The organism is Paraburkholderia acidipaludis NBRC 101816 (genome assembly GCF_000684975.1).
GTDB lineage: Bacteria > Pseudomonadota > Gammaproteobacteria > Burkholderiales > Burkholderiaceae > Paraburkholderia > Paraburkholderia acidipaludis.
In genome coordinates this window covers 1-57,415 of the sequence record NZ_BAXZ01000016.1, presented here as the reverse complement: position 1 = coordinate 57,415, position 57,415 = coordinate 1, and the positions used below count along the sequence as shown (strand labels likewise).

Genomic DNA, 57,415 nt, shown 5'->3' with positions numbered 1-57,415 from the left:
ACGCCTCGGACTGTCGAAATCGACCGTCAGCCGGAAGGTGCACGCCGGGGACACGCTTAGCGCGGAGCAAAGTGAACGCGTGGTTGGAATGGCGAAGCTTGTCGGGCTGGTTCAGACCATCGTTGACGAATCGGGCGACGATGGCCTTGCCGGGGACTTCGATGGAGTGGTTTGGCTCGAAAAATGGCTATCGGAGCCGAATCCGGCGCTCGCTGGCGCGCTGCCGTCCACGTACCTTGACACGCGCGAAGGGCAGGAGATCCTGAGTACATTGATTCGCCAGATGCAGAGCGGGGCATACGCGTGACGGTCCGGCTCTGGCGTATCGCGACGATCACGCCTCAATATGCGGCCGACGATATGTCCGGTGGCGGCGCAAAGGCGACGGGAGGTCGGTGGAACAAGGCAGGTGTAGCCGTGCTGTACACCGCATCGAATCGGTCTCTCGCTTGCCTCGAAACGCTCGTCCACCTGGTCGCCGGCGGATTGCCTTTGAACCGGATTCTTGTTCGCTTCGACGTGCCAGACGATGTCTGGCAGGCGGCAACCACCTTCGATGCAAATGGCGCAGGGAACGTCGGCTGGGACGTGGAGCCAGCCGGCATGGTCAGTATCAATGCTGGAACGGACTGGGTGAGCAGCGGAGCAAGCGCGCTTTTAATCGTCCCATCCGCTATCGTGCCGGAGGAGATGAACGTGCTCATCAATCCCGCACATGCGGACACCGCGAAGATCACTGCGACGATGGTCCGTAGATGGACCTATGATCCGCGCCTGAAGATCTAGTCTGCAACGACGAGTCTGGAGTAAAGGCGGCCGGCAGCGCGCGACATGCGGCCCGCACGCCGACGACTCGCGCCCACGTCAATGGACCGTATCCTGCACCCGACGAAGAAGTCGTTGGCGTCTATCATCCCCGCTTTTCCGCTGTCAGAGACACGTCGCCCAAATCATGGCACTCAATTCACGCCCCATTCGCGCAGCACTTCTTCATTGTGTTGCCCAACAGTGGGTGGTGGTCGCCGTACCGAACCCGGCGTGTCGGAAAGCTTCACCGTCACGCCGTGCGTCGTATAGCGCCCGGCGACAGGGTGATCGATGTCGACGATCTGGCCGCGCGCCTGCAATTGCGGATTCTGGACGACTTCGTCGATCGTTGCGACCTTGGCGCACGGCACAGCCACCGCGTCCATGGCTTCGACCACCGCATCGGCAGTCCTGCCCTTGACCCATTCGGCCACTACCGCGTCGATGGCAAGGCCGTTGGCGAGCCGCGCATGCGCCGTGGCAAAGCGCTCGTCATCGAGCAGCCCCGGCTGTTTCATTGCACTTACCAGTCGCGGAAAAAGCGCATCGGTGCCGGCCGCGAGATACACCCATCGGCCGTCCGACGTCTGGTAGCTGTTGACCGGAGCGGTGTAGCGATCGAGGTTGCCGCAACGGGACATCGTGTTATCGAGCTGCTTCTGCTGCGGGATCGCGGTAAGCAGCAGGCTCGCTGCACTTTCGAGCAGCGTGGCCTCGACGAGTTGTCCCTTTCCGGAAGTCTGGCGGCTGTGCAGGGCGCTAAGCGTACCGATGGTCGCATAGAGCGCGGAGGTGTAGTCCACCATGAACGTACCCGCCAGCGTAGGCGGTCCATCCGACTGACCTGTCATGCTCATCAGCCCGCTCATGGCCTGCGCGATTGCGTCGAAGCAGGCACGCTTGGCGAGCGGACCAGTCTGTCCGAATCCGGAGATCCGCACCATCACGAGCCGTGGGTTCAGCGCTTGCAGCGTGTCCCAGCCGCATCCCATCTTTTCCATGGTACCGGGCCGGAAATTTTCGATCAGCACGTCTGCTTTGCTCGCGAGCTGGCGCAGCGTTTCCTGATCTTTGGGATTGCGAAAGTCCAGCGCGACGCTCCGCTTGTTGCGGTTGAACGTCATGAAATAGAGACTCTCGCCATTCATCTGCGGTAGATTTTGCCGCGTGTCTTCGCCTTTGCCCGTGCGTTCCACCTTGATCACGTCGGCGCCCATGTCCGCCAGCTGCATCGCGCACATGGGACCAGCGATGTAACGCGAGAGATCGAGTACCTTGATGCCTTCCAGCGCGCCTGCCATTCCTGATGTCTCCGGGATAGTTGATTTCGTCTATGCGATCGCGTGCAACAGGCATCGGAATGCCACCATGCCCGGGTCGTCGAGTCCGATCGAACGCTCGGCGAACATCCGGGCGCGTCCGATCCGGTTGGGCTTGCCGCGATAGGTTGCCAGCGTCGCGTCGACCGCCTCGACCGCGGCCCGGTACTGGCTGGCCCGATCGGCGTGGCCCGTGATCGCGGTCTGGACGGCGGCGAGCGGATCGAGCACGGTCTTGTCGCCGAGCGCCGCGCCGCCGCGCGCGATCAACGCGTCGAGCACGCTCTTGAGGAGCGCGGGCAGCGCATCGGGCGCGAGCGCCGCCTGACTGATGGCGGAGCGAGGGTTGTCGCTTGCTCATACGATTAATGCGTATGCCGCCGCATACCGGGCCGTGCGCGAGGCAAGAATTGATGGCCTGCTTCCCAAGGAGACGATACCGGTTTGCACCGGTATCGCTACGAACTCACTGTTCAAGGCAAGTCCACGCGCCCCCACTGTTGCCCGGAGATCACGAGACACCCGCGCTACACTGGCGTTTTCCGCTCCGGAATCCTGCAGTGCCCAAAGTGTCCACGATCCGCGATGTCGCCGAACACGCGAAGGTGTCGAAAGCCACCGTTTCCCGCTATCTGAACGGCAGTCTTACCCTTCCGCCCGAGACCGCCGAACGCATCGACGCGGCGATCGTCGCGCTCAACTACCGCCAGAACAGCCTCGCGCGGCGCCTGAGCCTCGGCAGCAGCGAAACGATCGGGCTCGCGATGCCCGATGTCGCCAACCCGTTCTTCGCTGAAATCGCGGACGAAGTGGAACTGGCCGCGTCGGAATGCGGCTACGGGCTTTCGCTGTGCATCACGCGCAATCAGCTTGAGCGCGAGTCGCTGTATGTCGGCTGGCTCGACACGCAGCATCTCGACGGCCTGATCCTCGTCTCCAACCGTCCCGACGACGGCTCGCTGCGCAACCTGATCGGCACGCGCGGCAATATCGTCATCATCGACGAAGACATCGCCGGCGCCGACGTGCCGAAGGTTTTCGTCGACAACGTCCAGGGCGGCTATCTCGCGACGCAACATCTGCTGGACGCAGGGCATCGGCGCATCGGCCACGTGAGCGGCCCACGCGGGCTTTTCACGGTGCAGGAGCGCTGCGAGGGCTACCGGCGCGCGCTGGCCGAGGCCGGCGTCCCGTTCGACGAGGCACTCGTGCGCTTCGGCTCGTACGACCGGCAGTTCGGGGCCTCGGCGCTGGCCGGGCTGCTCGAACTGCCTTCGCCGCCTACGGCGGTCTTCGCGGCGAGCGACTACCTCGTCGTCGGCATGCTCGAAACCTTGCGCGAGCGCGCGATCGGCGTGCCTGCCGATATGTCGATCGTCGGCTTCGACGACATGGAGTTCGCGAGCCTCCTGATGCCGCCAATCTCCACCCTGCGCCAGTCCGCCCGCGACCTTGGACGCAAGGCGGTCGGCATGCTGGTTGCCCGCCTCGCGGGCGACACCCCCGCCACCGTCGAGCGGCTCCCCGTGCGGCTGATCGAACGCGCTTCCGTCGCACCGCCGCGCGAGCGGTGAGCGGGTCGCCAAAAAATTTATTTTTGATGCGGTTGACAGCGTCCGGCTGTCGGCAGTAGTGTTCAGTAAACCGGTTTACAAGCATCCGGTTTGACGGCGTCATTTGCCAGCCTCGGGCGCGCGATCGACTGCGCCTGCTGAAGTTTCACCAACTGAAGCCGGGACGGCCGCAGGGGCGGCGGTCCCGCGCCTTCGGCCTGCCATGAAGGGGAAGTTGATGAGCACAGCCAGGAAGTTTAGCCGGATACTCACTACCGTTGTTCTCGCGAGCGCCGTCTCGCTGCTGGGGGCAACGGGCGCCGCGCACGCGGCCGGCAAGAAAAAGATCGCCCTCGTCCAGATCAACCAGGAGGCGCTGTTCTTTACGCAGATGGACGATGGTGCGCAGAAGGCGGCGAAGGCGGCCGGCGCCGACCTCGCGATCTTCAACTCCAACAACGATCCGAACGCGCAGAACAACGCGATCGAAACGTACATCCAGCAGAAAGTGGACGCGATTCTCGTCGTCGCGATCGACGTGAACGGCATCAAGCCCGCGATCACGGAGGCGAAGAAAGCCGGCATCCCGGTCGTGACGATCGACGCGATCGTCAACGGCGACAATGATGTGCAGGTGGGCGTGGACAACCGCAAGGTGGGTATCGACATCGGCACCTACACCGCGAACCTCATCAAGAAGTCGCTCGGCGGCAAGGCCCAGGTGGGCGTGGTGGGCGCGCTGAATTCGTACATCCAGAACGTGCGTCTCGACGGCTTCAAGGCGGGTCTCGCCGCCGCCCCCGACGCGAAGATCGTTGCCACCGTCGACGGCCAGAACGTGCAGGACCAGGCGCAGACCGCGGCCGAGAACCTGATCTCCGGCAACCCCGGTGTCCAGGTCCTCTACGCGACCGGCGAACCCGCGCTGATCGGTCTGGTCGCGGCGGTGTCGGCCCAGGGCGTGGCCGACCATGTGAAGATCGTCGGCTGGGATCTGAGCGCCCAGGCGATCAAGGGCATCGATCAGGGCTTCGTCACCGCGGTCGTCCAGCAGGACCCCGAAGGCGAGGGCAAGGCAGCCGTCAATGCGGCGCTGAATCTGATTGCGAAGCAACCGGTGGAGAAGACCATTTCGGTACCGGTGACGATCGTCACGAAGGTCAACGTCGACAAGTACCGCAGCGTGTTCAAGTAACCGGACGAGGCGCCCCGTTGCGGGGCGCGTGGCGTGGAGGAAGCGAGATGAACGATGCAGGCACGGCGGCGCCGCAGCGCGTCCGCATGCGCAACATTGCCAAGCAGTACGGAGCGATCCAGTCGCTGCGCGGCGTCAATCTGGACGTCGCGCCCGGCGAGGTGCTGGGGCTCGTCGGCGACAACGGCGCCGGCAAGTCCACGCTCTCCAAGGTGCTCTCGGGCGCCGTGATTCCGGACAGCGGCTCGATCGAGATCGACGGCCAGGCGGTCCACTTCAACGACCCGGGCGACGCGCGCGCCCATCGCATCGAGATGGTCTATCAGGATCTCTCGCTGTGCGACACCGTCGACGTGGCCGGCAACCTGTTCCTCGGCCGCGAACCGATGCGCCGCATCTGCGGCGTTCCGGTGCTCGATCACGCGAAGATGCATCGCGACGCGCGCGAAATGCTCGACGGTCTCGGCATCCGTATTCCCGACACCCGGCTCGACGTGGAGAACCTCTCGGGCGGCCAGCGCCAGGCGATCGCGATCTCGCGCGCCGTGTCGTTCGATCCGAAGGTGCTCATCATGGACGAGCCGACCGCTGCACTGGCCGTTGCCGAAGTCGAGGCCGTGCTCGATCTCGTGCGCACGGTCAGCGCGCGCGGCGTCAGCGTGATCCTGATCAGCCACCGGCTGCAGGACCTGTTTCTCGTGTGCGACCGCATTGCGGTGATGTACGAGGGCGAGGCCGTCGCGGACCGCCCGATCGGCGAAACGAACCTGCAGGAAATCGTCGATCTGATCGTCGGCCACAAGTTCACCGCGCGCTCCGCGCGCCCTCTGGCGGAGCACTGACCATGGGTATCACCGTGTCCCACTCTTCTCCCACGCCGGCTGCGCCGCGGCAGTCCCGGCTCGCGCGCCAACTGGGCCGGCATGCGGGCGTCGCCAGCATCGCGGCCTTCTTCCTCGTCTGCCTCGTCGCGTTCACGCTGTCGACCGACACCTTTCTCACGGCGGGCAACCTGCTGAACGTGCTGCGCCAGAGCGCGCCGCTCCTGATCGTCGCGACCACGATGACGCTCGTGATCACGACGGCCGGTATCGATCTGTCGGTCGGTTCGACGCTCGCCTTCGTCGGTGCGCTCGCGGCGATCGCGCTGCATGCCGGCGTGCCCGACACGCTCGTGCTGATCGGCGGCCTCGCGCTCGGCGGGCTGATCGGCCTCGTCAACGGCTACTTCATCGCGATCGCCGGCATGCCCGCGTTCATCGTGACGCTCGGCACGCTGTCGATCGTGCGCGGCGCGGCGCTGCTGATCACCCAAGGCTATTCGGTGCCCGTGGACAGCAACGGCTGGTTCGTCGATCTGGGCCGCGAATGGCTGCTGGGCCTCCCGCTGCCCGCGGTGATTGCGGTCGCGACGCTGGCGGCCGGCTGGGCCGTGCTGCGTCACACGCGCTTCGGGCGCTACATCACCGGCATCGGCACCAACGCGGAAGGCGTGCGCCGCGCGGGTGTGGACGTGCGCCGCGTGATCGTCAAGGTGTACGTACTGAGCGGCGCCTCGGCGGGGCTGGCCGGCCTCATCACGACGGCGCGCCTTGGCAGCGGGTCGTCGAACCAGGGCGTGGGCTTCGAACTCGCGGTGATCGCGGCGGTCGTGCTGGGGAGTACGAACCTGTTCGGCGGGCGCGGCACCATACTCGGCACGCTGCTCGGCGCGCTTACGATCGCCGTGCTCGGCAACGGGTTGATTCTCGTGCACGTTTCGCCGTTCTACACGCAGATCATCCAGGGGGCGATCATGCTGTTCGCGATCTGGATGAACACGCGCATTTTCTCGCCGCAGCGCCGGCGCAAGGGCTGAGCGATGACGCGATCGAAACCTTCGTTCGGGCACGTCGATCCGCTGCCGATGGGTGTCGACAGCGGCCAGGTGATGACGGTGCTGGGCCCCATTCCCGTCGCGCAGATGGGCGTCACGCTGATGCACGAGCACATCCTGATCGACGCCTCGGGCAAGTGGGTCGCGCCCGCGTGCTGCAGCCAGCGGCATATCGGCGAGCAGAAAGTGCATATCGGGATTCTCGGCGCGCTGCGCATGAACCCGCTGATGAACCGCGACAACTGCCAGTTGTTCGACGCCGACCTCGCCGCCGAGGAGCTGATGAAATTCCGCGATCTGGGCGGGCAGACGGTGGTCGATCCCACCAATCTCGGCATCGGCCGCGATCCGCTCGCGCTGCAGCGCATCGCGCGCCGCACGGGCTTGAACATCGTGATGTCGACCGGCTTCTATCTGGAGCCGTCGCATCCGGCTTGGGTGCGCGAGCGGGACGCCGACGCGCTTGCGGAGCAGTTGATCTACGAGGTGGGCGGGGCCGGGCAGAAGCCCGAGGTGATCGCCGGGCTGATCGGCGAGATCGGCGTTTCGGCGGCGTTCACGGCCGAAGAGGAGAAGTCGCTGCGCGCGGCCGCGCGCGCGAGCGCGGCGACGCGGGTGCCGTTGTCCGTGCATCTGCCGGGCTGGGTGCGGCACGGGCACCGTGTGCTCGACATCGTGGAGCAGGAGGGCGCCGACCTCTCGCATACGGTGCTGTGCCACATGAACCCGAGCCATGCGGACGTGGCCTATCAGCACGCGCTCGCGCGGCGCGGGGCATGGCTGGAGTACGACATGATCGGCATGGACTACTACTACGCGGACGAAGACGCGCAGTCGCCTTCCGACGAAGAGAACGCGCGCGCCATCCGCGCGCTGATCGACGCCGGCTTCATCGGCCGCCTGCTGCTGTCGCAGGACGTGTTCCTCAAGATGATGCTCACGCGCTACGGCGGCTACGGCTATGGCTACCTCCTCGAGCACTTCGTGCCACGGCTGCGGCGCCACGGCGTAACCGACGCGCAGATCGAAACGCTGCTCGTGACGAATCCCGCCCGGGTGTTTTCGCGCGACCGTCCAGGTTGACGCGACGCCGGGGTTGACGGCGCACCCGCGCCATTCATCGAGATGCAATCACGCAGGTGCCGACGGCAAACGCGCCGCGGGCCTGCGTCCAAAGGAGATGCGAATGAAGAAAACCGTCCTGCTCGCCGGCGAATCCTGGACCAGCACGGCAACTCACGTCAAAGGCTTCGATCAGTTCGCCTCAGTGACGTATCACACGGGCTCGCAGCAGTTCCTCGCACTCTTCGAGGATTCCGGCTACGCGGTCACGCATATGCCGAGCCACGACGCGCAGACGCTGTTTCCGTCGACACTCGAAGGACTGCAGGCCTATGACGCGATCATCCTGTCCGATATCGGCGCGAACACGCTGCTGCTGCATCCGGACACGTGGGCGCAGAGCCGACGCACGCCGAACCGCCTGAAGCTCCTGCGCGACTACGTGCAGGCTGGCGGCGGACTCATGATGATCGGCGGCTACCTGAGCTTCCAGGGCATCAACGGCAGCGCGCGGTTTCGCAATACCCCTGTCGAAGCGGTGCTGCCCGTGCGCTGTCTGCCGTGGGACGACCGCGTCGAGGTGCCCGAGGGCTTCACGCCCGAGATCGTGGCGCAGCATCCCGTGATCGAAGGGCTCGGCGCCCGCTGGCCGCATCTGCTCGGCTACAACGAAGTGGAAATCAAGTCCGATGCCACGCTGATCGCGGCGGTGCCGGAGACAGGCCATCCGCTGCTCGCCGCGGGTCAGTACGGCGCGGGACGCACGCTCGCCTGGACGAGCGACATGTCCGTGCACTGGCTGCCGCCCGAGTTTTCCGCGTGGGAAGGCTATGCGCGGCTGTGGCGCAACTGCCTCGACTGGCTGACGCCGGACACCGGGGGCTCCCGCAACAAGGCGGCGCAATGAGCGGCGCACGGCACGCGAGATTCGCTCATGACCGCCATTGATCCCATCGCGCTGACGCGGGAGCTCGTCGCGTTCGAGTCGGTCAATCCGCCCGGCGACGAGGAAGCCTGCGCCCGCCATCTGGCCGGCGTACTGCGGGGGCTGGGGTTCGACGTGAGCCTGCATGCGTTCGGCGCCCGGCGCCTGAACCTGGTGGCGCGGCTGGCGGGCGACGCCGAAGGGCTGCCGCTCGGCTTCACCGGACATCTCGACGTGGTCCCGCTTGGTGCGGCGGCGTGGGAGCACGATCCGTTCGCGGGCGAAATCGCGGGCGGACGGCTGTACGGGCGCGGCACGAGCGACATGAAGGCGGGCATTGCCGCCTTCGTCGCCGCGTGTGCGGGCTCGCTCGCCACGCTGCGGCGCGGGACGGGCGTGCACCTGATCCTCACGGGAGGCGAGGAGACTGGCTGCGACGGTGCCCAGGCGCTGCGTGCCGAGGGCGCCGGGTGGCTACCGCCGCTCGGCGCGCTGATCGTCGGCGAGCCAACCGCCAACCGCGTTCTGCTGGGACACAAGGGCGCGCTGTGGCTCAGAGGCGTGGCGCACGGCGTGACCGCGCACGGCGCGATGCCCGAGCGCGGCGTCAACGCGATCCGCGTTGCCACCGAGGCGCTCGCGAAGCTCTGGGACTTCAGCGTGGGCCCCGCGCACGAAGCGATGGGGGCGCCCACGCTGAACGTCGGCACGATCCACGGCGGCCTCAACGTGAACTCCGTTCCCGACCGCACCGAGTTCACGATCGACATGCGGACCGTGCCGGGCATCGATCACGCCTGCCTGGCGGGGGAGTTGCACGGTCGCCTCGCGCCGGTCGAACTGTCGCCGGTCATCGATCTGCCGCCTGTTTATTCCGAACCGTCGGACAACTGGATCGCGCGCGTGCTCGAACTCGCGCGGCCGTTCGACGAGATGCCGGCCGCCCCGCGCACGGCGCGCTATTTCACCGACGCGGCCGTGCTGAAGCCCGCCACGGCATGGCCGCCCACCGTTCTGCTGGGTCCGGGCGAGCCGGAGCTCGCGCACAAGACCGACGAGTACTGCCGCATCGACCGCATCCATGCCGCGGTCGATCTGTACCGCGTCATCCTCGACGACTGGGCGGCGCGCGGCCCATGACGAACGGCACTGGAGCGCGCGGCGGCACGGGGGTCTGCGTGATCGGCAACGCGGCGATCGACATGACGTTGCGCGTCGCCGCGCTGCCGCAGCCGGGCGAGACCTCGCTCGCGCTCGACAGCACGCTCGACTTCGGCGGCAAGGGCGCGAACCAGGCGGTGATCGCGGCACGCGCCGGCGCGGCGGTTACGCTGCTGGCCGCCGTCGGCTGCGACGCGGAGGGCGCGCGGATCATCGCGATGCTCGAGCGCGAACACGTCGACACGCGCTACGTCGTGCAGCTCGATTGCGCGACCGACCTTTCGTTGGTCACCGTCGATGCGTGCGGCGAAAACACCATCGTGACCCGCAGCGACGCCGCGAACCGCTACGCGCCCGACGAGGACGCTCTCGATGCTTCGAGCCGCGTGGGCGACTGGATCGTGCTGCAGGGCAATCTGTCGCATGCCGTGACCGCCGCGCTCCTACGGCACGCCCGGCGGGGCCGGCGCAGGACACTGCTGAACCCCGGTCCTGCGCAGTATGACTGCCGTGCGCTGCTACCCGACGTCGATGTGCTGGTGGTCAACCGCGTCGAAGCGGCGGCGCTGTCTGGTCTGACCGATTCGCATCGCGCGGCGCAGGCGCTGCGGCGCGCCGGCGCGGCAAACGTGCTCGTCACGATGGGGGCCGAAGGCATCATCTGGTGCCATGGCGACGGTGAGCCGGTCGATGTGCCGCCGCTCCGGGCGGTGGCGGCGGTCGACACGGTGGGTGCCGGAGATGCACTGTGCGGCACGCTTGCCGCGGCGCTCGCACGCGGCCTTTCGGTCGGCGATGCGCTGCCCGATGCGATGGCCGTGGCCGCATACGTGGTGAGCCGCCGCGGCACGCAAGCCAGTTTCCCGGGCCGCGAGCTCATGAGCGAGCTGGCCACGTTTATTCGAACCCGTTGAGAGGAATTTCCATGAGCACGCAGCAGGTAGTGGGGCGGGGCCGCACCGACAGTCTCGAACGGATTTTCGGGCGCTCGCGCGGTGTCGTGATCGGCGTCATTCATTGCCCTGCCTTTCCTGGCGCGCCGCGCTACGACGGGCGAGCGAGCGAGGTGCTTTACGAAGCGGCCCTTGCCGACGCGCGCGCCTATGCGCAGGGCGGCGTGGATGGCCTCATCGTTGAGAATCACGGCGACGTGCCGTTCTCGAAGCCCGACGACATCGGCCACGAGACCTCCGCGTTCATGGCCGTGGCGGCGGACCGGATCGGGCGCGAAACCGGTCTGCCCGTCGGCATCAACGTGCTTGCGAATGCGTCGATACCGGCCCTCGCGATTGCGGCTGCCAGCGGCGCGGCATTCGTGCGGGTCAATCAGTGGGCGAATGCGTACGTGGCCAACGAAGGCTTGATCGAGGGGGAGGCGGCGCGGGCGCTGCGCTATCGCGCGCGGCTTCACGCTGAAGGAGTCCGCGTGTTTGCGGATGCGCATGTGAAGCATGGTGCGCATGCGATCGTCGCGGACCGGGCGCTCGAGGAACTTGTGCGCGATGTCGAGTTTTTCGACGCGGATGCGATTATCGCCACCGGCCAGCGTACGGGGGATGCGGCCAGCGTCGAGTATCTGCGGCAGATTCGTGCGGCGACCCGTTTGCCGTTGCTGGTGGGCAGCGGTTGCACGGAGCACAACGTGGCGGAGATTTTATCGGTGGTCGATGCGGTGATCGTCGCGAGTTCGCTGAAGGTGGGAGGCGTGTGGTGGAATCCTGTCGATGAGGGCAAGGTTCGGCAGTTTGTGCTGGCGGCGAGAGGAGGTTGAGGGTCGGACAGAGCAACTTGGCGACGTTTTGATCGCATTCGGCGAGCCACCTGCGATCGCGTTTGGCAAGAGCGGCGTGCCCGTGCGCGAATCGAGCACGGCGGAATGAAGTCGTTCGACCTCGTGCACCTGCATGAAGTGGCGGCACGGAACGACCTGGATGACAGGTCTTTCCGTGGCCACGGCCATGCGGTTCGCAAGGATAGGCGATCCGCGCGGCGAAAATCGCAACGCCGCGCCGTATCAAGCGCTGCCGGCAAGCCAGGCCGCGATTTCCGGCCACGCTCCGGCAAGCGTGCGCGAGCCCATGAACAAACCGATATGGCCGCCCGGAACCGTTCGGCTGACGATTTGTTCGTCGGGGGTGCCCAGATACTTGCGTGCGTCGAGTACCTGTTCGGGCGTCGTGATGTCGTCGGATTCGCCCGCGAGAAGATAGACAGGGCAGGTGATGGTATTCAGGTTGAGCTTGCGTCCCAGTGCAACAAACGTGCCTTTCGCGAGGCGGTTTTCCTTGAACAGTTGCTCGATCGCCTGCAGATACCAGCGCCCCGGCAGATCGATCGGATTCTCGTACCAGCGGGCGAACGCTTCCTCCTTGCGCACGTAGGCAGGATCGTCGACATGTTCGTACAGGTCGACGAATTCGCCGAGGTAGTGCTGATCGGGATGCATGTTCTTCCAGCCGCGCAACATCAAGCGTCCGCGCATCACACCGCCGCCCATGGCGACGAGCTCTTCGTAGAACGACAACGGCGAATCGTGCGCCATTCTCCTGATCGGACCGTCACCTGCGTCGGTATCGATCGGCGAGCCTGCCAGCACGAGCCGCGCGACCTTATGCGGGAAGCGCGCGGCGAACATGGCCGACAGCCAGCCGCCCTGGCACAAGCCCACCAGATTGACCCGGCCGCCGACCTCGTCGACGCAGACATTCAGTTCTGCGAGGTACTGGTCGATCTCGAGATCCTTCATGTCGTCCGTGGCCGATTTCCAGTCGGTCAGGTAGAGATGCCCGACACCGTGCGTGCGTAACGTTTCCATCAGGCTCTGACCCGCATGGAAGTCAGCGATCATCGCGCTGTGGCCCGCGTAGGGCGCATCGACGATGGTCGGCAATCCGACCGCGCCTTCGACCGAGTAATCCCGGAACGTCATCGTGCGCAGTTCGAGAAGCGGCCGATTGCGGGACGCGAGTTTGGGATGCAGTTCGAAGTGCAGCTTTTCCTCTTCGGCGAAGGCGCGCAGGCTGCGCGCCGAAAGCTCCATGCCGGTTTCCGCCATGGCGACGGCAGCAGCCATGGGCCAGAAGAACGGCAAGGCAGGGGGCACGTGCTGTGCGGTGTTCGTCTTTTTCGATTTCGTCATGATGTTTCCATCAGCAGTTGCGTGGGTTCCTCGTGTGGAAGGCAAGAGGACGCGTTTGTAGTGATCCATTGTGGTACAGGTAAGCGCGGATCGCATGACTTCGATCAATTTATTCGGGAGCCGCCAGGCTGTTGCAACGAGGTCAGGTGAGGTCGAAGCGCCGGAACACGATGCGCTTGATCTGGTCGAGTACGAGTGCGAATGCGGCGACGCTACCGATCAGGACTCCGATCAGTTCTGGCGGGATCGCAACCATCAGCACTCCCGTTGCCGCCAGCGCGCTCACGAGCACGATGTCCGCGATACTGGCCAGTGCCATGACGGCACCCGGGGCGAACGTCCAGATTCGCCCGTCGTTACGTAGCACATACACGTTGGCCTGGGTCGTGAATACCAGCAGCAGGAACACCACCGTCTGCATCTGCCCCGAATCGACTCCAGAGCGCGTCAGCACCAGTTCGTAGAGCGACAGTGAGAAAGCGAGGGAAACCGAGGCGAGCACGGCCGCGGCCCCGACAAGTTGCCCAACCTGCCAGTGTTGTGGCCGGGCCGCCGGTTGGACTCGATCGGCGGCGATGCTCATGGTCACGAAGTCGTTCGCGAACAACAACAGCACGATCAGGCGCGGCGAGATCACAAAGCCTTTGGTAAGCCAGAGGCCGAGCGTAAGGAAAACGACGATCTCAAGGGTCTTGACGACCTTGTTGAGAATATAGGTGAGCATGCGCCGGTGCACTTCACGCCCCGTGCTGACCACCGTCAGAACCCCACTCAGGCCCGGATCGGTCAGAACAACCCCTGCCGCCGCTTTGGCCACGTCGGTTGCGCTGGCGACCGCGATCCCGAGTTCCGCCTGGCGCAAGGCGGGCGCATCGTTGACTCCGTCGCCGGTCATGCCCGTGACATGTCCGGACCGCTGCAGCGCGCAGACGATGGCGTGCTTTTCTTCGGGCAGCACACGCGCGAAGATGTCGCAGCTTTCGGGCTGTCGAAGGTCGTCACCGCGCGGAACACAGATGCGTGTGCCGAGTCCGAGGCGCTGGCCGATTGCCTGCGCTGTCTCCAGTGCGTCGCCGGTGGCCATGCACACGCGAACGCCGAGACGGCCGAGCTTCGCAATCAGTTCGGCCGCGTCTGCCCGAGGGGGATCGGCGAGGGCAATGAGGCCCGTGAGCCGGATCGCGCCCGCCGGCCCGGCTGCGATTGCCAGCACGCGCGCACCGCCGGCGGCCAGAATCCGCTCGGCTTTCTGTGCCGCCTCGCGCTGCGCTTCCCCGGTTTCGCAGCGCTCGAATACGGCGCCTGCCGCGCCTTTGATCGCATGCCACCGGCCGCCGTCGACGGTGTAGACGCCTTCGCTGAACCGCGTTGCTGGATCGAAGGGGTGATAGTCGGCACGGACAGGCTGGGCGGTGTCCTGGGGTCGTGTGCGCCAGGCTGCGAGAATCGCAAGGTCGAGGGGATCCTGCGATGCGTCGTCGCTGGCGAGTGCCGCCGCTCGCAGAACTTCCGTTTCGTCGATTGCCGCCAACGTCCTGATCCCGGTGACCGACAGCACGTTTTGTGTCAATGTGCCGGTCTTGTCCGAGAGCAAAGTGTCCATTGCGGCGGCTTCCTCCACCGCAGGGAGCCTGGTGACGAGAACACCCCGGTGGGCGAGCCGCGTACTGGCGACGGCTGTGGCCAGCGTATACGTCGCCGGCAACGCTACCGGTACGGAGGCAATGAGCAGCAACAGGGCGAACACGGCGGTGTCGGCCCATGGCAGATCATGGGTTGCGGCGTAGAGGACGACCAGCACGACGAGCGCGAGGTCGAATGCGACAAGGCGCTTGACGATGGAGAAGATCGTGCGCTGCATGTGGCTGGGTGCGCTGGACGTGCGTACCAGCTCTGCCGTCCGGCCGAAACAGGTTCGCGAACCGGTCGCGGTGACTTCACCGCTTGCTTCGCCTTGACGCACGATCGAACCCGTATAGGCTGGCTGCCCAGGGCCCGCGTCGACAGCGAGGGATTCGCCGGTCAATGCTGACTGATCAAGCGCCACCATTCCATCGAACAGCACGAGATCGGCGGGCACGATGTCGCCTGCCCTTACGTGCACCACGTCTCCGGGGACCAGTTGGGCTGCGGGCAAGCGACTCCAGTGCGCGTCACGCAGTACCCGGGCGCTAACCTGCAACTGATGCCGTAGAAGCATCAGTGCGTCCTGCGCGCGGCGCTCCTGAACGAAAGCGACGAAGGCGTTGAAAGCAAGCAGAAACAGGATGACCAGTGCCTCCTGGGTCCGGCCAAGCAGGATCTGCAGAAGGATTACCGCCTCGAGCATCCATGGCACCGGTCCCCAGAGCTTCCCGGCAAGTTGCCGCCATCGCGGTGTGCGGGCTTCTTCGATGGCGTTGGCGCCGAACTGTTGAAGGCGACGCCCGGCCTCCGCCGACGCGAGTCCCGTCGTATGATCGGTCGTTGAAGGCGGTTGTGTTGTTGTTGCCTGAGGTTCGGCGATAATCGGCATTGGCGGCGGGCTACGGATCAGGGGAATGAGGACGACTTCTGCGTCGCGTACACGCACCACAGCCTCGGTGGGTGCTTCGGTGTCAGGCGACGCCGTGAAGTGCGGTATCCGCCCGTTCGCCGTGGCTGCAACGCCGTGGACTTGTCAAAGAGAGTACCGTTGAAGCGAGCCCGAGCATTGATCTAGCTCAAAACGGTGTATTGCGTACGACATACCAACGGCACAGCTGTAGTGCTCGCCATTCTGTAATTCTTGCGGGCACTCTGATTCAGATTCCGCGAACCAGACGTTTGCAGCGGGTGAGCCGGCTCGCACCGTTCGTGATAAGTGCGCCTATTGTGTCGCCGAAGTATTGCGTCTCGGGCAACGGTGTATTTATCGCTACGACTTCGACCAGGACTGGGCACATGACGTCCGGGTCGAGTCAGTAACGGAAACATCGATGCCTTTGTCCCGTGCCATGGTGATCCACAGAGCGCGATCATGTCCGCCCGAAAGCATTGGAGGTCGTAAGCAATACCAGGAATTACTGCGAGCGTTGGTGGACGATCCTGCTTCAGCCGACAGCAGTGCTTATCGGGAAGCCACCGGTTTCGGTGAGCCACCATGTATCAACGATGGGACATATTGTAAAAACAATCTGACACCCCCTCATGCTGTCCGGAAAACGCGTCTTGCGCATGATCTCGTGCCCGCGCATCGTGATCGACGAGGCGAGCCGCGGGTCGAAGAAGCGGCAGCCGGTCGAGCCGAGCACGCCGTAAAACACTCTATGCGGCCGAGCGCAGCGCTTCAATGCCGTCTGGGCCGCCCCGGAGAGCTCTGGCTGGCCGAATCCGGCACCGATCATCTGCTGCGCTACCGGCCCCACGAGGCGCCTGCGCGCTGATCGATGCGGCGCGCGCCGGCGTCACGGGAAGATCAGGTAGCTCGCCACCGCGATCCCGCCATGGAGCATGAGCCAGCCAAAGCCGCTTTCCGGCGCTGCGCTTCATCGAATAGGCTTGCGTGCCACACGGCTCACCGGTCGGCTTCCTCCAACGCCAACGCGATAAATGCCTGCGTTGCCGCACTGCGATAGGCTTCTTTTCTCAATAGCAGCGCGGCCGTTCGTTTCGGGGGCGCCGGCTTCAAGTCCACGAGGCAAAGCTCCTTGTGGTCACGCGCAATATCGGCAGGCAATATCGTCGCGAGTTTGCTCCGGCTCACCAATTCAATCACGGCACTGATCGAATTTGCCTCGATCACGATGCGCGGCGCGATGCCGTGCTGCCGGCAATACCGGTCAATGTAATGGCGCGTCGCGAAGTCGCTGTTTAGCAAAACCAATGTTTCGTTCCGGAATTCCCTCAGCGTCAGCGGGGCGCGGGCTTTGGCATGCGGATGCGTTTTCCCGACCACCATCGCCAACGCCTCCACGAACAGCGCCTGCGCTTCGATGTCGGGGGACTGGACATCGTTGAATGCGATACCCACATCGAGCTCGTCTTCGCTCAACAGGGCCTCCATCCGGTCCTGCGACATTTCGATCACATTGAGCGTGACGTTTGGGTAGCGCCGATTGTATTTCTCGAGCAACGGACCGATCAGGTACGCGGTGAAGGTTGGCGTCATCGCGAGCCGCAGCGAGCCGCGATTGAGCTCCCGAACATCGTGTATGGCGCGCCTGCCGGCCTCCAGATCCTGAAGCGCCCGCTGCGCGTATCGAATATAAGCCTCGCCCGCGTCGGTCAGCTGCACGGTGCGGCCGGACCGGTCGAACAACGGCGTGCCTAGCATGTCTTCGAGTTGGCGGATCTGTTGCGACAGCGTCGGCTGAGACACGTGCAATGCCTCGGCCGCACGCGTGAAATTGCGGTGTTTTGCGACGGCAAGCAGGTAGCGGATATGTCTGAGCAGCATGGCCGGGTAAGTTCAGGTATTGGTGTTGCCTATGGAGTGTATAGCAAACCGGTCTTGGACTCGATAGCTGGACCGGCGCATTCTTCGCTCATCGGTTGAACGCAACCCCCTGATGGAGTGAACCATGCGGGACATCATCGACGGCTTCCTGAAATTTCAACGCGACGCATTTCCGAAGCGCACTGAACTTTTCAAGGAGCTGGCCACCAGCCAGCACCCGCATACCTTGTTCATCTCGTGTTCCGACAGCCGGCTCGTTCCGGAACTCGTGACGCAGCGTGAGCCGGGAGATTTGTTCGTCATCCGAAATGCCGGAAACATCGTCCCGTCTTATGGCCCGGAACCGGGCGGCGTAAGCGCCACGGTGGAGTACGCGATCGCCGGACTCGGCGTGACCGACGTGGTGATTTGTGGCCATTCCGATTGCGGCGCCATGACGGCGATCGCGGCTTGCAAATGCATGGATCACATGCCCGCGGTGCGCAACTGGCTGAATTACGCGGATTCGGCAAGGGTCGTCAACGAGGCGCGCGAACATGCGAGCGAACACGAACGTGTCGACTCGATGATCCGGGAGAACGTCATCGCCCAGCTTGCCAACATCAAGACCCATCCTTCCGTGCGCCTCGCGCTGGAACAAGGCCGCCTGGCGCTGCACGGCTGGGTGTACGACATCGAGGCCGGCTCGATCGAGACGTTCGATGGCACAACCCATCGCTTCGTCTCGCTCGCCGAACATCCGGATGCCTGCGCCACCCCGGCCCGAGTCAACTTCAGCGTTTAAGTCGCCCCCCTTCATTTCACCACCAGGAGAAACATCATGACCCAGTCGCTGTGCATCAAGGCCCCGCGTGAAGCCCTCACCGAAGCGATTCTGGACGCGAAGATCAACAAGGATCTCACGTTCGAGCAGATCAACGAAGGCAGCGGTCTCGGCCTCGCGTTCGTCACGGCAGCGCTGCTCGGACAACATGCCCTGCCGGCCGACGCAGCGAAGGTCGTGGGCCGGAAGCTGGACCTCGACGAAGGCCAGATTCGCCTGCTGCAGGCGATTCCCTATCGCGGCAGCATCCCCGGCGGCTTGCCCACCGATCCCACTATCTACCGCTTCTACGAGATCATTCAGGTCTACGGAACGACTCTGAAAGCGCTCATTCACGAAATGTTCGGCGACGGGATCATCAGCGGGATCAACTTCAAGCTGGACATCGAGAAAGTGGCCGATCCGGACGGCGGCGAGCGAGCCGTGATCACGCTGAACGGCAAGTATCTGCCGACCAAGCCGTTCTGATGCGTCGAGGGAGGCGTTTCCATGGCGCCTCCCTCGATGCCTGGCTGCGCCGTTCAGTCGATCGAAGCGCCCAAGCAACTGCCGCATGAACGCGCCTGGCCCAATCGCAGGCGCCCGGCACTCACGGTTGTCTCACGACCGCAGTCGCACCGGCAAATCCACAAACCATCGCCGGCGTACCGATCCGTCGTCAGCTGGCCGAACACCTCGCCGCCGCGCAAGGCAGGGGAGCCCGGCCGGGAGCGCCACACACGACGTTGCTCGCGGCAGCCGCAATCGCGTGTCTGGCCGCTTTCCACCGCATCCAGCCCCGCAGTCACGTGGGCGCCGCACCGGCAGCGCCAGAGCCATACATCCGCGCCGCGATATTGAAGCGCGACGAGATCGCCAAATTTGCGACCCGCGACGTCGCGATGCGGCGGAAAGGGCCATTCGGGCGGCAAGGGGGGACGGATACGCGAGTTCACGAGCGGTAAATGGGATTCGGTATCCTGGTTTCAAGCGTAACCGGCCGCCTTCGGTTCGCAGGCGCGGCTCGGCAAAGAAAGGGGGCAGACCAGCCCCGTAAGGTGGGTGGCCTCGTTACGGCGTGTGAGTGCGAATTTAGACGATCTTTCCGTTGGCGTCGACACCGCGCGGGCCCGTGCGAGGACGTTTCTTCCGCTCGACTGCCGGCTCACCGGCGCGGCCGCAGCTGGCTTTACGATCGAGCAGGCATGTCCTGAAGCACGTCCAGGAATGCCCGAACCTTGACGCTCAGCAGCCGCCGCGAGTGGTAAAGCGCCCATATTTCCACAGGAGAACTATCCTCTTTGCCCCAGCGGACGAGTCGCCCGGCCGCCACGTCCTCCTCGACCAGCAGTTTCGGTAACATCGCCGCTCCCGCGCCGTCGAGAACGGCCTCGCGCACCATCAGCAGCGACGACAGCCGCAGGACCGGCCTCGGCTCGAAGGCCTGTGTGTCCCTGGATTCAGTCCGCACGCTCCAGAGCGCTCCCGGGGCCGCAGCCGAGAACAAGACTGCCGGGACCGCGATCGGGCTCGCGTCAGGTTTGCGTCGGGACGGCGCCGGCAGGGTTGGCGCCGCGACAAGCCATCGCTCGTCATCGCAAATGCGCCTTCCCACTAGCTGCTCGTCATGCTGCGGATTGACGCGAATCACCAGGTCGTAGCCCTCGTCCACCGGATCCACGGCCCGGTCGTCCGCGACTATTTCCACTTCGACCTGCGGGTACGCCAATGCGAAGCGCGCAGCGATCCTGCATAGCACCACATGGGCGAAGACAACGGGGGCGCTGATGCGAAGCCGCCCACGTGCAACGGGCGCGCGCGAGGCTACCGCCTCGCCGGCCTCCTGAAGCTCCGCCAGCAGCCCCCGGGTGCGCTCATGGAGGGCGACGCCGTCTTCGGTCAGGCGCAGGCGCCGCGAGCCGCGCTCGATCAGCCTGACCCCGAGTTCGTCTTCCAGCTCGGCGACACGCCGCGACAGGGTGGCCTTCGGGCGGTCCAGCGCGCGGCCGGCCGAACCGAAACCGCCATGAGTGGCGACCGCGTTGAAATCGGAGAGTGCGGTGAGATCCATGATCGTTCCATTCACGAGACGACATGTCTCGATTCTATGGCTATCGCATCAAATTCGGAACGAATAATCTGTCTTCACCGGGCCGCTTTTGGCCTTTCGTCAGAGAGACAGTCATGGCAATTCTTGTTACTGGAAGTACGGGCGTAGTCGGCAAGCAAGTCCTCGAACACCTGCGAGGCAGTGGGGCGCAGGTGCATGCGCTGACGCGTTCGCCCGAGAAAGCCCAGTTTGCCGACGGCATCACGGCAATCAGAGGCGATTTGTCCGATCTGGATTCGTTAAGGCGAACGATGCAGGGCATCGGCACGTTGTTCCTGCTCGCGCCCAACGCGGCAGACGAACTGACTCAGGCGCTGCAGGCCTTGAGCGTCGCAAGGGAATCGGGTGTGAAGGGCGTGGTGTATCTGTCGGTATTCAGGGGTGCAGAGTATGTCGACGTGCCGCACTTCGCGGGCAAATACACGGTGGAGCGCATGATCGAACAGTGCGGCATGCCCGCCACCGTGCTTCGTCCCGCGTACTTCATGCAGAACGATGTCCGGCTGAAAGAGGCCCTGCTGGGGCCCGGCATCTACGGCATGCCGATTGGCGACAAAGGTATTTCCATGGTGGACGTTCGCGACATCGGAGAGGCTGCCGCCAGGGCGTTGCTGCGGCGCGAACTGGCCGCAGGTCCGCTGCCGCGAGAAATATACGAGCTGGTCGGCCCGGACGCGCTGACGGCGGAGTCCGTTGTGAGCATATGGACTGACGCCCTCAAGCGTCCGGTTCGCTACGGCGGTAGCGATCTCGACATTCTCGAGCAGCGATTGAAATCGGCCGCGCCGGCGTGGCTGGCGTACGACATGCGCCTGATGATGCAGAGATACCAGCAGGACGGCGCCGTGGCTTCGACCGCGCAGGTCGAGCGCTTGTCGACGTTGCTGGGGCGGCCGCCCCGGTCTTACCGCGATTTTGCCCTTGCCATGGTTACTGCGTGGGCGAAGGATTGAGCGAGGCGCTGCAGGGTGATTTGTCGAGCGCCCGGGACGATCGCCGCGCTCGAATACCCGACGCTTCGCCCGGAGCGGGTGTCGGAGTGCACGGATCCGTGCCCAAAGCGCCGTTACTGGTATTGTTGCCATCGCGGCCAACGCCCCTCGCGCGGCTTGAGCGCCCGCGAGCCGTCAAGGACAGAACGCTGTAAAGGCCACACTCGCCGGCCTATGCGCGGGTATCTAACCGGTTTCTAACGGGAACCTAACCGGAAGGGAAAACGTATATGGCATTCGGACAAGGCAGCGGCCTGCAGCGCCAGGTCATCAGCACGCTCGACAATCAGGGGCGCGACGTGATGGGTCTGGACACGCTGGCCTGGAAGTACCCGGACAGCAGTATCGTGTCCGGCTCCCTGCTGACGGTGGAGTCGAATCACTTCTGTGTGCTGAAAAGCCGAGGCGCGGTGCTCGACGTCTACGAGACGGGCCAGCATCAGGTCATCACGCCGGACAAGCCGATCCTCGGCAATATCGTGCAGGGCTTCTTCAGCGGCAGCTCGCCGTGGCAGTACGAAACCATCTACGTCCAGCGCAGCAAGCTGCTCGCGCAGAACAGGGGCATTGCCACCTCGAAAGAGATGGCGGTCATGGAATATACCGTCGACTATTACGTCCACGTCGACACGAAAGACGACGCGGTCAAGCTCATCACGCACATGCCGTTCGCCGGCGAACGCATTCCGATCGCGGAGCTGACCGCGTATGCCGGGCCCGTGATCGAGCAGGCAATCAACCAGATCGTGCAGGTCACGCCGATGGAGCAGGTCAACGAGCGTATTCACGACATCATCGAGCTCGCAAAGGGGCACCTGAGCGAATTTCTCGGCATCTACGGCGTGCATCTGAACGATGTGAAGGTGCTGATCATGCCGCAGGACGCCCGCATGCGCGAACTGATCTCGCTGCGCGCCTTTGGGATGACCGAGGTCGAGGCCGCGCGCATGTACCTTGCGTTGAAGATGGCGGACAAGGGCCTCATTTCCGCGCCGAATGCGGCGGCGGGCCTGCCGTTCCAGATCGGCGGCGGTACACTGGGCACGTTCGACGCGGGCGCGCTTGGCGGCCTGCCGAAGTAATCTCTCCACCGCGGCGGGCCGGCCGGTCCGCTTCACTTGCGACGGACCGGACGAACCATGCCCGTGACACCGAATCCCATCGACAACGCCGGCGCACTCAAGGCGCTACTGGTCAATCTCTACACCGGTTGGGGCTACAACGCTTACCGGCAGGAAAACAAGGATCGGGCCGACGACCAACTGGTCCGCAACGGTGTGTGCAGCTTGCTGGGCGAAGCGCGCGCGGCGCTGGCCAGTCGTGCGACGGCCATTCGCCGCGCGATCCCGACGCCCAGCCGCGACGTGCCGTTTCCGGGCGCCGCAGAGCGTGCGCAGATCACGGAGCTGGAGGTGATCGGCCGCGATATCGAGGCGGCTGAAGCCCTCATCCGGCATCTGCCTGTTCCCGAGAACGACACGACCTGGCTGCGGCACCGCGCCGAACGGGAATTTCTCCCGCGCCTGATCGCCGCCGATGAGGCCATGGCAAGCGAGGCGCTGCAATTACGCGAGTGCGCGCGCAACGGTGCAGATTGCGCGACAATTGCCGCGCGGATCGAAACGCTGCGCGCAGTGATCGCAGACCGCAAAGCCATCCTGTAGCGATGCTGGAGGTGCCGTCCACTCGGTGCCTGTGGTGGTGGTGGCGTGCTTCGACTTCGCGTTTATGGCCGGCTCGATGGGCTCCGCTGTCGGCGAACGTTTCGAGCGCGGCGCAAGAGCCGCGCTCGAGCAGCGAACACCGTTTATTTGCATTGCTGCTTCTGGCGGGGCCCGGATGCAAGAAAGCGTGTATTCCCTGATGCAGATGGCCAAGACGACGGCCATGTTGACGCGACTGGCCGATGCGGGGCTTCCTTTCGTATCCCTACTCACCAACCCGACGAAGGGCGGCGTATCGGCAAGCTTCGCGTTTCTCGGTGATGTGGTGATCGCCGAGCCGACAGCCCTTATCGCGTTCACGGGCGAGCGGGTAATCGAGCAAACGGTGCGAGAGACGTTGCCCGAAGGTTATCAACGCCCTGAGTTTCTCCTGCAGCGCGGGGCGATCGATATGATCGTGGATCGCCGCGAAATGCGCGGGGAAGTCGCGCGATTGCTTGCTCTCTTGATGCTGCAGCCGGCAGACTCGGTTGTTTGATGTTGGGGGTGCGGCTTGCCGCGGCGAGCGGTCGCTTGCCGGACACAACCGATCGTTCGACAAACCGGCGCGAATCGTTGACAATCGGGTGAAATACCGCAGGCTGCTATGTGGGCTGGGCATCCTACGAGGCTGGACCATGATAAATAAGGAGGGGCGCACCAACAATGAACAAAGATTCGAGCTCCATCCAAGTTTCCGAAGAGCCGAGCGAGCTCATCATTTCCTACAGCACTTCCAGCCGCCTCGAATCAACTGCGTTACTAGCTATATGCCTGATCGCGCTGGCCATGTGCTACTACCTCCTATATCGGAGCCCCACATCAATATTCTCGGACAATGACTGGCTGCTGATCCCGATGTGTCTGTTCGGCAGTGCGTGGCTTATTGCCCTCGTACTGCGAAGCGGGACTGCCAAGTCTCCAATCACCATAAATACCGATGGCATGGTCAGTGCGGGTATTGCTACGTGGAAATTTCCGGGTCGGGCGACGGTGTTTGCCAGCAAGACAGGACGCACCACAGCGCCTAGCTATTGGATCGATTTCCGATATGGCTCAGCGACAATACGGTTGCCCGGAGGTGTTACAGAAGGCTCGACAATGGGTGTTGCGGCTCAAATCAATAGATGGAGTCGTGATCGGATTCAGGGAACAGCAGATCCATTCGAATCGGGCAAGGTGAAGTTCAGTATTGATTGGGGAAGTTGCTACTTTATTTTCATGATTGTCGTTGCCATGTCAGGTGTGGTTGTCGGTGGTGATGGCATATACCTGGATACAAATGCCCCATTCGGATCGTGGGCTAAAATTTCAATCCTTATTTTCTCTGGCCTTATGGTCGTAGGTGCTGGCATTCGATGGGCGGCGCTAATCAGGGCAGGTGTGCGTCGAGGTTTGGGAATCTGGACGGCCGAGGTATTAGTCGCAATGCTTTTGATTCTCGGCGGTGGAGCAATTGTTGGTCACTTTGCTCAAGCGGGTGAGATGCGCATTACGGAAAATACGCAGATAACGTTCGGTGTCCCTTTGCATCTGACCAGAACGACAACCGGAAAAGGATGCCACCGATTCATCCTCATTGAGGAACCTTCACTTGGCCATTCAATTAAATACTGTGATCCTCATTCGCTCGAATACTGGAATGGGATAACCGAAGTACGAGTTGGCGAGCAAAAAAATCAGCTCGGCATTCGCATCACTTCAGTTGACCGGATTGTTCGACCTTGATTGCGTGCACTCGATTTGAATGACCACTATTGGAAATTGTGCGCGTCTTCTTTGGGGCGCTTATGCCCTTTGCATCCCGCGTCCGCTCGATACGGTCGTCGCGCTCGATCGTCGGGCGGCAGCCGGCGCCAGGAAGCGCCAGTCATTGCAAGCCTGGTCTGGACACTCAATGGTCAGTGATTGTACAGAGAGCGGACGGTCAGCTCTATACACGGCGTAAGACCTGAAAGTTCGCGGAATTTTTGTGTCTGCCGCTCTTTGGGTTTGCACGCTTCGACGCTCGACAATAGATAGTTCAAGACAAGCTCCGCGTATGCCGTTAAACCGGCATTCCATTTCGTGCCTGAATCGATGCGTCTTCAACTACTGACCCTAGGAACACTTGCGGCTTGTATTGCTTTCACGCACCCTGCCGTCGCGGATGAGGTTTGGCAGCCGATTCCCGCAAAAGCTGATCTCGACTATCTCGTCGATTCCGCACACAGGATTGGAACCAACATGTACCTGGTCGTGCGCGGCACGATGGAGACGCCCCAAGGGCCAGAAAAGTACGAAACGCCTATTCAGTTCGACTGCCCGCAACACGCCATTCGCATGGCATGGGCTGACGTATTTGTAGGCGACCAACCTTCTGTGCGGGCATATGGGAAGACGCTTGGACACTATGCGGCCACGCGATTTGTGCCTGCGTCTACGACTCGTTACGGCGAGGCGCTGCTCCAATGGGCATGTGCCTTGCCAAATCGGCCAGAGCGTCTCGTCAATATCGGGCGTTCCGGCGGCAACAAACTGATACAGATCGATTCGCGTAGCATCAGCCGCTCGGGGGAATACACGTCGTTCTGGACAAGGTACGACTATCCTGACTATCAATTTGATCCTCCTTACGACGCACCTTATGATTCAAAGCGCGAATTCGTCACGGTGAACTGCAAAGCTAACCGCTTTCGTATCTCTGTCGGGTACGACTTTACAGCAGACGGCGCGGTGACCGACAACATGATTGCCCGCGACGCCGCCGAGACGCCTATCGATTCGTCCGATGACTATGAAGTAGCGATCAGGAAAGTGGCATGCGGAAATTCTATCGATGGAGAAACGTATAGCGGTATTGGTGGAGACACACTGAGAACGAAGGCACCCCTCTCCGATGATCCTGATATCGACCAAATAGCGGTTGAGGCAGATGTGATGGCTGCTGTCCAGTCATTCTCGTCCATTCTTCCCAAACTCGCGGCGTTCAAGACCGCACGGATCGTCATAACGTCGAAAAGCAGTAAATTACCCACTGGTCAAATGGTGATTGTCATACGGCCGAGCACCGACAACGCTGAACGTATCCGGGAGATCTACAGTCCAGAATTCTCCCTCGATCGGGACATGCTTGGACTGGTTCAAATAAAGTTCAAAATCAATTCAAGTCGTTCTGAGAATAGGACCGTATATGTCTTGAAATCGTTGACAGTCAAAACCAGAGAATGGAAAGAAGGCGGTGAAATTTCGTTCTCGACGCAGAGCATGGGTGTGCCTGGTGAAAACAAGCCGCTTACGCATGAAATGAATTGTCATGTCGGGGCGAGTATCGATGCCACTAGATTGAATAGTCAGTTGATTGGTCGAGCCACATCACTTGACTGTACTCAGCCCGGAGATTCAATCAGATATTACTATCTCGAATCACTCGGCTACCTCTTCATTTCGCACGAGGAGTCCAAGGACTACGGGGTAAGCGAATCGACGATCGATAGCGTATCAATCGATCGATAGCTGAGAGCATCACGCTTTCATCAAGACTGACGGACCGCATGCCGTTCGCCGTCCGGTTAGCCAAGAAGGTCAGACATCTTTGCTGTGAAGTCGGGCGTTGTGCGAAATCATCGAAACCATGTTGTGGTGATGGACACCCAAGTAGTGAATCGCCTTGGATTTACCTTCATCTTTTGAGGCAGATAAAATTTTCCCGGACAAAAAACGATTGAACGCGTCCGCTTCTTCGATGTGTAATGGCGCCAGATCAGGGCGACCCTTATATCGTAGTGCCTCGTTGTGCATATTGTTGCCAAGAGCCCAAATGGTCTCGGCATCAGCCAGACTGATACCACGCGCGGCGACAGATGCGATAGTTGTTGCCAGTTCAATTCGACTCTCTTGCAGCTTCTTGTCAGTGCCCGAGAACGTATGAATCTGAATTGCTCGACGGGCCTCATCTCCCAGGGAGAGTGGGCTCGATGCATCCGCGGATGTAACGCCTGAATTTGTGTCGCCGTTCGGCAAGCGTTTCATGGCAAGTCGAATTTGGTGGCACGCCGGGCCGACTGCTGCCGTCCAGTTCTGATCTTGTCTCTCGGATTCGTAGATCAGCGGTGTCAATCCCAGTAGATCTGAAGGTAGCCGAAAATCTCGCTGATTTTCGGGAAGCAGGAAGAAGGTTCGCTCTCTTCCCAATCGGCCGACAAACATCCCAAGCTCGAACAGAACGTTATCTCGAACGGCGACATAGTCGACGCTGCGCATTCGAACGACGTCGTCGGCCGCGAAGACAAATAAGCCGAAGTCAGATTTGTCGAGGGCCTGAAATATCGACTCGAGAGTGTATTTGTTTGGTTCAAAGACTCCTTCGCTCCAAGGCGTGCACTCAGCGTCACGCTTGAGATTTTCGTGTACCGCATACGCGAGACCGAGACTTTCGCTAGACGAACCGATAAAAAGACGAGGTTTCACAGCCACTCCTTTGACTGAAGATCAAATGTGTTATGGGCGACCACTTTATGGCACTTTGCAACGCTTTTTTCGCCTAACGCAGCCCACCTGGATCGCATGAAATCCTTAATGCATCAAACCCATTGAGAACGGGATGCGTGTCCAGCACCAGATTTCCTGCAAAAAACGATTTCGGTAGATTCATTCTGCACGTCGGAGTGGCCGGAAGCAAGTGAGGCTGGCATGAGTTCTGCTGAGCGCTTTTGCAAAATTTCGAGACGGCGCTTGCCAGCCGGAATCCGACGCTCAGCCGGATTTTCGCAACGACCGGTCACACGCGAATCGCGGCCAAAGAAATAAATAAACCATAAGCCAGCATTAATCGGCGCTCGCCGGCGCCGAGACGTGGAGAGCGCAACGGGTTGTCCGCCTCAAGCGCGGCATCGTCCGGCGACTTTCGTCGGCTGTCGAACGCGCTGGTCTAGGGATAAATGGTTTCGCCGCGATTCAGCATGCCGATGAACTCCTCGATCTTGCGCACCCGTGTTGCGGGCTTTTTGGCATTCTGTATCCGAAACAGGATGGCGTAACGGTTTCGGCCGTTCAGCGTCGCAAAGAACGCGCCGGCCTTGGGATTGGCGTCCAGTGCGGCCCGCAGGTCGTCCGGCACGACCGAGTTGCTGGCCGATGCATAGGCAGCCTCCCAACGGCCATCCTCTTTGGCTTTCCCGATTTCTCGCATGCCCGAAGGAAGCATTCTGCCTGCGGCGATCAGCGCTTCGGCCCGGTCTTTGTTGAGCCTGGACCAGATACTTTTTGCGGAGCGTCGAGTGAAGCGTTGCAACCAGTATTCCTCACTTTCAGTCTGCTTTTGACCGTCGATCCAGCCATGACAAAGAGCACTTTCCAGTGCCTGTTCGTAAGTCAAGGTTGGCTGCCCGGCGCCCTTTTTGGCAAGACGCAGCCATATCCCGGGCGAGGTATCGCCGTTTTGCGTCAACCAGTTTTCCCATTCATGCTGGTCAAGGAATGTCAGACGAGGTTCAGTCATGGAGGATCCGAATGTTGCATTCAGGCAGCGAGACATTTTTCGTTCACCGAAACCTCGCAGATTACCGGTTTGCGCGGCTTTGGGAATATTCGTCTTGTCGACAATTCAGCGTGCACCCATCGGAGTCACCATCTGCCGCCGCGGCGAGGTTTGACTTTTAAGACGACCGGTCATATTATTCGCCCATGCCCCGAACCGCCGACAAAACCGACATCCCCAACCGCCTGATCCGGGCGGGGCGCGAGCTCTTTTCGCGCCAGGGCTACAACGCCACCGGCATCCAGCAGATCACCGATCACGCCGGCGTGCCGAAGGGCTCGTTCTACAACCATTTCGACAGCAAGGAAGCTTTCGCGGTCGAGATCATCGCGCAGTACGCCGCTTATCTGCAGCGCTCGTGGGAAGCCATGATCGAAACCGCGCCGCCGCAGCCCATGGCCGCGATCCGCTACGTGTTCGCGCAGATGATCGCGTACCACGAACGCCGGACGATGCAGGCCGGTTGCCTTGTCGGCAATTTCGCGGCGGAGATCGGGCTGGCCAGCGACCCGTGCCGCGTCGCGCTGCTCGAAGCGCAACTCGAGTGGCGCGAGCGCCTTGCCGGGATGATCAGCCGGGCGCAGGCGCACGGCGACATTCGCGACGACGTCGCGCCGGCCGCGCTATCGGGCCTCGCGTGGGACGCGTGGGAAGGTGCGCTGCTGCGTGTGAAGCTCGAGCGCTCGGTCGAGCCGCTGCGCCAAAGCGTCGACCTGATTCTCGATCAGCTGTTTCCGCCCGTTTCCCGGGCTGCCGCCCCCCTCAAACCAATCTCGGAGTAGTCCTCAACATGGGTGTTCAGACCGAAGCCTGCCTCGCCGATGCATTGTTCCAGCCGATCAAGCTCGGCAAGCTCGAACTCGCGAACCGCATGGCCATGGCGCCGCTCACGCGCAGCCGTGCCGACGACAGCCTTGCGCCGACCGATATGGTCGTCGAGTACTACAGCCAGCGCGCCAGCGTCGGCCTCGTCATCGCCGAAGCAACGCAGGTGTCCGAAACGGCCCAGGGCTATACGCATACGCCGGGCGTCTATACCGCAGGCCAGATCGCCGCGTGGAGGAAAGTGACCGACGCCGTGCACGCGAAGGGCGGCAAGATCTTCGTGCAGCTCTGGCATACGGGCCGCATGTCGCACACGCATTTCCAGCCGGGGCGCCTCGCGCCCGTCGCGCCTTCGGCGATTGCCGCGAAGGCCAAGACCTATATCGTGGACCAGGGCTTCGTCGACTGCTCCGAACCGCGCGCGCTCGCAATGGCTGAGATCGCCGGCATCGTCGACGATTTCCGCACCGCCGCTGCGAAAGCGATTGAAGCCGGATTCGACGGTGTCGAGATTCATGGCGCGCACGGCTATCTGATCGATGCTTTCCTGCGCAGCGGCTCGAATCACCGCGCCGACGCGTACGGCGGCAGCATCGAGAACCGCGCCCGCTTCCTGCTGGAAGTCATGGCCGCCGTGATCGGCGAGATTGGTGCGGAGCGTGTCGGCATTCGCCTGTCGCCGGTCTCGCCGGTCAACGATTCGTCGGAAAGCGATCCGCAGCCCCTGTTCGAATACGTGGTGCGCGAGCTCGAGAAGCTGCATCCGGTGTACATCCACGTCGTCGAGGGGCACACGGGCGGCCCGCGCGACAATGCGCCGTTCGACTACGAGGCGCTGCATCGTTTGTACTCGGGCGTGTGGATGCTGAACAACGGCTATACGAAGGAGATGGCCATCGACGCGCTGCAGAGCGGCCGCGCCGACATGATCTCGTTCGGTCGCGCGATGATCACGACACCGGACCTGCCGCGCCGCTTCCGCGAGAATGCGCCGCTCAACCCGCCGTTCAAGGACGCTTCGCTGTATGGTGGTGCCGGCGCGCACGGCTACGTCGATTATCCGGCGCTGGCGTGAAGCGGTGCGAGTGAGCGTCTGATTCGATCCCCAGGCTACGCAGGATAACGGGAGAAGGGCAATGTCGACGGACTGGAAGCATGGCTATGCGTACACCAATGGCATCCGGATGCACTACGTCGAGGCCGGCAGCGGGCCGCTCGTGCTGCTGTGCCACGGCTGGCCCGAGTCGTGGTACTCGTGGCGCCATCAGATCGGGGCGCTCGCCGACGCGGGCTTCCGGGTGGTCGCGATGGATCAGCGCGGCTACGGCGACACCGACGCGCCGCTGGCGATCGATTCGTATCACGTGCTCAACCTCGTGGGCGATCTGGTCGGCCTCGTGCAGGCGCTTGGCGAGAAGGAGGCGATACTCGTCGGGCACGACTGGGGCTCGATCGTCGTGCAGTACGCCTCACTATTGCGCCCCGATCTGTTCAGCAAGCTTGTGCACCTGAGCGTGCCGTATCTGCCGCGGCACAAGCTGCGGCCGGCGGTGCGCTTCGCCGCCGGCACGCAGGAGCGCGACTTCTATCAGCATTATTTCCAGGAGCCAGGCAAGGTCGAACGGGAGCTCGAGCTCGACATTCACCGCTCGCTGCTCGGGGTGCTGTACACGGCGTCCGGCGATGCGCAATTCGACGAAGCGCACAAGCGGATCAGTTTTGCGCGATTCGAGAAGGGAACGCGGATTATCGACAACCTGGCGATTCCGGACCGTTTGCCCGACTGGCTGCCCGCCGAGGACCTCGACTACCTGGTCGGGCGGTTCCGGCAGTCCGGTTTTCGCGGCGGAATCAACTGGTACCGGAATCTCGACCGGAACTGGGAGATGACGCCATTCCTCGACGGCGCGAAGATCCTGCAGCCCACGCTGTTTATCGCCGGCGAACTCGACGGCGTGCTGAAAATGGCGAAGGACGAGTACGCGAATCTGGCGAGCAACGTGCCGAATCTCGTTGGCAATCATCTCATCGCGCGCGGCGGGCATTTCATCCAGCAGGAGAAGCCCGAAGAGGTGACATGCCTGCTGCTGTCGTTCCTGACAGGAGGGTGACGGCCTCCGTCGTGCTCACGCATTCATCGTTCGATCACCTTGACGGTGCATAATGGCCGGACTGCCGATGCGGTCGATGGCTACCCGTCAAGGAGTTCGCCATGTTAGCGAAGAACGAAGAATTCGTCGCTCATCTGCTCTCCGATGTCATGGAATTCGCGCGGGCGCGCCTGCCCGAGCCGACTTTCCGGATCGTCGAACCTTTCCTGCGGCACTACTACGATTTCGTCGACGTCGAAGATCTGCGCAGCCGCAGCATCGCCGACCTCTACGGCGCCGCCATGGGGCACTGGCGCACCGCGCAGCGTTTTGTGCCGGGCAGCGAGCGCATGCAGGTCTACAACCCGATCCTCGAACAGCACGGCTGGCATTCGGACCACACGGTCATCGAGATCGTCAACGACGACATGCCGTTTCTCGTCGATTCGGTTTCCATGGCCGTCAACCGGCTGGGGCTCGCGCTGCATTCGGCCATGCATCCCGTGTTCCGCATCTGGCGCGACAAAGAGGGGGCGATTGTGCGGGTGGACGAGGGCGTGGCCAGCACCGACGACGGACAATCGCAGCTCGCCTCGTTCATCCACTTCGAGGTGGATCGCTGCGGCGACGCAGCAAAACTCGAAGAACTGCGTCGCGACATCGCCAAGGTGCTGGGCGACGTGCGTGCTTCGGTCGAAGACTGGCCGAAGCTCGTCGAGGTCGCGCGCGCCACCATCAAGACCCTGAAAGCCCGTGAGGCGAGCGCCGAGGATATCGAATCGCGGGCATTCCTCGAATGGATGGTGGCCGATCATTTCACGTTCCTCGGGCAATGCGATTACGCGCTCGTGGCGCACGAGGGCGGCTACGGTTTGCGCCGCGTGGAGGGCTCGGGCCTCGGCATCCTGCGCGAATCGCTGCGCGTGCCTGACGCGCCGGACGTCACGCCGTTGCCACCCGCGGCCCTGGACATCGTCGGCGGGGCGTGGCCCATCTTTCTCACCAAGGCCAACTCGCGCGCCACGGTGCACCGGCCAGGCTATCTCGACTATGTGGGCGTGAAGCTCGTCGGGCCGGACGGCAAGGTGTGCGGCGAGCGCCGCTTCGTCGGCCTTTACACCTCGACCGCGTATAGGGTGTCCGCCGCGGAAATCCCCATCGTGCGGCGCAAATGCGCGAATATCGTGCAGCGCGCGGGTTTTCTGCCCAAAGGGCATCTCGGCAAATCGCTCGTCACGGTGCTTGAAACGTATCCGCGCGACGAACTGCTTCAGGCCAGTGAGGACGAGCTCTATGAAATCGCGCTCGGCGTGCTGCGCCTGCAGGAGCATCAACGCACGCGGCTTTTCGTGCGGCGCGACCGCTTCAACCGGTTCGTCTCCTGCCTCGTGTACGTGTCGCGCGACAAGTACAACACCGACTTGCGGCGGCGCATCGCGAACCTGCTGGCGGACGCTTTTAACGGCGTTTCCGTGGAATTCACGCCGCTGCTTTCGGAGTCCGCCATCGCGCGAATTCATTTCGTCGTGCATGCCGATTCCGGCACGATGCCGGACGTCGACACCCGCGAACTGGAGGCGCGGCTCGTGCAGGTCACGCGCCGCTGGCAGGACGACCTGGCCGACGCGCTGCTCGACGCGTTCGGCGAAGAGCAGGGTACGCGGCTCCTGCATCGCTATGCCGATTCGTTCCCGGCCGGCTATCGCGACGACTATCCGGCGCGCACGGCGGTGCGCGATGTCGAATTGATCGAGCGCGTGCAGGGTACGCCGCGCATTGCCATGAATCTCTACCGGCCCATCGAGGCGGGGCCGCGCACGTTCCGCTTCAAGGTTTATTGCGCGGGCGAGGCGATCGCGCTTTCGCGCAGCCTGCCGATGCTCGAACACCTGGGCGTGCGCGTGGACGAAGAGCGGCCCTACGTGATCGAGGCGCCGACTTGCGCGCCGGCATGGGTGCACGATTTCGGCCTTGAACTCGCGGACGACACCGAATTCGATATCGAACGCGTGAAGGACCTGTTCGAAGACGCGTTCGAAGGCGTCTGGAGCGGCCGCATCGAGAACGACAATTTCAACCGGCTTGTGCTGCGGGCCTACCTGAGCGCGCGCGAAGTCACGATCCTGCGCGCTTACGCAAAATATTTGCGCCAGGTGGGCTCGACCTTCAGCGACGCCTATATCGAACGCGCGCTGACCGGCAATCCGGCGATCGCACGCCAGTTCGTCGAATTATTCGTACTACGATTCAACCCGCGCGACGATGAGGCTCGTGAGGAGCGCGTAGCGCTCAGGCTCAAGGCCATCGAAACCGCGCTGGACCAGGTGCCCAATCTCGACGAGGATCGCATTCTCCGGCAGTTCCTCGGCGTGATCAATGCGACGGTGCGCACGAACTATTTCCGCCGCGGTGCGGATGGCGAGGAACGGCCCGCACTGTCGTTCAAGTTCGATCCGTCGAAGGTGCCGGGCCTGCCCGAGCCCAAGCCGATGTTCGAGATCTGGGTTTACTCGCCGCGCGTGGAGGGCGTGCATTTGCGCGGCGGGCGCGTCGCGCGCGGCGGTCTGCGCTGGTCGGACCGCCGTGAGGACTTCCGCACGGAAGTGCTGGGCCTCATGAAAGCGCAGATGGTGAAGAACGTCGTGATCGTGCCGGTGGGCTCGAAGGGCGGCTTCGTCGTAAAGAATCCGCCGCCGGCGAGCGACCGTGAGGCGTGGATGCGCGAAGGCGTGGCATGCTACCAGACCTTCCTGCGCGGCCTGCTCGATCTCACCGACAACCTCGTGACCAACGCCGTCGTGCCGCCGCCCGACGTGGTGCGTCATGACCCCGACGACCCCTATCTCGTCGTGGCCGCCGACAAGGGCACCGCCACGTTCTCCGACTACGCGAACGCCATTTCCGCCGAATACGGCTTCTGGCTCGACGACGCGTTCGCTTCGGGCGGTTCGGTGGGCTACGACCACAAGAAGATGGCGATCACCGCGCGGGGCGCGTGGGAGTCGGTCAAGCGGCACTTCCGCGAAATGGGCGTGGACACGCAGGCGGCCGACTTCACGGTCGTCGGCGTCGGCGATATGTCCGGCGACGTGTTCGGCAACGGCATGCTGCTCTCGCCGCACATCAAACTGGTTGCCGCGTTCGATCACCGGCACATCTTCCTCGATCCCACGCCCGATCCGCTCGCGAGCTTCGCCGAGCGCGACCGCCTGTTCGGGCTCGAACGATCGAGCTGGGCCGATTACGATACCGGCGCGATTTCGGCGGGCGGCGGCGTGTTCGCGCGCACCGTGAAGACGATTCCGCTTACGCCCGCGGTGCAGGCGGCCTTGGGTATCGAAGCCGTGGCGCTCACGCCGAACGAGCTGATTCGCGCCATCCTGCAGGCGCCCGTCGATCTGCTCTACAACGGCGGCATCGGCACGTATGTGAAGGCCGAGCGCGAAACGCACGCGCAAGTGGGCGACCGCGCCAACGACGCGGTGCGCGTCAACGGCTCGGACCTGCGCTGCAAGGTGGTGGGCGAGGGCGGCAACCTCGGCGTGACGCAGCTCGGCCGCATCGAGTTCGCGCAGCACGGCGGGCGCATCAATACCGACGCGATCGACAATTCGGCGGGCGTCGACTGTTCGGATCACGAAGTAAATATCAAGATCCTGCTCGGCCTCGTGGTGGCCGACGGTGAAATGACGACGAAGCAGCGCAACACGCTGCTCGCGGAAATGACCGACGAAGTCGGACTGCTGGTGCTGAGCGACAACTATTACCAGACCCAGTCGCTCTCTATCGCGGGCTGCTATGCCGTGATGCTGCTGGATGCCGAGGCGCGCTTCATGCGCTGGCTCGAACGTGCCGGGCGGCTCAATCGCGTGATCGAATTTCTGCCGACGGACGAGGAGATGGCCGAGCGCCAGGCCGCGAAGCTCGGCCTCACGTCGCCGGAACGCGCCGTGCTGCTCGCCTATAGCAAGATGTGGCTTTACGATGCGCTGCTCGACTCGAACGTGCCCGAAGATCCGCTCGTGGCCGGCTTGCTGACCGATTATTTCCCGAAGCCGCTTCAGCAACGGTTCAGCGAGCCGATGCAGCGCCATCCGCTGCGGCGTGAAATTCTGGCCACGCACCTGACCAACGCGCTCGTGAACCGCGTGGGCTGCGCGTTCGTGCATCGGCTCATGGAGGAAACCGACGCGCGCCCCGACGAGATCGTGCGCGCGTGCATCATGGTGCGGGACGTGTTCGATCTCGACGAAATCTGGCGCGCCATCGACGCGCTCGACAACCGCGTGCCCGACGACGTGCAGGCGCGCATGTTCGTGGAGATCGCACGGCTGCTCGAACGCGCGGCGCTCTGGTTCCTGCGCCATCTGCAGGCCGGCGCGACAGACCGGGAAGGGGTGGGCTCGCTGCTTGCGCACTGCCGGGCGGCGGCGCAGCGGCTTGCGCCGCAATTGCCCGCGCTGCTGCCCGAAGGCGATCTCGAAGCGCTTTCCGTGCGCCAGGGCGAGCTGGTGAACGCGGGTGTGGAAAGCACGCTTGCACTGCGCGTAGCGGGCGGCGAAATTTCCGTCGCGCTGCTCGATATCGCCGAAGTGGCGGCGGCATGCGGACGGCCGCTGGAACTCGTCGCGGCCACGTATTTCGCGCTTGGCACGCGGCTCAATTACGGCTGGATCAGCGAACGCGCGGCAGCGTTGCCCACACCGAGCCACTGGGACACCATGGCGCGCGCGGCCGCGCTGGCGGAGGTGGCGCGCCTCAAGCGCGTGCTCACGACGAGCGTGCTGGCGCAGGCGGCGGAGGTGGCGGATACGGCAGACGCGCAAGCGCTCGTGGACGCCTGGTGCGGGCAGCATGAGGCCGCGCTGGAGCGCTATGGGCAGTTGCTTGCGGAATTGCGCGCTTCGAGCGGCGTGAGTCTTTCCGTACTGCTTGTGATTGTGCGCGCGATGGCCGCGCTGGAGAGAGCTTAAGGAGGGAATCCTATGACGAAGAGAGTGATTGTGACCGGCGGCAGCGGCCTTGCCGGAAAGTGGGTGGTGAAAGACCTCGTCGAGCACGGCTACGAGGTGCTGAATCTGGATCGCGTGCCCATGGCGCAGCGAACCGCGCGCACGCTGATCGCGGACATCACCGACGCCGGCCAGGTGTTCAACGCGCTCGCATCGAGCACGGCGGCGGTGGAGTTTGCCGAAGACCTGGAGCCGAAGCCGATCGATGCGATTGTCCACCTGGCCGCCATCCCGCGCATCATGATCACGACCGACAACGAGGTCTACTGGATCAACGTGATGGGCACGTACAACATTCTCGACGCCGCCTCGAAGCTGGGGATCCGCAAGGTGATCGTGGCGTCGAGCGAGACGACTTACGGCGTGGTGTTCGCTCACCGGCACCGCGATCCCGAATATTTTCCGCTCGACGAGGCTTATCCGGTGAACCCGATGGACAGCTACGCGACGTCGAAAGTGGTCAACGAGGTCACTGCGAAGGCGTTCCAGACGCGTACCGGTTCGGATATCTATTGCTTCCGCATCGGCAACGTGCTCGAACCCGACGACTATGCGAAGTTTGCCACGTGGCTCAAGGATCCGGGCTTGCGCAAGCGGATCGCGTGGAGCTATATCGACGGGCGCGATCTCGCCCAGGCATGCCGCCTCGCGATCGAAAAAGACGGGCTCGGCTTCGAGATCATGAATATTGCCGCGGACGACGTCTCTTCCGACGTGCCGACGCAAACGCTGCTGGAACGCTACTATCCTGGCGTGCCGGTCAAGAAGACACTCGGCGAGTTCGAAACATTACTGAGCAACGAGAAGCTCAAGCGTCTGCTCGGCTGGCGGCAGCAACACTACTGGCGAGACGAGGCGGCACGCTTCGGCGCGTAGGTATCCGACCTCGGCATGCCGTCTTGCGCCGCGTTTTCCGTAGACCGAGCGCGCGGCATGCGATCTCCACCAGTTCGGCGACGATGGTGTCGACGTCGAGCCGCCCTTCGGGCTTGTACCAGGTGTACAGAAAGCCCGACACACTGCATGCGGCCTGCGCGGTAATCCGCGTTTCATTGAAATCGAACCAACCCTCGTCGCGGCCCTGTTCGAGCAGCGCGCACAGGCGCGCATAGAAGTGCTCGGCAAGCTGATGCTGCTTCTCCAGATACTCCGGGCGGTAGGCCTGCGGCTCACGCGCCGGAAAAAACGAACTCGGGTAGTGCCCGACGCCGCGCGCCCCGAAGCCATTGAAAAACGCCGCGCGCGGCGGCCGCACGGCACGCGAGAACATTGCGGATCTGTGCGACGAAGGCAGCTTCATCGAATACGGCGCGCTCGCGATTGCCGCGCAGCGCAGTCGCCGCGCGCTCGACGACCTGATCGCGAACACGCCGGCCGACGGCATCGTCACCGGGATCGGCAGCGTGAACGGTGCGTTGTTCGGCGCAGAACGCGCGCGCACGACGGTGATGTCGTATGACGCGACCGTGCTGGCCGGCACGCAGGGTTTTTTCAATCATGCGAAGACCGACCGGCTGCTCGAACTGTCGCTCAAGCAGAAGCTGCCGGTCGTGCTATTTGCCGAAGGCGGCGGACGGCCAGGCGACGAATCGTTGCGCGGTCCCGGACTCGACGTCGGCACCTTTGCGAGCTACGCAGCGCTTTCGGAGCAGGCGCCGGTGGTGGGCATCGCGGCGGGCCGCTGTTTCGCCGGCAATGCGGCGCTGCTCGGCTGCAGCGATGTCATCATTGCCACGCGCAACAGCAATATCGGCATGGGCGGCCCCGCGATGATCGAAGGCGGCGGCCTGGGTGTCGGCATGAGGGCAATTTTGAGTACGAGATGGCATCCCGATAAGCAGTAACTGTGCCAAGTGCTGGGCTTAGACCGAAGCGGGCCGCGATTCCGCGCTCGGCATGCAGGCGCTCAAACGCGCCGCTCAAGCCGACGACATTGCCGGAAGCCGACGGCCAGGGCTCACTCGACCTGCCTGGGGAAAACCGCCATGGCACAAACCGGCCGCTTGTAACACTGCTGCGACCGGCGTAAAGTCGCAACAGGAGATGGCATGCCTCCTCAACCGCCCTGACGGGCTAATGATGCCTACAGGCCTGGGAACAGGTGCTGTGGGCGCGCGACTTCTTCGAGCTGGTCCCACTTTGCCTGCGCTGCACATGCAGCCGTTCGCAGCATTTCCCGGTTCGCTCCAATCGTGCCCGGCCAACATCGAGCCTGGGTACGGCGTACACGCGAAGCAGGAAGGGACATGGCATTCCACAGCATCCTTTTCGAATTGCCCGGGGACGGCCCGCCGCGCGGCGACGTGGCCGAGCCGGATTTCTTCGGAGACCTGAATCTCGATCAGGTCGTGAACGACATTACGCGAGGCTACGACGAATACCGCCTCATGCCGTTCTTTCGCACGGAGCTGAAGCGCGAAAGCGCGGTGACATATCGGCATGAGATCATGCGCGATCTGGAACGCAGCGAGATAGCCGGCGGTGTCCAGGCGTTCGCGCTCTCCATGCGCAAGATGCGGGCGTATCTCGCGCAGGCGGAGCACCTCTATTACCCTCGGCAAAAGCAGTGGTGGTTCCTGGAGGCCGCGGCGCAGTACTGCCTCGCGGCAAAGGCGCTCTGCGACGCATTGCACGAGGCGACGCCGAAGTCGAAAGGCCTCGCTGGGTTCGCCGGGTGGCTACGCGATTATCTGGACGGCGAAGCGTTCGCCGCGCTTCTGCGCGATGTCGAAGAGGCGAAGGCGGCGCTCGATGCCGTCCGCTACTGCATTCATCTCCGCGGCAACGCCGTTACCGTGCTCGATTACGACGGGGAGAACGACTACAGTGCCTACGTGCTCGGCATTTTCGAGCGCTTCAAGCAGGGCGACGTCAAGGATCACCATGTCGAACTGAAAGAATGGCCGGAGATGAATCACGTCGAGGCGCAGATTCTCGATTGCGCCGCCGAACTCAATCCACAGCCCTTTGAGCGGTTTTCACGCTTCCGGACACAACACGCGGATTATCTCGACGTCACCGTCGAAGCGTTCGATCGGGAAATCCAGTTCTACGTGGCGTACCACAGCTACATTCAGCCGTGCCGCGACGCGGGTTTGCCGTTCAGCTATCCGGCGGTCTCGTCGACCGGCAAGTCGGTGCGCTGCGACGCCGCGTTCGACATCGCGCTCGCCCGCAAGCTCTGCGCCGACAAGCGGCCCGTGATCTGCAACGACCTGTACCTCGAAGGACCGGAACGCCTTTTCGTGGTATCGGGACCGAACAACGGCGGAAAGACGACCTTCGCCAGAACCTTCGGACAACTGCATTTCGTAGCGAGCCTGGGGTGCCCGGTGCCGGGCAGCCGCGCCAGCCTGTTCCTGTATGACCGGCTCTTCGCCCACTTCGAACGCGAAGAGAACACGGCCGATTTGCGGGGCAAGCTTCAGGACGACCTCATGCGTATGCACGACATTCTTTCTCACGCGACGCCTCGCAGCATCATCCTCATGAACGAGATCTTCAGTTCGACCACACTGGCCGACGCGCTGTTCCTGTGCCGCCGGATCATCGGCAAGATCATGGAACTCGACGCGCTGGGCGTATGCGTGACGTTCATCGAGGAACTTGCGCAGCTTGGCCCGCAGACGGTCAGCATGGTCAGCGAGATCGCGCCCGGCGACCCGTCGGCGCGCACGTTCCGCGTGCGCCGGCGGCCGGCCGACGGGCGTGCCTACGCGGTATCGGTGGCCGGGCAATACGGACTGACCGGTGAACGTCTCAGGGAGCGACTCGCATCATGAAAGCCTATCTGCTCTACGAGGCGCGCGATTTCGACTGGCGCCGCGATGCCCTGTGGAACGAAAAGACGCTCATTCAGGACCTGGCGCTCGATACCGTGTATCGTGCCATGTCGGCCGGCGACGATTACCTGCACGACATCGCGAGCAAGGTGGTGCCCGTGAGTCTCGCCGATCCCGACGCCATCCGGTATCGGCAGGCGGTGCTCGGGGACTGCATCGACCATGAGGCGGCGGTCCGGGAGCTCTATGCGATTTCGGTCGAAGCCGTGGAGGTGGAGCGCAAGAGTTTCTACTGGGGGCTGACCGCCTCGGCCTCCAGCGTGCTGCATTCGGCACGCGATCTGGTGCAGGCTTTCGTCCCGCTGCTGGGCAAGCTGCGTGCCATCGCCGACCATCAGGCCGGCCAGTTCCAGTCGCCCGGCTTCCGGCGCTTCCATGCCATGATCCGTGATGAGTTGACGGACGAGTACGTCACCACGATTAAGGGTTGCCTGAAGGAGCTGAGGTTCCGTGACGGGGTGCTCATCAGCGCGCAGCCGGGGCGTGGCAACAAGGGTGCGCACTACGTGCTGCGCAAGCCGCACGAGCGCCCCTTGAACGTGGTTCGCCGGCTCTTCGCGAAGCGGCCGCCTTCCAGAACGTTTCGCATTGCAGATCGTGACGAGAACGGCGCGCGGGCACTGTCCGAACTGGAAGCGCGGGGCATCGATCACGTGGCGAACGCCCTCGCGCAGTCGGCGGATCACATCAAGAGCTTTTTCTCGATGCTGCGGGCGGAGCTGGGTTTCTACCTCGGCGTCCTCAACCTGCGGGCCGATCTCGCTGCGCGCGGCATGCCGGTCTGCATGCCGGCGTGCGGGCCGATGTCGGACCGGCAGTACCGGTTTCGCGAGCTCTATGACGTCAGCCTCGCGTTGCGCATGGACCATCCGCCGGTCGGCAACGACGCGGAGGCGAACGGCAAGGAGCTCATCGTCGTGACGGGTGCGAATCAGGGCGGCAAGTCTACTTTCCTGCGCAGCGTCGGCATCGCCCAGGTGTTGATGCAGGCGGGTATGCTCGTTGGCGCGGCGGCGTTCGAGGCGAACGTGGCGAGCGGTATCTTCACGCACTACAAGCGCGAAGAGGACGCAACGATGCACGGCGGCAAGTTCGACGAGGAATTGGGGCGCATGAGCGAGATTGTCGATCACCTGGACGAGCACGCGCTTTTCCTGTCGAACGAGTCGTTTGCCTCCACGAACGAACGCGAGGGCTCGGAGATAGGGCGGCAGATCGTCGATGCGTTGCTCGAGAAGCATGTGAAGATTTGCCTCGTCACCCATCTCTTCACGCTCGCGCGAGGCCTGTACGACAACGGCACCTTTCCGACGCTCTTTCTGCGCGCGCAGCGACGCGACGACGGCGAGCGTACCTTCCGGCTGATCGAGGCCGAACCGCTGCAGACCAGCTTCGGGCAGGATCTGTACCGGCAGATTTTCGGTCCGGAAAACGGCGAGGAAGATCCGGTATCGCCATCCGCAGGAGTCCTTTCGAAGGCGGATTATTAGCAATCCCGGGTTCCGTGAGTCTCCGATTACATCGGCGGCGCTACGCCGTCCTTTTCGACCACGACCAGTTGTCCTTCGTATGTGCCGTCCTTTTCCGGGGTCGCGACGACGAACACTTTCTTGCCCGCCGTCAATTCGGCTCGGGTGGCCGGAATGAGCGTCACGACCGGCGCGCCGGGCGGCACAGTCACGGTGTTGCTGCCGCCCTGGTACGACAGCTTGAGATCGCGGCCATTGGTGCCTTGCACGACGGTATCCACGTTGGCGTTCGTCATCGTGCTGTTGGCGCCGAAGTCCCAGGCGTAGTGGCCTTCTCCCGTACCGCGCGCGGCTTCCGGGAACACCAGCACTTCCTTCGCGGTCAGCTTGCCGTCCGGCCCGGGCATCGCCGCCGCGCCGACGTACGAGCCCGGCTTGATGTCGCTGAGCTGGATCGCCTTCACCGCGTTCAGACCTGCGGAGGCTTTGACTTCGATCGTGATGGTGTCGCCGCTGTGACGATGCACCTTCAAGGTGTCGCCCGAGAGCGACACGATTTCGCCGCGGATCCGCTCGGGCTTGTCGGCTGAGGATTGGGCGAATGCGGTGCCGGCGAGTGTCAGGGCGGTGAGGGAAGCAGCGAGTTTGAGACGTAGGGACATGATTGCTCCGTTTGGTGTGTTGCGATTAGAAGAATCCTCGGCTTTGCGCTCAGGACCCGCCGAACCAGTTATAGCCCTGGTTCTCCCAATAGCCGCCGGGAAATTCGTTCGTCACCGTCATGGCGACGATGTGCTTCGGGTTTTTGTAGCCGAGCTTGGTAGGCATCCGGAGCTTCATCGGAAAGCCGTACTTCGCGGGCAGCGTGCTGCCGTCGTAGGTCAGCGTGAGCAGCGTCTGGGGATGCAGCGCCGTCGGCATGTCGATGCTGGTCCAGTAGCTGTCCGCGCAGTGCAGTGCGATGTACTTCGCGGTAGTATCGGCGCCGCATCGCAGGAGGAAGTCGGAGAACCGCACGCCTCCCCACTTCCCGATCGCGCTCCAGCCTTCGATGCAGATATGCCGGGTCACCTGGCTCTGCTGGGGCAGGGCATGCAGTTCGTCGAGCGTCCAGACCCGTTTGCCTTTGACCCGGCCGCCAAGCTCGAGACGATAGGTCCGCGCATCGACGTCGGGCACCTGGTCGATGTCGTAGTAAGCGTTGAACGGGAACGGACGCGTGATCATCGACTCCGGATAGGTCGGCGCCAGCTTGCGCGGGTCGAACAGCAGCGCTTGCGCATCGTCGTTGAACGAAGACACTTTGCGTAGCAGGGCATTGACCGACTTGTCGTTCGTCAGGTCGCAACCCGATAACAGCATCAGGCCGCCCAGTGTGAGGATCCGCTTGCCGAGCAAGCGCCGCGTGGACGATTGCAGCTCCTTTTGCGCATCCTTCACGATCGATGCCGCGTCGGGCTGCCAGGCCGGATCGGGTGCGCGCAAGCGTTTTCGAAGATTCATGATTAGCGGCCTCGGATCATGGTGAGCAGGGAGCGCGGCACGAGCGCAACCATCGCCACGTGCACCGCGAGGAAACCGACAAGCACGCTCATGGCGACAAAATGGACGACGCGCGCGTTGTCGAAGCCCCCCATCACGGTGCGCAGCAGTGCGAACTGAACGGGCTTCCAGATCGTCAGACCAGACAACACCAGCAGCGCGATATCGGCGATCACGGCGAGATAGGCGAACTTCTGCACGGCGTTGTACCGGCTGAGATCGTCGTGCCCGAGCTTGCCGCGCAGCGCCGCCGCGAGGTCGGACACGATGGCGCGGACGCTGACCGGAAACAGCTTTTTGCGCAGCCGCCCCGTGACGACACCGAGGCCCAGGTAGCCGAGAAAGTTCGCGACGAGGACCCACATGACCGAGAAGTGCCAAAGCAGCGCACCGCCCAGCCAGCCGCCGAGCGTGATGGACGGCGGAAACCGGATGGCGGGGAAGACGGGGGATGCGTCATACACCTCCCAGCCGCTCAGGCACATCACGACGACGGAGGCGGCATTGATCCAGTGAAAGAGGCGGACCCACACGGGATGTATCGTTACGTGCTTCAAAGCGACCTCACCGGCAACGGTATGGAAGGGGTGTCACGGGTGCGGGGGGCAGGCGTTTCATGATGGGCAGTCGTATGATTAGCATTGCCAGGTTCCTGGGTCCGTTACCCAGCCGCCGTGGTGAGGAAAGCGAAATCGCACCGGGTTGGCACGGTGACAAGGATCGCTTGCGCGCCGCGGCGGCGGTATCGGTCAAATGACCGACCCCGGGAATCGTGCTGGCTGCGTGGAGGTGGCCTGCAATGGCTGGCCCCATTTATCGGTGGGTCCGCCGGATGAGCGCTGAGGCGTCGTTCGTATCATTCCGCCGTCGCGAATGACAGCGGTTATCGCTATCGGCAGGTCAATCCTATCGCCGCGGCGATCAGGTGCTGGATCTCCCGCGGCCGGTCAGCGTACGATCAACTCGAAAGCGGACATTTGAACTTGGCTAAAAGCGGACATTACAACTTGGCCACTACAACCACTGAGGTTGATAAATTATGTTATGTAAAATCTCATAAACCCTTCTTCATCGCCGCAACCCGGAGATCTCAGACCATGACTGCCCAAGCTCCACAAATTCCCTATCCCGCCCGCACCCAGTCCTTGCCGAGCCAGCACGATTTCCCGACCACCGTTTCGCGCCTGATCGAAACACTGAAGTCGCGCGGATTAACCCTGTTCGCGGATATCGATCAACGTGCTGCGGCCGAAAGCGCCGGAACCACGCTGAGGCCAACGCGGCTCTTCCTCTTCGGCAATCCCAAGGGCGGCACACCCGTCATGGCGGCCAATCCTCACGCCGCCGTGGAACTGCCGTTGCGCGCCGTGGTCTGGGAAGACGAACGCGGCACGACGCATATCGACTTTGCGGATGTCGGCGAAGTCTTGTTGCAGGATTACGAGTTGCCGCAGAGCGTGGTCGCGCCGCTGTCCGGCGTGCGCATGCTGCTACAGGGGGTGGCCGGCGGGCAATGACACCCGCACCATTCGCGTTTCAGCAATAGTGAAATCGCGCGGTGCCGTATTCAGTTCCCAGCGGGGCATCCTTAGACTGCAGTGGATTGTCTTGATCCACGTTTTCCACCCAGTCCAGGAACTGCCTAATGAAACTGTATTACACGCCGCTATCGGGCCATGCACATCGCGCGCAACTGTTTCTCTCGCTGCTTGGCGTCGAGCACGAGCTCGTTTCCCTCGACCTCCGGGCCGGGGAACACAAGACGCCGGCATTCCTTCAGATCAATCGTTTCGGTCAGGTGCCGGTGCTGGTCGACGGCGACACGGTGATCCCCGACTCGAACGCGATCCTGGTTTATCTCGCGAAGAAGTATCAGAGGACCGACTGGCTGCCGGAAACGGCCGCTGGCGCAGCGGCGGTGCAACGCTGGCTGTCCGTGGCGGCCGGTCAGGTTGCCTATGGCCTGTGCGCCGCACGTCTGATCACGCTTGTCGGCGCACCGTTCAATGCCGACGAGACGATCTCCCGCGCGCACGCCATTCTGCAACTGATCGATGCCGAGCTCGACGGCCGCGAATGGATCGCGGCGCCTCATCCCACCATCGCAGACGTGGCGTTGTACAGCTATATCGCGAATGCGCCGGAAGGCAATGTCGACCTTGGCGGCTACTCGCATGTTGCGGCATGGCTCACCCGCATGGAGTCCCTGCCCCGCTTCGTGCCGTTCATCCAGACGCCGATCGGTCTGCGGGCCTGACCGCCGGACCCGCCTCGCACCTGTTCGAGGACGCTCGATCATGAACACCGTCGCCCCATCGTCTCCGGTTGCCTCCGGCACAACCGCTTCTTCGCTGTGGCATGCCGGCGAGCTGGCGATGCAACAGGCGGCGGGCGTGGTCGAGCAGATGGAGGCGGTTGGCCGCCGCACTGTGCGCGATCATCTGATCGACCAGCATCGGCGGTTCTATCCGCAGTTGCCGTTCGTGGTGCTGGGCGCCGTGGACGCGAACGGCGACGCATGGGCGACGGTGCGCGCGAACCAGCCAGGTTTTCTGAGCGCGGCGGACGCGTACCGCCTGCACATCGAGCTGAGCCGAGATTCCGCCGATCCTGCCGAAGCCGGGATGAACGACGGCGACTCGATGGCGCTGCTCGGCATCGAACTGCCGACACGGCGCCGCAACCGTCTCAATGGCACCGTGCAGCGCGCGGCGGATGGCGGCGCGGCGGGTTTTGATCTGCGGGTCGAGCAAAGTTACGGCAACTGTCCGCAGTACATCACCAAACGCGATTTCAGCTTCGTGCGCGATCCCTCGGCGCCGGGCGCCGCCGCGCCGGTGATCGGCAGCGAACTCGATGAGCGCGCTCGTGGTCTCATCTCGCGCGCCGATTCGTTTTTTGTCGCGTCGTATGTCGATCGCGAGAATGGCCATCGCCAGGTGGACGTATCGCATCGCGGCGGCAAGCCGGGCTTCGTGCGCGTCGACGAGCGCGGCGTCTTCACGATCCCCGACTTCGCCGGCAATCTCTTCTTCAACACGCTCGGCAATTTCATCCTGAATCCACGCGCGGGTCTCGTGTTTATCGATTACGCAACGGGCGATCTGCTGCAGCTCACCGGCCATGCCGAGGTCGTGCTCGATAGCCCGGAAATCGCGGCGTTTCAGGGCGCGGAGCGGTTGTGGCGCTTTACGCCTCGACGCGTGGTCTATCGTGCCGAGGCGTTGCCATTGCGCTGGACCGTACAGGCCGACGGCGCTTCGCCAAACGTGCGGTTGACCGGCAACTGGACCGAAGCCGCGGAGCGCATGAGGGCGAATGCGCTCGCGAACGCATGGCGGCCGTTCAAGGTGGCACGCATTGCCGACGAAAGCCGTTCGATTCGTTCGTTCTACCTGGAGCCTGCCGACGATGCAGGTCTCGTGCGTCATCAGGCGGGGCAGCATCTGCCCATACGCGTGATCTTGCCGGGCGACGCGAAGCCGACACTGCGGACGTACACGCTTTCGGCGGCGCCCTCGGACGGTGTGTACAGGATCAGCGTGAAGCGCGAGGGCCGGGTGTCGCGTTATCTTCACGACACGATGAAGTTAGGTAACCTGATCGAAGCCCGCGCGCCGTCGGGCAACTTCACGATCGATGCGCGCGCGGCCCGGCCTGCGGTGCTGCTCGCCGCCGGGGTTGGCGTGACGCCAATGCTCGCGATGCTGCGGCACCTCGTCTACGAAGGGCTGCGCACGCGCCGCATCCGGCCAACCTGGTTCCTCTACGCGGCACGTACGAAAGCGGAACGTGCGTTCGACGACGAACTGCGCGCGCTGGTTCACGAGGCGGGCGGTGCCGTGAGGCTCGTCAACGTGCTGAGCGACCCGGCCGGCGCAACATCGGGCGTCGATTACCAGGCGAGCGGACACATCGATATGCCGATGCTGAGCGAGGTGCTGCCGTTCAACGACTACGACTTCTATCTGTGCGGGCCTGCCGGATTCATGCAGTCGCTCTACGATGGCCTGCGTGGGCTGAATGTTGCCGATTCGCGCATCCACGCCGAGGCCTTCGGTCCCGCGGCGCTCAGGCGCGCACCCGATGCGTCGGCACCGCCTGCGCCGCCGCAGCAGCCTGCGGTGCAGGCGGTTCCGGTTCGCTTCGCGCGCGCGGCAAAGGAAGCGCGCTGGACGCCGGAAGCGGGCGGCACGCTGCTCGATCTCGCCGAAGCGAGCGGCCTCGCGCCGGAGTACAGCTGCCGCAGCGGCAGTTGCGGGACGTGCCGCACGCGCATCCTCGAAGGCGCGGTCGCCTATCCGGACCAGCAACCCGCCGCGTCGGTCGGCGACCGCGAGGCCTTGATCTGCTGCGCCGTGCCGGCAGCGAACCGGGACGGCGCGCCCTCCTCGCTGGTCCTCGATCTGTGATGCCCTGCGGCCGCGCGAACGCGTAATCGCGGCGGTCCACGCCCTGTGCGGCCCTCCCCGACCGGGCTCAACGGCGCCCGACTGTATATACTGCGGCCATCTGATACTGAGCGTCTGCCGGGAGGCAGATCACCGTTTCCTATGGACCGTCTGCAGGCCATGACCGCGTTTCTCTCCGTGGTCGACACCGGGGGGTTTGCAGCGGCGGCGCGCAAGCTTCACGTGTCGCCTTCCGTCGTCACGCGCATGGTGAGCGAACTCGAAAACGATCTCGGGGTGCGCTTGCTTACCCGTACCACGCGCATCGTCCGCGTCACCGACGCCGGGGCCGGCTACGCGGACAGTTGCCGCCGCATCCTCAGCGATCTGGAGGAGGCCAATCTTGCCGTCGCCGGCGCGCAGCAACTGCCGCGCGGACTGTTGACGCTGACCGCCTCGGTGCTGTTCGGCCGGATCTACGTGACGCCCATCGTGCTCGACTATCTGCGCATGTATGAGGAGGTCGACGTGCGCTCCTGGTTTCTCGACCGCGTCGTCAATATGCTCGACGAAGGTATCGACGTCGCCGTGCGGATCGGGCAACTCGCCGATTCGTCGATGCAGGCCATACGCGTAGGCAGCGTGCGGCGCGTGGTTTGTGCGTCGCCCGAATATCTGGCCCGGCATGGGGCGCCGCGGACGCCGGGCGAGCTTGATCAGCATGTGCTGATTTCGGCGGCCGGCGCTTCGTCGCTATCCGAATGGCGCTTCGGCGCCGGGTCGCAGCGCGCCGGGTCGCAGTTGCGCGCGCGGCTCTCGACTACGACCAACGATTCGGCGATAGCGTCTGCCGTAGACGGCTTCGGCGTGACGCAAGTGCTGTCCTACCAGATCGCGCAGCAGCTCGATTCGGGGCAACTGCAGATCATCCTGGCCGATCACGAGCCGCCGCCGTCGCCGATTCACCTGCTGCACCGCGAGGGCCGTCACCCTACACGCAAGGTGCGCGCATTTCTCGATCTGGCGACCGAGCGCCTGCGCGCCCATGCTTCGTTGAACCGTTAGCCGGCACGCGCTCTTAAAAGCCTTGAACCGTGCCCGTAGAATGCGCGACCAGCAGCACCACGCCAAGAATGGCGCCGGCAATGGCTGCCGCGAGTCCAACAGCTACCACCGGCAGCAAGCTGAACTTCACCTTGGCGAAATCGGCTTCGTGCGCCGCGCTTTTGCGCACGCCGAAGAAGCTCCACAAGACAATACGCACCAGGCGCAAGAATTCCATCGTTTTCTCCATTTCGCCCGGTCCCAAGGCACGCTGCCCGGCCGTCGAGGCGAAAATGCCCCGGCACATATGCACCGGGGCGAAGCGCTTGCCGCGCTACAGGCATTGGAGCCGCAAGCTCTGCGGGTTTAGGGTGATGGTCCGGGCACTCGCGCAGTAATCCCGGCGCATCCCGGGAGAACAGACCCGGACTTCGATGCGCGCTGGACGCCATGTTGCGCGCCGCGGCCGGCATCGTATAGCAGCAGACGGCGAGAAAATCGCCGCAGCAGATCGCTTCCCAAGCCCGGCGAGACGTATGAAAATCGAGCCGGAACACGCGGTATCGAATCGAACGCCCAGCATCGAAAGAGAACGAATGACCCGCTACGAACGCCTCGCCAAAAGCATGGCTGCCGAGATCCGCTCAGGCAATCTGGTGCCCGGCTCGCGCATGCCGTCGCTGCGTCAGCTCATTGCCCAGCACGGCGTCAGCCAGTCGACGGTGACGCGCGCTTACTATCTGCTCGAGCAGTGGGGCCTCGTGCGCGCCGCGGAGCGGTCGGGCTATTTCGTCAACCCGCCGGCCACGGGCGGCAAGCCCGCAACGCGTAGCACGACCGGCGAGTCCGCCACCGTCGATATCAGCGAGCTCGTCTTCTCGGTGCTCGACGCCGCCAAGCGGCCGGGCATCGTGCCGCTCGGCTCGGCCTTCCCTTCACCCCTGCTTTTTCCGCTTGCGCGTCTTGCGAAGTCGTTGGGCCAGGCGGCGCGCAGCGTCAGTCCGTGGAGCACCGTGGTCGACCTGCCGCCCGGCAACGAAAATCTGCGGCGCCAGATTGCGCTGCGCTATATGCGCGTCGGCATCTCGCAGCCGGCCGAGGATATCGTCGTCACAAACGGCGCGCTCGAAGCATTGAATCTCTGCCTGATGGCCGTGACGCAGCCGGGCGACGTCGTCGCGGTCGAATCTCCTGGCTTTTATGGCGCGCTACAGGCCATCGAGCGCCTTGGCCTGCGTGCCGTCGAGATCCCCGTGGACACCTTGACCGGACTCGACCTCGAAGCGCTGGCGGAGGCACTCGCGAGGCATCCCATCCGCGCCTGCTGGTTCATGACGAATTTCCAGAACCCTACCGGCGTCACGCTGAGCGCCGCGAAAAAGCAGGCGCTCGTCGACCTGCTGGCGCAACACGAGGTCCCGCTCATCGAGGACGACGTCTACGGCGAACTGCACTACTCGCCCAGCTATCCGCCGCCTGCCAAGGCATTCGACCGTCACGGCTTCGTCATGCACTGCAGCTCGTTTTCGAAGACGCTCGCGCCCGGCTACCGCATTGGCTGGGCGAGCGCCGGGCGCTTCGCCGCGCGCGTGCAGCGCCTCAAGCTGATGACGACGCTTTCGGCCAGCATCCCGGTTCAGGCTGGCATAGCGGATTACCTGGAACACGGCGGTTACGAGCGCCATCTGAAGAAGATCCGCCTCGCGATGCAAAGCCATCGCGAGGCCATGTCGCAGGCGATCCGGCGCTGGCTGCCCGTCGGCACGCAGCAGTCCGCCCCGGAAGGCGGCTATTTCCTCTGGCTCACGTTTCCCGAAGCCATCGACGCCATGGCATTGCATCGCCTCGCGATCGAGCACGGTATCAGCGTCGCGCCCGGCCCGATGTTTTCCGCCGCGCACGCGTTTGAAAACTGCATTCGCCTCAATTACGGGCACCCGTGGTCGGCGCGCATCGAAGAAGCCATTCGCACGCTGGGGACCCTGCTCGTGCATCCCGAGGTACGCGCGCGGAGCTGAAGCCAACTGGGCGCCGCTGAGTGCTGTTGCGCGCACGCCATCTGCTGCGCTCATTTTTGCTGCATCTGCTGCTTGAGGGCCGGATGCCGACGCGATACCGTCGTGGCGTCCCTCTTCTCCTGTTCCCGGCCCCTCGCAGTCACCATGTATCGTTACACCGAATTCGACAAGGCCTTCGTGGCCAGCCGCGCTGCACAGTTCCGCGATCAGCTCGAACGCTGGCAGAGCGGCAAGTTGAGCGAAGACGCGTTTCGCCCGCTCCGCCTGCAAAACGGCTGGTACGTCCAGCGCCATGCGCCCATGCTGCGCGTAGCGGTGCCTTACGGCGAGTTGTCGAGCGAGCAGCTTCGTGTGCTGGCGCGCATCGCCCGCGAATACGACGAGCCCGAGGCCGAGGTCTACCGCAGTGCGCTCGAAGCGCAGCGCAAGCTGGGCACGGTGCGCCTGCCCACGCAACATGCGCACTTCACGACGCGCACCAATGTTCAGTTCAACTGGATTCCGCTCGCCAGGTCGGCCGACGTGATGGACCTGCTTGCGACGGTGAACATGCACGGCATCCAGACGAGCGGCAACTGCATTCGCAATATCTCGTGCGACGAGCGCGCGGGCGTGGCGCCCGACGAGATCGTGGACCCGCGTCCGTTCGCCGAGATCATGCGCCAGTGGACCACGCTCCACCCGGAATTCGCCTATTTGCCGCGCAAGTTCAAGATCGCCATGACGGGCGCCGCCGAAGACCGCGCAGCGACCGACTGGCACGATGTGGGCCTGCGGCTTCTGCACAATGAACACGGCGAGCTTGGGTTTCGCGTGACCGCGGGCGGGGGCATGGGGCGCACGCCGGTGATCGGCGCGGTATTGCGCGAGTTCCTGCCGTGGCGGCACATCATGAACTACATCGAGGCCGTGGTGCGCGTGTACAACCAGTACGGCCGCCGCGACAACAAGTACAAGGCGCGCATCAAGATTCTCGTGAAGGCCGAGGGCCAGCGTTTTCTCGACGACGTCGAGGAGGAGTTCCGGCAGATCGTCGACCACGACGGCGGCCCCCACACGATCACCCAGGCCGAGTTCGAACGCGTGAGCGCCTGTTTCGTCGAGCCGCCGAAGCTCGTTGCGAATCGAGCGGCCAGCGCGACTGCCGCCGCCGAACTCGAGGCCGCGGCTGCCTGCACGCCGCAGCTGCGGCGCTGGCTTGAACGCAATGTTTGCGCCCACAAGCAGCCGTCGCTGCGCATTGTCACGCTCTCGTTCAAGCGCCCGCTGCAGGCGCCCGGCGATGCCTCCGCCGACCAGCTCGAGCGCGTGGCGGATCTCGTGGATCGCTTCTCGGCCGGCGAGGCGCGCGTCACGCACACCCAGAACGTCGTGCTGCCGTGGGTTCACGCCGACGACCTGCTTGCGCTCTGGCATGCAGCCGGCGAAGCCAGCCTCGCGAGCGCGAACGTGCATCTGCTCACCGACATGATCTCCTGCCCCGGCGGCGACTTCTGCGCACTGGCCAATGCGCGTTCGCTGCCGATCGCGCAAAGCATCATGGAGCGCTACCAGGATCTCGACGAACTGAACGATATCGGCGCGATCGACCTGCATATCAGCGGCTGCATCAATTCGTGCGGCCACCACCATAGCGGCCATATCGGCATACTGGGCGTCGACAAGGACGGCGCCGAGTGGTATCAGATCACGGTCGGCGGCTCCGACGGGTCGGCGGCCAGCGGCGAAGCGAGGGCCGGCAAGGTTATCGGTCCGTCGTTCGCGGCGCAGGAAGTGCCCGACGTCATCGACGCGCTGCTTGCCGCGTATCTCAAGCAGCGCGAGCCGCGCGGCGAGCGCTGCGAAACGTTCATCGAAACGGTTCGCCGTATCGGCATCGAACCGTTCAAGGCCGCCGCTGACACGGTTCGTGCGACGGCAGAGGGCACGGTATGACGCGTATTCATCTCCTTGGCGCCCTCGAACAGACTGCGGATGTTTCGTCATCCGTACTGGTTCTTGCCAACGACGCCGATCCGCTTGACCACGCCGACGCCATCGCCGGCGCGTCGCGCGTGGAGCTTCAGTTTCCTTCGTTCACCGATGGACGCGCCTATAGCCAGGCTTATCTGATCCGGCGCCGGCTCGGGTTTGGCGGCGACTTGCGCGCGACAGGCGAGGTGCTTGGCGACCAACTGCTGCAGATGGAGCGCATGGGATTTTCGAGTGCGGTGCTGAGCGATGGGGTTGCCATGGAGGACGCGCTGCGCCAGCTTGAACGGTTTCGCGCGTTCTACCAGGGGGATGTCTTGCGAGAGGCGCCGTGGCGGGCAAAAGTGTCAAGCGAGGCTGAAGCTGAACAAGTGCGGTGCGACTGACGTGAGCCTTACCGCCGCGGCGTTCCGAACATCCGTGACAACGCCCGCGCCAGCTCCGTGACGGCCGTATCGGCAGTCGGCCGATGAAGCAGTGCGATATCCATGGTGTCGATGGAAGGCAGTCCGCTTTTGGGTGTCAATACGACGTGATCGGCGGTGACCGCTCGCGCCGGAAGCAGGCTGATGCCGAGCCCGTCGGCCACGGCCGCCTGGATGCCGCTCAGGCTGGTGCTGATGAAGCTCATGCGCCAACGGCGACCGAGCCCTTCGATCGCGTTCGTCATGTCGTCGCGATACAGCCCGCGTGGCGGGAACGCGACGAGCGGAACCGGATCGCGCTGGATCGACGGATACTTCGCGCTGTCAATCCAGCGTAGCTGCTCGGGCCAGCAGGCCACTGCCTCACGGCTGTTGTGCCGCTGCTTCAATAGCACGAGATCCAGGTTGCCGTGATCGTAGCTGTGGGCGAGGTCCCGGCACAATCCGCTCGTGACTTCGAGCTTCACCTGGGGATGCTTGCGATTGAACGTCGCGAGCAGCTGCGTGGTTGGCCCGCCGACAAAATCCTCCGGCACGCCGAGGCGAACCGTCGAACCCACCGCTTCGCCCGCGAGGGACTCGATCATTTCGTCGTTGAGCGCCAGCATGCGCCGGGCGTAGGCCAGCAAGGTCTCGCCCGCATCGGTCGGGCGCACGTCGCGGCTGCCGCGCTCGAGCAGCTTGTGCCCCGCCATCTCCTCCAGACGTTGCACCTTCTGGCTCACCGTCGACTGGGTCGAATGAAGCCGCGCCGCTGCCGCCGTGAACGTGCCGCAATCGGCCACCATCACGATGGCCCTTAGCAAGTCCAGATCGAACAGCGGCGTGCGCGCTTTTCCGTTGCCTTTCATCCGGCCATTTTACTCCTACCCCCTGCGCGTTTGCGGGGCGCCGAGCGTGAGCTTCATTTGACGGTTGACGTCCTTGTACAGCAGATAGCGGAAGCGCGAAGGGCCGCCCGCGTAGCAGGCCTGCGGACAGAATGCACGCAGCCACATGAAATCGCCCGCCTCCACTTCGACCCAGTCCTGATTCAGCCGGTAGACGGCCTTGCCTTCGAGCACATAGAGACCGTGCTCCATCACGTGCGTTTCGGCAAACGGGATCACGCCGCCGGGCTCGAACGTGACGATGTTGACGTGCATGTCGTGGCGCATGTCGCTGATGTCGACGAAGCGCGTCGTCACCCAGCGCCCTTCCGTGCCGGGCATGGGGATCGGCTCGACGTCGCGTTCGTTCTTCACGAACGGATCGGGCAGCGGCACGCCGTCCACTGCTTCGTAGTGCTTGCGGATCCAGTGAAAGCGCGCGCAGTCGTTGGAGCCGTTGTGCAGCGACCAGTTCGTGCGCGGCGGAATGAATGCGTAGCCACCCGGCACGAGCCGGTGTTCGACGCCTTCGAGCGTCAGCAAGATCTCGCCTTCGACCACGAAGAGGACGCCTTCCGCGTGCTCGTCCAGCTCGGGCCGCTCGCTGCCGCCGCCCGGGCCCACTTCCATGATGTATTGCGAGAATGTCTCGGCGAAGCCGGAGAGCGGACGCGCCAGCACCCAGAGACGGGTGTTGTTCCAGAACGGCAGATGACTCGTGACGATGTCGCGCATCACGCCTTTTGGAATGACTGCGTACGCCTCGGTAAACATGGCGCGATCGGTCAGCAGCTCGGTCTGGGCGGGATGGCCGCCGTGCGGTGCGTAGTAAGGGGTCGACGACATTCGGCGGGCTCCGTGCGGATGGGTGTTGAATATCGACACCCTATCGGACGCACGCATCATCGACAAATTAAATATTGAAATGCTGTGTATTCGAATTATGAATGGATGGCGGTCGGACGGTAGTGCGCCGCGACTCCTCTGCCGAATCGCGGTGCCGGACGCACGCACCGCCGATGTCTTCCGGCAATGCGTGCGCGCCGCTCATCGGCCGAGCATCGGCAGCTTCAGGCCCGCTTCGCGCGCGCTCTGCTGCGCCAGCTCGTAGCCGGCGTCCGCGTGCCGCATCACCCCCGTCGCCGGGTCGTTGTGCAGCACCCGACCCAGACGCTCGTGCGCCGCCGCCGTGCCGTCCGCCACGATCACCACGCCCGAGTGCTGCGAAAATCCCATGCCCACCCCGCCGCCGTGGTGCAGCGACACCCACGAGGCGCCGCCCGCCGTGTTCAGCAGCGCGTTCAGCAGCGGCCAGTCGCTCACCGCGTCCGAGCCGTCCTTCATCGCTTCCGTCTCGCGGTTCGGGCTCGCCACCGAGCCCGTATCCAGGTGATCGCGCCCGATCACGATCGGCGCCTTCAGCTCGCCGTTCTTCACCATCTCGTTGAACGCCTGGCCCAGACGGTAGCGATCCTTCACGCCCACCCAGCAGATCCGCGCCGGCAGGCCCTGGAACGCGATGCGCTCGCGCGCCATGTCCAGCCAGTTGTGCAGGTGCGGATCGTCGGGAATCAGCTCCTTCACCTTCGCGTCGGTCTTGTAGATGTCCTCAGGATCGCCCGAGAGCGCCACCCAGCGGAACGGCCCCTTGCCCTCGCAGAACAGCGGGCGGATATACGCCGGCACGAAGCCCGGAAAATCGAACGCGTTTTCCACGCCCATCTCCAGCGCCATCTGGCGGATGTTGTTGCCGTAGTCGAGCGTGGCCGCGCCGCGTTCCTGCAGCGTGAGCATCGCGCGCACCTGGTGGGCCATCGATTCCTTCGCCGCCTTCACGATGCTTTCCGGCGCGACCTTCTGCGCCTCGCGCCACTGCTCGACCGTCCAGCCCTGCGGCAGGTAGCCGTTGATCGGATCGTGCGCGCTAGTCTGGTCCGTCACGCAGTCCGGCGTGATGCCGCGCTTGACGATCTCCGCGAACACGTCCGCTGCGTTGCCGAGCAGCCCCACCGAGACCGGCTTGCCGGTCTGCTTCGCTTCCTCGACGATCGCGAGCGCCTCATCCAGCGTCTTTGCCTTGCGGTCCACGTAGCGCGTCTTCAGGCGGAAGTCGATGCGCGTCTCGTCGCATTCCACCGCGATCATCGAAAAGCCCGCCATGGTCGCCGCGAGCGGCTGCGCGCCGCCCATGCCGCCCAGGCCCCCGGTGAGAATCCAGCGGCCCTTCGGGTTGCCGTTGAAGTGCTGGTTCGCCACCGAATAGAACGTTTCGTAGGTGCCCTGAACGATGCCCTGCGAGCCGATGTAGATCCAGCTGCCCGCCGTCATCTGGCCGTACATCATGAGGCCCTTGCGGTCGAGTTCGTGGAAGTGCTCCCACGTGGCCCAGTGCGGCACGAGGTTCGAGTTCGCGAGCAGCACGCGCGGCGCGTCCGCGTGGGTGCGGAACACGCCCACCGGCTTGCCCGACTGGATCAGCAGCGTTTCGTCCTCGTTCAGGTCCTTAAGCGACGCGAGAATCTGGTCGAAGCATTCCCAGTTGCGCGCGGCGCGGCCAATGCCGCCGTACACGACCAAAGCGTGCGGATGTTCGGCGACTTCCGGATCGAGATTGTTCTGGATCATCCGGTAGGCCGCCTCGGCCAGCCAGGTCTTGCAGACCTTCTCGCTGCCGCGCGGCGCGCGGATCGTGCGGGTGGGATCGAGACGCGGATCGGTGAAATTGGGGTGGTTCATGACGCCCTCGGAATGGTTATTGGGTTCGAACTGCGGGGTTCGAACTGCGATTCGTGAAATCCTGCCGCGCTTATTGCTCGGATGCGAACGTCAGCGGGCTGTGCGCGGCGATCGTGCCGTTCTGCACGAGACGCGTCATGGCCGCGATGTCCGGGGCGAAGTAGCGGTCAAGGTCGTAATGCGGCACCTCGCTGCGCACCGTCTGCATCACGTGCGCGAGCGCCGGGCTCGTCTGGTGCGGCGCTCGCAGGTCCACGCCCTGGGCCGCGGCGAGCAGTTCGATCGCGAGGATGTTCGCCGTGTTGTCGGCGATGTCGGCGAGCTTGCGCGCGGCGAACGTCGCCATGGATACGTGGTCCTCCTGGTTCGCCGACGTGGGCAGCGAATCGACCGAAGCCGGATGCGCGAGCGTCTTGTTTTCCGAGGCGAGCGCCGCCGCCGTCACGTGCGCGATCATGAAGCCCGAGTTCACACCGCCATCCTTCACGAGGAACGGCGGCAGGCCCGAGAGCGTCGCGTCGATCAGCAGTGCGATGCGACGCTCGGCCAGCGCGCCGATTTCAGCGGCGGCCAGCGCCAGATTGTCCGCCGCGAATGCCACT

50 protein-coding genes, 3 pseudogenes and 1 riboswitch (1 of these 54 cut by a window edge) are annotated in these 57,415 nt (G+C 63.7%); of the genes and pseudogenes, 35 read left to right on the top strand and 18 right to left on the bottom strand.

The annotated features are described in order from the left end of the window. Both BAC01S_RS31710 and BAC01S_RS18165 read left to right on the top strand, forming a co-directional pair. A protein-coding gene (locus tag BAC01S_RS31710) for an antitoxin Xre-like helix-turn-helix domain-containing protein (protein WP_169740131.1) crosses the window boundary here: on the top strand, window positions 1-307 show its end. Its footprint begins 323 nt before the window's first position; 307 of the gene's 630 nt are visible here — the last part of the coding sequence; its start codon lies off the left edge, out of view; it ends in the stop codon at window positions 305-307. After that, complete coding sequence (locus tag BAC01S_RS18165; protein WP_027796058.1) at window positions 304-786, top strand: RES family NAD+ phosphorylase; 483 nt, start codon at window positions 304-306, stop codon at window positions 784-786. The genes BAC01S_RS31710 and BAC01S_RS18165 overlap by 4 nt, the downstream gene beginning before the upstream one ends. Window positions 787-959: 173 nt before the next feature. On the opposite strand, the gene BAC01S_RS31705 is transcribed toward BAC01S_RS18165, so the two are convergent. Both BAC01S_RS31705 and BAC01S_RS31700 read right to left on the bottom strand, forming a co-directional pair. Then, on the bottom strand, window positions 960-2,108 hold the full coding sequence (locus BAC01S_RS31705; protein ID WP_043202668.1) for a CaiB/BaiF CoA transferase family protein: 1,149 nt from the start codon (window positions 2,106-2,108) through the stop codon (window positions 960-962). Between the two features lie 30 nt (window positions 2,109-2,138). Beyond that, complete coding sequence (locus BAC01S_RS31700; protein WP_084168639.1) at window positions 2,139-2,459, bottom strand: DAK2 domain-containing protein; 321 nt, start codon at window positions 2,457-2,459, stop codon at window positions 2,139-2,141. Window positions 2,460-2,686: 227 nt separating this feature from the next. On the opposite strand from BAC01S_RS31700, the gene BAC01S_RS18145 reads away from it, so the two are divergent. The 9 genes from BAC01S_RS18145 (at window position 2,687) to BAC01S_RS18105 (ending at window position 11,669) form a co-directional block, all read left to right on the top strand. Beyond that, window positions 2,687-3,700 carry a LacI family DNA-binding transcriptional regulator gene (locus tag BAC01S_RS18145; RefSeq protein WP_027796057.1) on the top strand — a complete coding sequence of 338 codons (1,014 nt, stop codon included), beginning with the start codon at window positions 2,687-2,689 and terminating at the stop codon, window positions 3,698-3,700. Window positions 3,701-3,917: 217 nt separating this feature from the next. Continuing rightward, the gene (locus BAC01S_RS18140; RefSeq protein WP_043202666.1) at window positions 3,918-4,874 is read left to right on the top strand and encodes a substrate-binding domain-containing protein; all 957 of its coding nucleotides are present in this window, start codon (window positions 3,918-3,920) and stop codon (window positions 4,872-4,874) included. Window positions 4,875-4,921: 47 nt separating this feature from the next. Next, complete coding sequence (locus BAC01S_RS18135; protein WP_043202663.1) at window positions 4,922-5,716, top strand: ATP-binding cassette domain-containing protein; 795 nt, start codon at window positions 4,922-4,924, stop codon at window positions 5,714-5,716. 2 nt (window positions 5,717-5,718) lie between these two features. Next, window positions 5,719-6,732, top strand: coding sequence for an ABC transporter permease (locus BAC01S_RS18130; RefSeq protein WP_084168638.1), 1,014 nt, complete (start codon window positions 5,719-5,721; stop codon window positions 6,730-6,732). Between the two features lie 3 nt (window positions 6,733-6,735). Next, entirely contained in the window at window positions 6,736-7,833 is a 1,098-nt protein-coding gene (locus tag BAC01S_RS18125; protein ID WP_027796053.1) for a phosphotriesterase family protein, read from the top strand. 103 nt (window positions 7,834-7,936) lie between these two features. Beyond that, window positions 7,937-8,719, top strand: a complete 783-nt coding sequence (locus tag BAC01S_RS31695) for a glutamine amidotransferase (protein ID WP_043202661.1) — start codon at window positions 7,937-7,939, stop codon at window positions 8,717-8,719. A gap of 27 nt (window positions 8,720-8,746) precedes the next feature. Continuing rightward, on the top strand, window positions 8,747-9,877 hold the full coding sequence (locus BAC01S_RS18115; RefSeq protein WP_027796052.1) for a M20 family metallopeptidase: 1,131 nt from the start codon (window positions 8,747-8,749) through the stop codon (window positions 9,875-9,877). Beyond that, a complete protein-coding gene (locus BAC01S_RS18110) occupies window positions 9,874-10,812 on the top strand; it encodes a ribokinase (RefSeq protein WP_043202658.1) in 939 nt (312 codons plus the stop codon). Before BAC01S_RS18115 ends, BAC01S_RS18110 begins: the two co-directional genes overlap by 4 nt. Window positions 10,813-10,823: 11 nt before the next feature. Further along, window positions 10,824-11,669 carry a BtpA/SgcQ family protein gene (locus tag BAC01S_RS18105; protein WP_027796050.1) on the top strand — a complete coding sequence of 282 codons (846 nt, stop codon included), beginning with the start codon at window positions 10,824-10,826 and terminating at the stop codon, window positions 11,667-11,669. A 243-nt stretch (window positions 11,670-11,912) separates the two neighbouring features. Here BAC01S_RS18105 and BAC01S_RS18095 read toward each other — a convergent pair whose 3' ends face one another. Then, the gene (locus tag BAC01S_RS18095; protein WP_156954459.1) at window positions 11,913-12,971 is read right to left on the bottom strand and encodes an alpha/beta fold hydrolase; all 1,059 of its coding nucleotides are present in this window, start codon (window positions 12,969-12,971) and stop codon (window positions 11,913-11,915) included. 208 nt (window positions 12,972-13,179) lie between these two features. Further along, window positions 13,180-15,552, bottom strand: coding sequence for a plasma-membrane proton-efflux P-type ATPase (locus BAC01S_RS18090; RefSeq protein WP_043202653.1), 2,373 nt, complete (start codon window positions 15,550-15,552; stop codon window positions 13,180-13,182). 352 nt (window positions 15,553-15,904) lie between these two features. Between BAC01S_RS18090 and BAC01S_RS35930 the strand changes: the two are divergent. Further along, window positions 15,905-16,078 (top strand): annotated as a pseudogene (locus BAC01S_RS35930) (IS1096 element passenger TnpR family protein); the annotation flags it as partial. A gap of 30 nt (window positions 16,079-16,108) precedes the next feature. Here BAC01S_RS35930 and BAC01S_RS35875 read toward each other — a convergent pair. Both BAC01S_RS35875 and cynR read right to left on the bottom strand, forming a co-directional pair. Continuing rightward, window positions 16,109-16,402, bottom strand: a complete 294-nt coding sequence (locus tag BAC01S_RS35875) for a hypothetical protein (protein ID WP_218001717.1) — start codon at window positions 16,400-16,402, stop codon at window positions 16,109-16,111. Between the two features lie 170 nt (window positions 16,403-16,572). Continuing rightward, complete coding sequence (gene cynR, locus BAC01S_RS18080) at window positions 16,573-17,454, bottom strand: transcriptional regulator CynR (RefSeq protein ID WP_027796047.1); 882 nt, start codon at window positions 17,452-17,454, stop codon at window positions 16,573-16,575. 124 nt (window positions 17,455-17,578) lie between these two features. On the opposite strand from cynR, the gene BAC01S_RS18075 reads away from it, so the two are divergent. Together BAC01S_RS18075 and cynS are read left to right on the top strand one after the other, a co-directional pair. Beyond that, window positions 17,579-18,238: a carbonic anhydrase gene (locus BAC01S_RS18075; protein ID WP_027796046.1), complete on the top strand. Its 660-nt coding sequence runs from the start codon at window positions 17,579-17,581 to the stop codon at window positions 18,236-18,238. Window positions 18,239-18,274: 36 nt separating this feature from the next. Beyond that, window positions 18,275-18,745, top strand: a complete 471-nt coding sequence (gene cynS, locus BAC01S_RS18070; protein WP_027796045.1) for a cyanase — start codon at window positions 18,275-18,277, stop codon at window positions 18,743-18,745. Window positions 18,746-19,445: 700 nt separating this feature from the next. Here the strand turns inward: cynS and BAC01S_RS18060 are convergent. Continuing rightward, window positions 19,446-20,327: a LysR family transcriptional regulator gene (locus tag BAC01S_RS18060; RefSeq protein ID WP_027796043.1), complete on the bottom strand. Its 882-nt coding sequence runs from the start codon at window positions 20,325-20,327 to the stop codon at window positions 19,446-19,448. A gap of 113 nt (window positions 20,328-20,440) precedes the next feature. On the opposite strand from BAC01S_RS18060, the gene BAC01S_RS18055 reads away from it, so the two are divergent. The 6 genes and pseudogenes from BAC01S_RS18055 (at window position 20,441) to BAC01S_RS31685 (ending at window position 26,556) form a co-directional block, all read left to right on the top strand. Then, complete coding sequence (locus BAC01S_RS18055; protein WP_027796042.1) at window positions 20,441-21,319, top strand: SDR family oxidoreductase; 879 nt, start codon at window positions 20,441-20,443, stop codon at window positions 21,317-21,319. A gap of 269 nt (window positions 21,320-21,588) precedes the next feature. Beyond that, entirely contained in the window at window positions 21,589-22,440 is an 852-nt protein-coding gene (locus BAC01S_RS18050; protein ID WP_027796041.1) for an SPFH domain-containing protein, read from the top strand. Window positions 22,441-22,503: 63 nt separating this feature from the next. Next, complete coding sequence (locus tag BAC01S_RS18045) at window positions 22,504-23,022, top strand: hypothetical protein (RefSeq protein ID WP_156954447.1); 519 nt, start codon at window positions 22,504-22,506, stop codon at window positions 23,020-23,022. A gap of 7 nt (window positions 23,023-23,029) precedes the next feature. Then, window positions 23,030-23,560: pseudogene (locus BAC01S_RS31690) on the top strand (acetyl-CoA carboxylase carboxyltransferase subunit beta); the annotation flags it as partial. A 167-nt stretch (window positions 23,561-23,727) separates the two neighbouring features. Continuing rightward, window positions 23,728-24,789 carry a hypothetical protein gene (locus BAC01S_RS34685; RefSeq protein WP_156954446.1) on the top strand — a complete coding sequence of 354 codons (1,062 nt, stop codon included), beginning with the start codon at window positions 23,728-23,730 and terminating at the stop codon, window positions 24,787-24,789. A gap of 339 nt (window positions 24,790-25,128) precedes the next feature. Beyond that, the gene (locus tag BAC01S_RS31685; RefSeq protein ID WP_156954445.1) at window positions 25,129-26,556 is read left to right on the top strand and encodes a surface-adhesin E family protein; all 1,428 of its coding nucleotides are present in this window, start codon (window positions 25,129-25,131) and stop codon (window positions 26,554-26,556) included. Window positions 26,557-26,625: 69 nt separating this feature from the next. On the opposite strand, the gene BAC01S_RS33930 is transcribed toward BAC01S_RS31685, so the two are convergent. Together BAC01S_RS33930 and BAC01S_RS18030 are read right to left on the bottom strand one after the other, a co-directional pair. Continuing rightward, window positions 26,626-27,510: a TIR domain-containing protein gene (locus BAC01S_RS33930; protein ID WP_169740130.1), complete on the bottom strand. Its 885-nt coding sequence runs from the start codon at window positions 27,508-27,510 to the stop codon at window positions 26,626-26,628. Window positions 27,511-27,970: 460 nt separating this feature from the next. Then, window positions 27,971-28,540 (bottom strand): YdeI/OmpD-associated family protein, encoded by a 570-nt coding sequence (locus BAC01S_RS18030; protein WP_027796039.1) that lies wholly within the window; start codon window positions 28,538-28,540, stop codon window positions 27,971-27,973. A 185-nt stretch (window positions 28,541-28,725) separates the two neighbouring features. On the opposite strand from BAC01S_RS18030, the gene BAC01S_RS18025 reads away from it, so the two are divergent. From BAC01S_RS18025 to BAC01S_RS18005, 5 genes are all read left to right on the top strand, one after another. Further along, window positions 28,726-29,361 carry a TetR/AcrR family transcriptional regulator gene (locus tag BAC01S_RS18025; protein WP_027796038.1) on the top strand — a complete coding sequence of 212 codons (636 nt, stop codon included), beginning with the start codon at window positions 28,726-28,728 and terminating at the stop codon, window positions 29,359-29,361. 8 nt (window positions 29,362-29,369) lie between these two features. Then, on the top strand, window positions 29,370-30,479 hold the full coding sequence (locus BAC01S_RS18020) for an alkene reductase (RefSeq protein ID WP_027796037.1): 1,110 nt from the start codon (window positions 29,370-29,372) through the stop codon (window positions 30,477-30,479). Between the two features lie 61 nt (window positions 30,480-30,540). Beyond that, a complete protein-coding gene (locus tag BAC01S_RS18015) occupies window positions 30,541-31,515 on the top strand; it encodes an alpha/beta fold hydrolase (RefSeq protein ID WP_027796036.1) in 975 nt (324 codons plus the stop codon). A gap of 101 nt (window positions 31,516-31,616) precedes the next feature. Further along, window positions 31,617-36,467: an NAD-glutamate dehydrogenase gene (locus BAC01S_RS18010; RefSeq protein WP_027796035.1), complete on the top strand. Its 4,851-nt coding sequence runs from the start codon at window positions 31,617-31,619 to the stop codon at window positions 36,465-36,467. A gap of 12 nt (window positions 36,468-36,479) precedes the next feature. Continuing rightward, complete coding sequence (locus tag BAC01S_RS18005) at window positions 36,480-37,382, top strand: NAD-dependent epimerase/dehydratase family protein (RefSeq protein ID WP_027796034.1); 903 nt, start codon at window positions 36,480-36,482, stop codon at window positions 37,380-37,382. Here BAC01S_RS18005 and BAC01S_RS35140 read toward each other — a convergent pair. Then, window positions 37,315-37,650 carry a hypothetical protein gene (locus tag BAC01S_RS35140; protein ID WP_407667941.1) on the bottom strand — a complete coding sequence of 112 codons (336 nt, stop codon included), beginning with the start codon at window positions 37,648-37,650 and terminating at the stop codon, window positions 37,315-37,317. The genes BAC01S_RS18005 and BAC01S_RS35140 overlap by 68 nt on opposite strands. A 24-nt stretch (window positions 37,651-37,674) precedes the next feature. On the opposite strand from BAC01S_RS35140, the pseudogene BAC01S_RS18000 reads away from it, so the two are divergent. From BAC01S_RS18000 to BAC01S_RS31680, 3 genes and pseudogenes are all read left to right on the top strand, one after another. Then, a pseudogene (locus tag BAC01S_RS18000) lies at window positions 37,675-38,302 on the top strand (carboxyl transferase domain-containing protein); the annotation flags it as partial. A 234-nt stretch (window positions 38,303-38,536) separates the two neighbouring features. Then, a riboswitch (Fluoride riboswitch) is annotated at window positions 38,537-38,599 on the top strand. Window positions 38,600-38,752: 153 nt separating this feature from the next. Then, window positions 38,753-40,288 (top strand): MutS-related protein, encoded by a 1,536-nt coding sequence (locus BAC01S_RS17995; RefSeq protein ID WP_027796032.1) that lies wholly within the window; start codon window positions 38,753-38,755, stop codon window positions 40,286-40,288. Next, window positions 40,285-41,838 (top strand): MutS-related protein, encoded by a 1,554-nt coding sequence (locus BAC01S_RS31680; protein WP_043202652.1) that lies wholly within the window; start codon window positions 40,285-40,287, stop codon window positions 41,836-41,838. The genes BAC01S_RS17995 and BAC01S_RS31680 overlap by 4 nt, the downstream gene beginning before the upstream one ends. A 26-nt stretch (window positions 41,839-41,864) precedes the next feature. On the opposite strand, the gene BAC01S_RS17985 is transcribed toward BAC01S_RS31680, so the two are convergent. From BAC01S_RS17985 to BAC01S_RS17975, 3 genes are read right to left on the bottom strand one after another with little or no spacing between them, the layout of a single operon-like run. Continuing rightward, complete coding sequence (locus BAC01S_RS17985; RefSeq protein ID WP_027796031.1) at window positions 41,865-42,479, bottom strand: hypothetical protein; 615 nt, start codon at window positions 42,477-42,479, stop codon at window positions 41,865-41,867. Between the two features lie 49 nt (window positions 42,480-42,528). Beyond that, the gene (locus BAC01S_RS17980; protein ID WP_027796030.1) at window positions 42,529-43,320 is read right to left on the bottom strand and encodes a molybdopterin-dependent oxidoreductase; all 792 of its coding nucleotides are present in this window, start codon (window positions 43,318-43,320) and stop codon (window positions 42,529-42,531) included. 2 nt (window positions 43,321-43,322) lie between these two features. Beyond that, complete coding sequence (locus BAC01S_RS17975) at window positions 43,323-43,916, bottom strand: cytochrome b/b6 domain-containing protein (RefSeq protein WP_027796029.1); 594 nt, start codon at window positions 43,914-43,916, stop codon at window positions 43,323-43,325. A gap of 450 nt (window positions 43,917-44,366) precedes the next feature. Between BAC01S_RS17975 and BAC01S_RS17970 the strand changes: the two genes are divergently transcribed. From BAC01S_RS17970 to BAC01S_RS17955, 4 genes are all read left to right on the top strand, one after another. Next, window positions 44,367-44,876: a DUF302 domain-containing protein gene (locus BAC01S_RS17970; RefSeq protein ID WP_245616613.1), complete on the top strand. Its 510-nt coding sequence runs from the start codon at window positions 44,367-44,369 to the stop codon at window positions 44,874-44,876. A gap of 128 nt (window positions 44,877-45,004) precedes the next feature. After that, complete coding sequence (locus BAC01S_RS17965; RefSeq protein ID WP_027796027.1) at window positions 45,005-45,616, top strand: glutathione S-transferase family protein; 612 nt, start codon at window positions 45,005-45,007, stop codon at window positions 45,614-45,616. 40 nt (window positions 45,617-45,656) lie between these two features. After that, a complete protein-coding gene (locus BAC01S_RS17960) occupies window positions 45,657-47,771 on the top strand; it encodes a 2Fe-2S iron-sulfur cluster-binding protein (RefSeq protein WP_043202651.1) in 2,115 nt (704 codons plus the stop codon). A gap of 141 nt (window positions 47,772-47,912) precedes the next feature. Beyond that, a complete protein-coding gene (locus tag BAC01S_RS17955) occupies window positions 47,913-48,815 on the top strand; it encodes a LysR family transcriptional regulator (protein ID WP_027796025.1) in 903 nt (300 codons plus the stop codon). Window positions 48,816-48,828: 13 nt separating this feature from the next. On the opposite strand, the gene BAC01S_RS17950 is transcribed toward BAC01S_RS17955, so the two are convergent. Further along, window positions 48,829-49,032, bottom strand: coding sequence for a DUF2970 domain-containing protein (locus BAC01S_RS17950; protein WP_027796024.1), 204 nt, complete (start codon window positions 49,030-49,032; stop codon window positions 48,829-48,831). A gap of 358 nt (window positions 49,033-49,390) precedes the next feature. Here BAC01S_RS17950 and BAC01S_RS17945 point away from each other — a divergent pair, with 358 nt between their 5' ends. From BAC01S_RS17945 to BAC01S_RS17930, 3 genes are all read left to right on the top strand, one after another. Further along, window positions 49,391-50,812: an aminotransferase-like domain-containing protein gene (locus BAC01S_RS17945; protein ID WP_027796023.1), complete on the top strand. Its 1,422-nt coding sequence runs from the start codon at window positions 49,391-49,393 to the stop codon at window positions 50,810-50,812. 144 nt (window positions 50,813-50,956) lie between these two features. Beyond that, window positions 50,957-52,747 carry a nitrite/sulfite reductase gene (locus BAC01S_RS17935; protein WP_027796022.1) on the top strand — a complete coding sequence of 597 codons (1,791 nt, stop codon included), beginning with the start codon at window positions 50,957-50,959 and terminating at the stop codon, window positions 52,745-52,747. Then, on the top strand, window positions 52,744-53,169 hold the full coding sequence (locus BAC01S_RS17930; RefSeq protein ID WP_027796021.1) for a DUF934 domain-containing protein: 426 nt from the start codon (window positions 52,744-52,746) through the stop codon (window positions 53,167-53,169). Before BAC01S_RS17935 ends, BAC01S_RS17930 begins: the two co-directional genes overlap by 4 nt. Before the next feature lie 8 nt (window positions 53,170-53,177). On the opposite strand, the gene BAC01S_RS17925 is transcribed toward BAC01S_RS17930, so the two are convergent. The 4 genes from BAC01S_RS17925 to BAC01S_RS17910 all read right to left on the bottom strand — a co-directional run. Then, a complete protein-coding gene (locus BAC01S_RS17925) occupies window positions 53,178-54,059 on the bottom strand; it encodes a LysR family transcriptional regulator (RefSeq protein WP_027796020.1) in 882 nt (293 codons plus the stop codon). A 15-nt stretch (window positions 54,060-54,074) separates the two neighbouring features. Then, on the bottom strand, window positions 54,075-54,923 hold the full coding sequence (locus tag BAC01S_RS17920) for a bifunctional allantoicase/(S)-ureidoglycine aminohydrolase (protein WP_027796019.1): 849 nt from the start codon (window positions 54,921-54,923) through the stop codon (window positions 54,075-54,077). Between the two features lie 201 nt (window positions 54,924-55,124). Then, entirely contained in the window at window positions 55,125-56,813 is a 1,689-nt protein-coding gene (gene hutU / locus BAC01S_RS17915) for a urocanate hydratase (protein ID WP_027796018.1), read from the bottom strand. Between the two features lie 70 nt (window positions 56,814-56,883). After that, window positions 56,884-57,415: aromatic amino acid lyase (locus BAC01S_RS17910; RefSeq protein ID WP_027796017.1), on the bottom strand; the 532-nt coding region annotated here is incomplete at its 5' end.

Coding starts and splice junctions, on each gene's coding strand:
- BAC01S_RS31705 (WP_043202668.1), bottom strand. CDS start 2,108: ATGGCAGGCGCGCTGGAAGGCATCAAGGTACTCGATCTCTCGCGTTAC.
- BAC01S_RS18140 (WP_043202666.1), top strand. CDS start 3,918: ATGAGCACAGCCAGGAAGTTTAGCCGGATACTCACTACCGTTGTTCTC.
- BAC01S_RS18135 (WP_043202663.1), top strand. CDS start 4,922: ATGAACGATGCAGGCACGGCGGCGCCGCAGCGCGTCCGCATGCGCAAC.
- BAC01S_RS18130 (WP_084168638.1), top strand. CDS start 5,719: ATGGGTATCACCGTGTCCCACTCTTCTCCCACGCCGGCTGCGCCGCGG.
- BAC01S_RS18125 (WP_027796053.1), top strand. CDS start 6,736: ATGACGCGATCGAAACCTTCGTTCGGGCACGTCGATCCGCTGCCGATG.
- BAC01S_RS31695 (WP_043202661.1), top strand. CDS start 7,937: ATGAAGAAAACCGTCCTGCTCGCCGGCGAATCCTGGACCAGCACGGCA.
- BAC01S_RS18115 (WP_027796052.1), top strand. CDS start 8,747: ATGACCGCCATTGATCCCATCGCGCTGACGCGGGAGCTCGTCGCGTTC.
- BAC01S_RS18110 (WP_043202658.1), top strand. CDS start 9,874: ATGACGAACGGCACTGGAGCGCGCGGCGGCACGGGGGTCTGCGTGATC.
- BAC01S_RS18105 (WP_027796050.1), top strand. CDS start 10,824: ATGAGCACGCAGCAGGTAGTGGGGCGGGGCCGCACCGACAGTCTCGAA.
- BAC01S_RS18095 (WP_156954459.1), bottom strand. CDS start 12,971: ATGGCTGCTGCCGTCGCCATGGCGGAAACCGGCATGGAGCTTTCGGCG.
- BAC01S_RS18090 (WP_043202653.1), bottom strand. CDS start 15,552: ATGCCGATTATCGCCGAACCTCAGGCAACAACAACACAACCGCCTTCA.
- BAC01S_RS35875 (WP_218001717.1), bottom strand. CDS start 16,402: ATGATCGGTGCCGGATTCGGCCAGCCAGAGCTCTCCGGGGCGGCCCAG.
- cynR (WP_027796047.1), bottom strand. CDS start 17,454: ATGCTGCTCAGACATATCCGCTACCTGCTTGCCGTCGCAAAACACCGC.
- BAC01S_RS18075 (WP_027796046.1), top strand. CDS start 17,579: ATGCGGGACATCATCGACGGCTTCCTGAAATTTCAACGCGACGCATTT.
- cynS (WP_027796045.1), top strand. CDS start 18,275: ATGACCCAGTCGCTGTGCATCAAGGCCCCGCGTGAAGCCCTCACCGAA.
- BAC01S_RS18060 (WP_027796043.1), bottom strand. CDS start 20,327: ATGGATCTCACCGCACTCTCCGATTTCAACGCGGTCGCCACTCATGGC.
- BAC01S_RS18055 (WP_027796042.1), top strand. CDS start 20,441: ATGGCAATTCTTGTTACTGGAAGTACGGGCGTAGTCGGCAAGCAAGTC.
- BAC01S_RS18050 (WP_027796041.1), top strand. CDS start 21,589: ATGGCATTCGGACAAGGCAGCGGCCTGCAGCGCCAGGTCATCAGCACG.
- BAC01S_RS34685 (WP_156954446.1), top strand. CDS start 23,728: ATGAACAAAGATTCGAGCTCCATCCAAGTTTCCGAAGAGCCGAGCGAG.
- BAC01S_RS18030 (WP_027796039.1), bottom strand. CDS start 28,540: ATGACTGAACCTCGTCTGACATTCCTTGACCAGCATGAATGGGAAAAC.
- BAC01S_RS18025 (WP_027796038.1), top strand. CDS start 28,726: ATGCCCCGAACCGCCGACAAAACCGACATCCCCAACCGCCTGATCCGG.
- BAC01S_RS18020 (WP_027796037.1), top strand. CDS start 29,370: ATGGGTGTTCAGACCGAAGCCTGCCTCGCCGATGCATTGTTCCAGCCG.
- BAC01S_RS18015 (WP_027796036.1), top strand. CDS start 30,541: ATGTCGACGGACTGGAAGCATGGCTATGCGTACACCAATGGCATCCGG.
- BAC01S_RS18010 (WP_027796035.1), top strand. CDS start 31,617: ATGTTAGCGAAGAACGAAGAATTCGTCGCTCATCTGCTCTCCGATGTC.
- BAC01S_RS18005 (WP_027796034.1), top strand. CDS start 36,480: ATGACGAAGAGAGTGATTGTGACCGGCGGCAGCGGCCTTGCCGGAAAG.
- BAC01S_RS17995 (WP_027796032.1), top strand. CDS start 38,753: ATGGCATTCCACAGCATCCTTTTCGAATTGCCCGGGGACGGCCCGCCG.
- BAC01S_RS31680 (WP_043202652.1), top strand. CDS start 40,285: ATGAAAGCCTATCTGCTCTACGAGGCGCGCGATTTCGACTGGCGCCGC.
- BAC01S_RS17985 (WP_027796031.1), bottom strand. CDS start 42,479: ATGTCCCTACGTCTCAAACTCGCTGCTTCCCTCACCGCCCTGACACTC.
- BAC01S_RS17980 (WP_027796030.1), bottom strand. CDS start 43,320: ATGAATCTTCGAAAACGCTTGCGCGCACCCGATCCGGCCTGGCAGCCC.
- BAC01S_RS17965 (WP_027796027.1), top strand. CDS start 45,005: ATGAAACTGTATTACACGCCGCTATCGGGCCATGCACATCGCGCGCAA.
- BAC01S_RS17960 (WP_043202651.1), top strand. CDS start 45,657: ATGAACACCGTCGCCCCATCGTCTCCGGTTGCCTCCGGCACAACCGCT.
- BAC01S_RS17955 (WP_027796025.1), top strand. CDS start 47,913: ATGGACCGTCTGCAGGCCATGACCGCGTTTCTCTCCGTGGTCGACACC.
- BAC01S_RS17950 (WP_027796024.1), bottom strand. CDS start 49,032: ATGGAATTCTTGCGCCTGGTGCGTATTGTCTTGTGGAGCTTCTTCGGC.
- BAC01S_RS17945 (WP_027796023.1), top strand. CDS start 49,391: ATGACCCGCTACGAACGCCTCGCCAAAAGCATGGCTGCCGAGATCCGC.
- BAC01S_RS17935 (WP_027796022.1), top strand. CDS start 50,957: ATGTATCGTTACACCGAATTCGACAAGGCCTTCGTGGCCAGCCGCGCT.
- BAC01S_RS17930 (WP_027796021.1), top strand. CDS start 52,744: ATGACGCGTATTCATCTCCTTGGCGCCCTCGAACAGACTGCGGATGTT.
- BAC01S_RS17925 (WP_027796020.1), bottom strand. CDS start 54,059: ATGAAAGGCAACGGAAAAGCGCGCACGCCGCTGTTCGATCTGGACTTG.
- BAC01S_RS17920 (WP_027796019.1), bottom strand. CDS start 54,923: ATGTCGTCGACCCCTTACTACGCACCGCACGGCGGCCATCCCGCCCAG.
- hutU (WP_027796018.1), bottom strand. CDS start 56,813: ATGAACCACCCCAATTTCACCGATCCGCGTCTCGATCCCACCCGCACG.